This is a genomic window from Amycolatopsis sp. cmx-11-32, from assembly GCF_047608695.1.
Classification (GTDB): Bacteria; Actinomycetota; Actinomycetes; order Mycobacteriales; family Pseudonocardiaceae; genus Amycolatopsis.
In genome coordinates this window covers 1-56,360 of record NZ_JADNQN010000018.1, presented here as the reverse complement: position 1 = coordinate 56,360, position 56,360 = coordinate 1, and the positions used below count along the sequence as shown (strand labels likewise).

53 protein-coding genes, 2 tRNA genes, 1 other RNA gene and 1 pseudogene (1 of these 57 running past the window's edge) are annotated in these 56,360 nt (G+C 67.4%); 22 read left to right on the top strand and 35 right to left on the bottom strand.

Translation table 11 applies throughout. The features are described from left to right. Positions 1-990, top strand: partial view of an ATP-dependent helicase HrpB gene (hrpB, locus tag ACM6LR_RS35910; protein ID WP_414940125.1) — the 3' portion only. It extends 1,401 nt beyond the left edge of the window; the window shows 990 of its 2,391 coding nt (coding positions 1,402-2,391); the start codon falls outside the window, past its left edge; its stop codon occupies positions 988-990. Between the two features lie 31 nt (positions 991-1,021). On the opposite strand, the gene ACM6LR_RS35905 is transcribed toward hrpB, so the two are convergent. Further along, positions 1,022-1,810 carry an ion transporter gene (locus tag ACM6LR_RS35905; RefSeq protein WP_414940126.1) on the bottom strand — a complete coding sequence of 263 codons (789 nt, stop codon included), beginning with the start codon at positions 1,808-1,810 and terminating at the stop codon, positions 1,022-1,024. 135 nt (positions 1,811-1,945) lie between these two features. Between ACM6LR_RS35905 and ACM6LR_RS35900 the strand changes: the two genes are divergently transcribed. From ACM6LR_RS35900 to ACM6LR_RS35890, 3 genes are read left to right on the top strand one after another with little or no spacing between them, the layout of a single operon-like run. Continuing rightward, positions 1,946-2,863, top strand: coding sequence for an ABC transporter ATP-binding protein (locus tag ACM6LR_RS35900; RefSeq protein WP_414940127.1), 918 nt, complete (start codon positions 1,946-1,948; stop codon positions 2,861-2,863). Continuing rightward, a complete protein-coding gene (locus ACM6LR_RS35895) occupies positions 2,860-3,894 on the top strand; it encodes an alpha/beta hydrolase family protein (protein WP_414940128.1) in 1,035 nt (344 codons plus the stop codon). Before ACM6LR_RS35900 ends, ACM6LR_RS35895 begins: the two co-directional genes overlap by 4 nt. Further along, the gene (locus ACM6LR_RS35890; protein WP_414945381.1) at positions 3,891-4,637 is read left to right on the top strand and encodes an ABC transporter permease; all 747 of its coding nucleotides are present in this window, start codon (positions 3,891-3,893) and stop codon (positions 4,635-4,637) included. The genes ACM6LR_RS35895 and ACM6LR_RS35890 overlap by 4 nt, the downstream gene beginning before the upstream one ends. A gap of 137 nt (positions 4,638-4,774) precedes the next feature. Here the strand turns inward: ACM6LR_RS35890 and ACM6LR_RS35885 are convergent, their stop codons facing one another. After that, complete coding sequence (locus ACM6LR_RS35885) at positions 4,775-5,320, bottom strand: TetR/AcrR family transcriptional regulator (RefSeq protein ID WP_414940130.1); 546 nt, start codon at positions 5,318-5,320, stop codon at positions 4,775-4,777. Positions 5,321-5,363: 43 nt separating this feature from the next. Between ACM6LR_RS35885 and ACM6LR_RS35880 the strand changes: the two genes are divergently transcribed. Further along, a complete protein-coding gene (locus ACM6LR_RS35880; protein WP_414940131.1) occupies positions 5,364-6,485 on the top strand; it encodes an FAD-dependent monooxygenase in 1,122 nt (373 codons plus the stop codon). Here ACM6LR_RS35880 and ACM6LR_RS35875 read toward each other — a convergent pair. Together ACM6LR_RS35875 and ACM6LR_RS35870 are read right to left on the bottom strand one after the other, a co-directional pair. Then, complete coding sequence (locus ACM6LR_RS35875) at positions 6,430-7,104, bottom strand: response regulator (RefSeq protein WP_414940206.1); 675 nt, start codon at positions 7,102-7,104, stop codon at positions 6,430-6,432. The two genes, ACM6LR_RS35880 and ACM6LR_RS35875, sit on opposite strands and share 56 nt — an antisense overlap. Then, positions 7,079-8,683, bottom strand: coding sequence for a histidine kinase (locus ACM6LR_RS35870; protein ID WP_414940207.1), 1,605 nt, complete (start codon positions 8,681-8,683; stop codon positions 7,079-7,081). The genes ACM6LR_RS35875 and ACM6LR_RS35870 overlap by 26 nt, the downstream gene beginning before the upstream one ends. Before the next feature lie 125 nt (positions 8,684-8,808). Between ACM6LR_RS35870 and ACM6LR_RS35865 the strand changes: the two genes are divergently transcribed. Both ACM6LR_RS35865 and ACM6LR_RS35860 read left to right on the top strand, forming a co-directional pair. Next, complete coding sequence (locus ACM6LR_RS35865) at positions 8,809-9,018, top strand: hypothetical protein (protein WP_181775064.1); 210 nt, start codon at positions 8,809-8,811, stop codon at positions 9,016-9,018. Continuing rightward, positions 9,015-9,773, top strand: coding sequence for a hypothetical protein (locus tag ACM6LR_RS35860; RefSeq protein ID WP_414945380.1), 759 nt, complete (start codon positions 9,015-9,017; stop codon positions 9,771-9,773). Before ACM6LR_RS35865 ends, ACM6LR_RS35860 begins: the two co-directional genes overlap by 4 nt. Positions 9,774-9,849: 76 nt before the next feature. Here ACM6LR_RS35860 and hutI read toward each other — a convergent pair whose 3' ends face one another. From hutI to hutH, 5 genes are read right to left on the bottom strand one after another with little or no spacing between them, the layout of a single operon-like run. Beyond that, entirely contained in the window at positions 9,850-11,004 is a 1,155-nt protein-coding gene (hutI, locus tag ACM6LR_RS35855) for an imidazolonepropionase (protein ID WP_414940133.1), read from the bottom strand. Further along, positions 10,992-12,296, bottom strand: a complete 1,305-nt coding sequence (locus ACM6LR_RS35850) for a formimidoylglutamate deiminase (RefSeq protein WP_414945379.1) — start codon at positions 12,294-12,296, stop codon at positions 10,992-10,994. The genes hutI and ACM6LR_RS35850 overlap by 13 nt, the downstream gene beginning before the upstream one ends. Further along, entirely contained in the window at positions 12,293-13,489 is a 1,197-nt protein-coding gene (locus ACM6LR_RS35845; protein WP_414940135.1) for an allantoate amidohydrolase, read from the bottom strand. Before ACM6LR_RS35845 ends, ACM6LR_RS35850 begins: the two co-directional genes overlap by 4 nt. Then, positions 13,486-15,138, bottom strand: coding sequence for a urocanate hydratase (gene hutU / locus ACM6LR_RS35840; RefSeq protein WP_414945378.1), 1,653 nt, complete (start codon positions 15,136-15,138; stop codon positions 13,486-13,488). The genes ACM6LR_RS35845 and hutU overlap by 4 nt, the downstream gene beginning before the upstream one ends. Before the next feature lie 4 nt (positions 15,139-15,142). Further along, positions 15,143-16,669: a histidine ammonia-lyase gene (gene hutH, locus ACM6LR_RS35835; RefSeq protein WP_414940137.1), complete on the bottom strand. Its 1,527-nt coding sequence runs from the start codon at positions 16,667-16,669 to the stop codon at positions 15,143-15,145. A gap of 176 nt (positions 16,670-16,845) precedes the next feature. On the opposite strand from hutH, the gene ACM6LR_RS35830 reads away from it, so the two are divergent. Next, on the top strand, positions 16,846-17,631 hold the full coding sequence (locus ACM6LR_RS35830; protein WP_414940138.1) for an IclR family transcriptional regulator: 786 nt from the start codon (positions 16,846-16,848) through the stop codon (positions 17,629-17,631). Here the strand turns inward: ACM6LR_RS35830 and ACM6LR_RS35825 are convergent. Next, the gene (locus tag ACM6LR_RS35825) at positions 17,619-17,834 is read right to left on the bottom strand and encodes a hypothetical protein (RefSeq protein ID WP_146044386.1); all 216 of its coding nucleotides are present in this window, start codon (positions 17,832-17,834) and stop codon (positions 17,619-17,621) included. The two genes, ACM6LR_RS35830 and ACM6LR_RS35825, sit on opposite strands and share 13 nt — an antisense overlap. A 583-nt stretch (positions 17,835-18,417) precedes the next feature. Continuing rightward, positions 18,418-18,790: a transfer-messenger RNA gene (gene ssrA / locus ACM6LR_RS35820) on the bottom strand. 156 nt (positions 18,791-18,946) lie between these two features. Between ssrA and ACM6LR_RS35815 the strand changes: the two genes are divergently transcribed. From ACM6LR_RS35815 to ACM6LR_RS35795, 5 genes are all read left to right on the top strand, one after another. Then, a complete protein-coding gene (locus ACM6LR_RS35815; protein WP_414940162.1) occupies positions 18,947-19,630 on the top strand; it encodes a sensor domain-containing protein in 684 nt (227 codons plus the stop codon). Next, positions 19,627-20,766 carry a sensor histidine kinase gene (locus ACM6LR_RS35810; protein ID WP_414940163.1) on the top strand — a complete coding sequence of 380 codons (1,140 nt, stop codon included), beginning with the start codon at positions 19,627-19,629 and terminating at the stop codon, positions 20,764-20,766. The genes ACM6LR_RS35815 and ACM6LR_RS35810 overlap by 4 nt, the downstream gene beginning before the upstream one ends. Before the next feature lie 52 nt (positions 20,767-20,818). Continuing rightward, positions 20,819-21,460, top strand: a complete 642-nt coding sequence (locus tag ACM6LR_RS35805) for a response regulator (RefSeq protein WP_414940164.1) — start codon at positions 20,819-20,821, stop codon at positions 21,458-21,460. 81 nt (positions 21,461-21,541) lie between these two features. Next, positions 21,542-21,793, top strand: coding sequence for a hypothetical protein (locus ACM6LR_RS35800; protein ID WP_414940165.1), 252 nt, complete (start codon positions 21,542-21,544; stop codon positions 21,791-21,793). A gap of 93 nt (positions 21,794-21,886) precedes the next feature. Continuing rightward, a complete protein-coding gene (locus ACM6LR_RS35795) occupies positions 21,887-23,212 on the top strand; it encodes an acyltransferase family protein (RefSeq protein ID WP_414945377.1) in 1,326 nt (441 codons plus the stop codon). Here ACM6LR_RS35795 and ACM6LR_RS35790 read toward each other — a convergent pair. From ACM6LR_RS35790 to ACM6LR_RS35755, 8 genes are all read right to left on the bottom strand, one after another. Then, entirely contained in the window at positions 23,202-24,098 is an 897-nt protein-coding gene (locus ACM6LR_RS35790) for an amidohydrolase family protein (protein ID WP_414945376.1), read from the bottom strand. The genes ACM6LR_RS35795 and ACM6LR_RS35790 overlap by 11 nt on opposite strands. Continuing rightward, positions 24,095-24,577: an SsrA-binding protein SmpB gene (gene smpB / locus ACM6LR_RS35785; RefSeq protein WP_101612637.1), complete on the bottom strand. Its 483-nt coding sequence runs from the start codon at positions 24,575-24,577 to the stop codon at positions 24,095-24,097. Before smpB ends, ACM6LR_RS35790 begins: the two co-directional genes overlap by 4 nt. Positions 24,578-24,629: 52 nt before the next feature. Then, positions 24,630-25,523 carry a permease-like cell division protein FtsX gene (gene ftsX / locus ACM6LR_RS35780; protein ID WP_101612636.1) on the bottom strand — a complete coding sequence of 298 codons (894 nt, stop codon included), beginning with the start codon at positions 25,521-25,523 and terminating at the stop codon, positions 24,630-24,632. Between the two features lie 51 nt (positions 25,524-25,574). Beyond that, positions 25,575-26,264: a cell division ATP-binding protein FtsE gene (gene ftsE, locus ACM6LR_RS35775; RefSeq protein ID WP_005168409.1), complete on the bottom strand. Its 690-nt coding sequence runs from the start codon at positions 26,262-26,264 to the stop codon at positions 25,575-25,577. Positions 26,265-26,399: 135 nt separating this feature from the next. Beyond that, positions 26,400-27,503, bottom strand: coding sequence for a peptide chain release factor 2 (prfB, locus tag ACM6LR_RS35770; protein ID WP_414940168.1), 1,104 nt, complete (start codon positions 27,501-27,503; stop codon positions 26,400-26,402). A gap of 66 nt (positions 27,504-27,569) precedes the next feature. After that, positions 27,570-28,070 (bottom strand): PadR family transcriptional regulator, encoded by a 501-nt coding sequence (locus ACM6LR_RS35765; protein ID WP_414940169.1) that lies wholly within the window; start codon positions 28,068-28,070, stop codon positions 27,570-27,572. Positions 28,071-28,348: 278 nt separating this feature from the next. Next, positions 28,349-28,422, bottom strand: a tRNA-Met gene (locus ACM6LR_RS35760). A gap of 83 nt (positions 28,423-28,505) precedes the next feature. Then, a complete protein-coding gene (locus ACM6LR_RS35755) occupies positions 28,506-29,099 on the bottom strand; it encodes a TetR family transcriptional regulator (RefSeq protein WP_414945375.1) in 594 nt (197 codons plus the stop codon). Between the two features lie 92 nt (positions 29,100-29,191). Between ACM6LR_RS35755 and ACM6LR_RS35750 the strand changes: the two genes are divergently transcribed. Next, positions 29,192-30,643, top strand: a complete 1,452-nt coding sequence (locus ACM6LR_RS35750) for an FAD-dependent monooxygenase (protein ID WP_414945374.1) — start codon at positions 29,192-29,194, stop codon at positions 30,641-30,643. Between the two features lie 190 nt (positions 30,644-30,833). Here the strand turns inward: ACM6LR_RS35750 and ACM6LR_RS35745 are convergent. Then, positions 30,834-30,907 (bottom strand) — tRNA-Met (locus tag ACM6LR_RS35745). Positions 30,908-30,974: 67 nt separating this feature from the next. Further along, complete coding sequence (locus ACM6LR_RS35740; RefSeq protein WP_414945373.1) at positions 30,975-33,968, bottom strand: UPF0182 family protein; 2,994 nt, start codon at positions 33,966-33,968, stop codon at positions 30,975-30,977. Between the two features lie 155 nt (positions 33,969-34,123). Between ACM6LR_RS35740 and ACM6LR_RS35735 the strand changes: the two genes are divergently transcribed. Continuing rightward, positions 34,124-34,672: a PPA1309 family protein gene (locus ACM6LR_RS35735; RefSeq protein ID WP_414940173.1), complete on the top strand. Its 549-nt coding sequence runs from the start codon at positions 34,124-34,126 to the stop codon at positions 34,670-34,672. Between the two features lie 130 nt (positions 34,673-34,802). Here ACM6LR_RS35735 and ACM6LR_RS35730 read toward each other — a convergent pair whose 3' ends face one another. After that, positions 34,803-35,807 (bottom strand): PDZ domain-containing protein, encoded by a 1,005-nt coding sequence (locus tag ACM6LR_RS35730; protein ID WP_414940208.1) that lies wholly within the window; start codon positions 35,805-35,807, stop codon positions 34,803-34,805. Between the two features lie 203 nt (positions 35,808-36,010). Here ACM6LR_RS35730 and ACM6LR_RS35725 point away from each other — a divergent pair, with 203 nt between their 5' ends. Continuing rightward, positions 36,011-37,366: a zinc-dependent metalloprotease gene (locus ACM6LR_RS35725; RefSeq protein WP_414945372.1), complete on the top strand. Its 1,356-nt coding sequence runs from the start codon at positions 36,011-36,013 to the stop codon at positions 37,364-37,366. A gap of 9 nt (positions 37,367-37,375) precedes the next feature. Here the strand turns inward: ACM6LR_RS35725 and ACM6LR_RS35720 are convergent, their stop codons facing one another. Continuing rightward, positions 37,376-37,945 carry a M48 family metallopeptidase gene (locus tag ACM6LR_RS35720; protein ID WP_414940175.1) on the bottom strand — a complete coding sequence of 190 codons (570 nt, stop codon included), beginning with the start codon at positions 37,943-37,945 and terminating at the stop codon, positions 37,376-37,378. Between the two features lie 154 nt (positions 37,946-38,099). Here ACM6LR_RS35720 and ACM6LR_RS35715 point away from each other — a divergent pair, with 154 nt between their 5' ends. The 3 genes from ACM6LR_RS35715 to ACM6LR_RS35705 all read left to right on the top strand — a co-directional run bounded on the left by ACM6LR_RS35715 (position 38,100) and on the right by ACM6LR_RS35705 (position 41,609). After that, entirely contained in the window at positions 38,100-39,134 is a 1,035-nt protein-coding gene (locus tag ACM6LR_RS35715) for a TOMM precursor leader peptide-binding protein (RefSeq protein WP_414945371.1), read from the top strand. A gap of 77 nt (positions 39,135-39,211) precedes the next feature. Next, positions 39,212-40,552, top strand: a complete 1,341-nt coding sequence (locus tag ACM6LR_RS35710; protein WP_414945370.1) for an ABC1 kinase family protein — start codon at positions 39,212-39,214, stop codon at positions 40,550-40,552. A gap of 142 nt (positions 40,553-40,694) precedes the next feature. Next, positions 40,695-41,609 (top strand): hypothetical protein, encoded by a 915-nt coding sequence (locus tag ACM6LR_RS35705; RefSeq protein WP_414945410.1) that lies wholly within the window; start codon positions 40,695-40,697, stop codon positions 41,607-41,609. Positions 41,610-41,614: 5 nt separating this feature from the next. Here ACM6LR_RS35705 and ACM6LR_RS35700 read toward each other — a convergent pair whose 3' ends face one another. The 6 genes from ACM6LR_RS35700 to ACM6LR_RS35675 form a co-directional block, all read right to left on the bottom strand. Continuing rightward, positions 41,615-41,794: a hypothetical protein gene (locus ACM6LR_RS35700; protein ID WP_414940179.1), complete on the bottom strand. Its 180-nt coding sequence runs from the start codon at positions 41,792-41,794 to the stop codon at positions 41,615-41,617. Continuing rightward, the gene (locus ACM6LR_RS35695; RefSeq protein ID WP_414945369.1) at positions 41,791-42,660 is read right to left on the bottom strand and encodes a class I SAM-dependent methyltransferase; all 870 of its coding nucleotides are present in this window, start codon (positions 42,658-42,660) and stop codon (positions 41,791-41,793) included. Before ACM6LR_RS35695 ends, ACM6LR_RS35700 begins: the two co-directional genes overlap by 4 nt. A 105-nt stretch (positions 42,661-42,765) precedes the next feature. Next, a complete protein-coding gene (locus ACM6LR_RS35690; RefSeq protein ID WP_414940181.1) occupies positions 42,766-43,023 on the bottom strand; it encodes a hypothetical protein in 258 nt (85 codons plus the stop codon). Next, the gene (locus ACM6LR_RS35685) at positions 43,020-43,403 is read right to left on the bottom strand and encodes a WhiB family transcriptional regulator (protein WP_414945368.1); all 384 of its coding nucleotides are present in this window, start codon (positions 43,401-43,403) and stop codon (positions 43,020-43,022) included. The genes ACM6LR_RS35690 and ACM6LR_RS35685 overlap by 4 nt, the downstream gene beginning before the upstream one ends. A 167-nt stretch (positions 43,404-43,570) precedes the next feature. Then, entirely contained in the window at positions 43,571-43,840 is a 270-nt protein-coding gene (locus tag ACM6LR_RS35680) for a hypothetical protein (protein WP_414940183.1), read from the bottom strand. A gap of 218 nt (positions 43,841-44,058) precedes the next feature. Then, entirely contained in the window at positions 44,059-46,146 is a 2,088-nt protein-coding gene (locus tag ACM6LR_RS35675; protein WP_414940184.1) for an ATP-dependent DNA helicase UvrD2, read from the bottom strand. A 63-nt stretch (positions 46,147-46,209) separates the two neighbouring features. Here ACM6LR_RS35675 and ACM6LR_RS35670 point away from each other — a divergent pair, with 63 nt between their 5' ends. Together ACM6LR_RS35670 and ACM6LR_RS35665 are read left to right on the top strand one after the other, a co-directional pair. Beyond that, positions 46,210-46,938, top strand: coding sequence for a DUF4191 domain-containing protein (locus tag ACM6LR_RS35670; protein WP_016331624.1), 729 nt, complete (start codon positions 46,210-46,212; stop codon positions 46,936-46,938). Positions 46,939-47,349: 411 nt separating this feature from the next. Beyond that, positions 47,350-47,997: a hypothetical protein gene (locus ACM6LR_RS35665; protein WP_414945367.1), complete on the top strand. Its 648-nt coding sequence runs from the start codon at positions 47,350-47,352 to the stop codon at positions 47,995-47,997. A 51-nt stretch (positions 47,998-48,048) separates the two neighbouring features. On the opposite strand, the gene ACM6LR_RS35660 is transcribed toward ACM6LR_RS35665, so the two are convergent. After that, entirely contained in the window at positions 48,049-48,534 is a 486-nt protein-coding gene (locus tag ACM6LR_RS35660; protein ID WP_414940186.1) for an RDD family protein, read from the bottom strand. 171 nt (positions 48,535-48,705) lie between these two features. Between ACM6LR_RS35660 and glnA the strand changes: the two genes are divergently transcribed. Then, positions 48,706-50,130 (top strand): type I glutamate--ammonia ligase, encoded by a 1,425-nt coding sequence (gene glnA / locus ACM6LR_RS35655; RefSeq protein WP_414940187.1) that lies wholly within the window; start codon positions 48,706-48,708, stop codon positions 50,128-50,130. Between the two features lie 87 nt (positions 50,131-50,217). Here the strand turns inward: glnA and ACM6LR_RS35650 are convergent, their stop codons facing one another. The 5 genes and pseudogenes from ACM6LR_RS35650 to ACM6LR_RS35630 all read right to left on the bottom strand — a co-directional run. Beyond that, positions 50,218-50,652, bottom strand: a complete 435-nt coding sequence (locus ACM6LR_RS35650) for an acyl-CoA thioesterase (RefSeq protein ID WP_414940188.1) — start codon at positions 50,650-50,652, stop codon at positions 50,218-50,220. A gap of 120 nt (positions 50,653-50,772) precedes the next feature. Then, positions 50,773-53,754, bottom strand: coding sequence for a bifunctional [glutamine synthetase] adenylyltransferase/[glutamine synthetase]-adenylyl-L-tyrosine phosphorylase (locus ACM6LR_RS35645; protein WP_414940189.1), 2,982 nt, complete (start codon positions 53,752-53,754; stop codon positions 50,773-50,775). A gap of 108 nt (positions 53,755-53,862) precedes the next feature. Next, on the bottom strand, positions 53,863-54,981 hold the full coding sequence (locus ACM6LR_RS35640) for an inorganic phosphate transporter (protein ID WP_414940190.1): 1,119 nt from the start codon (positions 54,979-54,981) through the stop codon (positions 53,863-53,865). A 105-nt stretch (positions 54,982-55,086) separates the two neighbouring features. Continuing rightward, positions 55,087-55,842: a type 1 glutamine amidotransferase gene (locus ACM6LR_RS35635; RefSeq protein WP_414940191.1), complete on the bottom strand. Its 756-nt coding sequence runs from the start codon at positions 55,840-55,842 to the stop codon at positions 55,087-55,089. Positions 55,843-55,927: 85 nt separating this feature from the next. After that, positions 55,928-56,233: pseudogene (locus tag ACM6LR_RS35630) on the bottom strand (rhodanese-like domain-containing protein); the annotation flags it as partial. Positions 56,234-56,360 lie beyond the last annotated feature (127 nt).

Sequence of the window (56,360 nt, the reverse complement as noted above, 5' to 3'; positions counted from 1 at the left end):
TCCAAGCTGGTGCCCGACGGCGGCAACGCGTCCGATCCGGCGCTGGTCGTCGCTCTGGCGCATCCCGAACGGCTCGCGCGACGGCGTTCCGCGGGGACGCCGGTGTATCTGATGGCCGGTGGCACGGCGGCGGAACTGCCGCGTGGCAGCGGGCTGGCGGACGTCGAATGGCTGGCGGTGGCCGAAGCGACCCGCGATCCCGGCCGCACGCAAGGCATCATCCGGCTGGCCGCGCCCGCCGACGAGGCCCTCGCCGTGCGCGCGGCGCCGAATCTGGTCTCGACGGTGGAAGAAGTGCACTGGGCGGGCGGGGACGTGGTGGCACGTTCGGTGCGGCGGCTCGGGTCGATCTTGCTGTCGGAGAGGCCGTTGCGCTCCCCCTCGCCGGACGCGATCCGCGCCGCGCTGCTGGACGGTCTGCGCGCCGAAGGGCTCGGCCTGCTGCGGTGGTCGGAGGACGGGCGACGCCTCCGCGAGCGGCTTTCCTTCCTGCATCGAATGCTGGGCCCGCCTTGGCCCTCGGTCGACGAAGCCGTCCTGCTGTCTACTTTGGACTCTTGGCTCGATCTCGGGTCCGCCCGGCGACGGTCGGACCTGGCCGCGCTGGACGCGGGTGCCGCGCTGCGCGGGCTGATGCCCTGGCCCGAAGCGTCGCGTTTGGACGAACTGGCGCCGGACCGGCTGGAGGTACCGTCGGGTTCGCGGATCCGGGTCGACTACTCGGGTGAACAGCCGGTGCTGGCCGTGAAACTGCAGGAGACCTTCGGATGGCTCGCGACGCCGGAGCTGGCGGACGTCCCTGTCGTATTGCACCTGCTTTCGCCCGCCGGGCGGCCCGCGGCGGTCACCGCCGATCTGGAATCGTTCTGGCGCAACGGTTACGCGGCCGTGCGTGCCGATCTCCGCGGGCGTTACCCGAAGCATCCCTGGCCGGAAGACCCGCTGAGCGCCGCTCCGACCCGGCGGACCGCGCGGCGCCGGATGTCCTGAAAGGGGCTTTCAGGACACTTCCAGGATCCAATCAGTCCATCAGCTGGTGCTGAGGCCGGGTCGGCAGCCGCGCCGCCAGCTCCTCGTCGTCCTCTTTCTCGCTCAACCCCAGCTGCACCGCGCTCCGGATCTGCTCCCGGTTCTCCCGCACGACATGCGCGAAGAACACGTCGGTCCGCGGGTCCGTCAGCACTTCGAGGATCACGCGCATCGCGGTGTCGATCACCGAACGCACCACCTCGTCGTGGAACGGCAGCTTCGAAAGCCGCCCCGCCTGCGGGTCGTTCTTGAGCTTCTCGGCGATGATCCCCCGCAGCAGCGTCTGGTTGTCGCCCAGTGACCGCGCGAGGTTCTGCGGGTAGTTCCCGGTTTCCAGCACCTTGACGACCTCGTCGAGCACCGCGATCGTGATCGGTTTCTTGATCGCCAGCACGATCGGCCGCGAAAGCCGTTCGACCAGCCGCTGCGTGAACCGCTCCCCGAACGCGCGGTCGGCCGTACGCACGAGCCGGACGAGCACGACCAGGATCCGCAGCAGCCGGAACCCGCGCAGCGCCGGATGTGCGATCGGGATCATGCCGAGGATTTCGTACCAGTTGCGCAGCGGGAACCACTTCTCCCAGCCGTTGCGCCGCCACCGCCACAGGAATTCCAGCGCGAAGATCCCGCACACCGTCGTGTCGATGACGAAGACGGTGTGCGCCGTCTCGTCCGAATGCGGGAAGAACGTCACGTAGACGAGCAGCCCGACGGAGAACACGGCGAGGACGAGCATCACCAGGTCGAGCGGATTCACGCGCCGTTGTTCGCGGGTGGTCATGGCGCCGATTCTGCCTTTCCGCGGTGACTCGTGCCGAGCGGCACCTGTCGAAAGTAAGGGGTGGCCGATGACTTCGGGGCACTGCCCCGAAGTGTCCCCGCATCGGAGGATTCAGGGACACGAAGGAGGACGCGGATGATCACGCTTCGAGGACTCACGAAGCGCTACGGCGAGAAGACGGTGGTCGACGGCCTGACCTTCACCGTCGAGCCGGGCAAGGTGACCGGCTTCCTCGGCCCCAACGGCGCGGGCAAGTCGACGACCATGCGGATGACACTCGGTCTCGACACGCCGAGCGGCGGCGAGGTCCACATCGACGGCAAGAAGTACGCGGACCTGCGGTATCCGCTGTGTGAGGTCGGCGCGCTCCTGGAGGCCAAGGCGCTGCACCCCGGCCGGAGCGCGGGCAAGCACCTCCTGGCGATGGCGCGCAGCAACGGGCTCCCGGCGAGCCGGGTGGACGAGGTGCTCGCGACGGTCGGTCTCACCGACGTCGCGGGCAAACGAGCCGGGACGTTTTCGCTCGGCATGGGACAGCGGCTGGGCATCGCCGGCGCGCTGCTGGGCGACCCGGGCGTGCTGATGTTCGACGAACCGGTCAACGGCCTCGACCCCGACGGCGTCCGCTGGGTGCGGCACCTGATGCGTTCGCTCGCGGCGGAAGGCCGCACGGTGTTCGTGTCGAGCCATCTGATGAGCGAGATGCAGCTGACCGCGGACCGGCTGGTCGTCATCGGCAAGGGAAAGCTGCTCGCCGACGCCCCGGTCGACGAATTCATCGCGGGCAATTCGCGGACGTCGGTCGCGGTGCGGGTGCCCGTTCCGGTCGAACTGCGCGCGCTCGAACAGCGTCTGCGCGCACTTGGCGCGACCACGGAATCCGATCGGGACGAACTGATCGTGCACGAGCTGCCCGTGCACAGTGTCGGCGACGCCGTGCACGAACTCGGGATCCGCGTACACGGACTGACCGAACAGACCGCGTCCTTGGAACAGGCCTACATGGAATTGACCGCGTCTTCGGTCGAATACGGAACGGGAGTAGCGGCATGAAGTCACTCATTGTCCTGGTGGCGGTGGTCGCCGGCCTGCTGGGAATACCGACGGCCGCGTCGGCGGCGCCGAATCTGTCGCTGCCGACGCCGGGTGGCCCGTTGCCGATCGGGCTGCGCACGCTGCACCTCACCGACCAGCAGCGAGCCGACCCCTGGGTGCCCGAGAAGCGGCGTGAGCTGATGGTCAACATCTGGTACCCGGCCGTCCCGGTCGGGCGCGCGCCGCTGTACATGACACACGCGGAGTCGGCGGCGGCGGTCGCCGGGCGGAAGATCGACGTGCCGCCGGACACGCTGAGCAAGGTACGGGTCCACTCGAGGGAGAACGCGCCTTCGCTGCCAGGACGTCGTCCGCTCGTCTTGCTGTCGCCTGGCGCGGGCAACAACCGGATCACCCTGACCTCGGTGGCGGAACGCCTCGCCGCACAGGGTTTCGTGGTCGCCGGGATCGACCACGCCTACGAAGCCTGGGCGACGGAGTTCCCCGACGGACTGCGCCAGTGCGTCGCTTGCACACGACCGAACAACCCTTGGCCCGCCGCGATCGCGAACCGCGCGATCGACACGTCGTTCGTCATCGACACCCTGCTGAAGGACCGTCGCTGGTCGATCGACGCCAGGAAGATCGGGATGGCCGGTCACTCCGCCGGCGGTTCGGCCACCGCCGCCGCGATGGTCGCCGACCGGCGGATCAAAGCGGGCGTGAACGTCGACGGTCCCTTCTACGGCACCGTTTCCCTCGACCGGCCGCTGCTTCTCCTGGCGAGCCCGATCGGCGAGAAGCACTTCGGCCCGACCTGGGACGAGACCTGGCCGCGGCTCACCGGGCCGAAGGAGCGGTTCCTGGTCAAGGACAGCGGCCACTCGTCGGTGACGGACGCGGCGATCCTGGTCGACCAGCTGGGGCTGCGACCGCACCTGCCGCCCGCCGAGGTCGAGAACCAGTACGGATCGATTGATTCGCGGCAGGCACTGGACTTCTTCCGTGACCGGCTGACCGGTTTCTTCAAGCAGTGGAGCGCACGATGAACGCGATCTCCTCGGAATGGACCAAGTTCTGGTCGGTCCGCTCGACCTGGTGGTCCCTGATCAGTGGTCTCGTGCTGATGCTCGCCTACTCCGGCGCGCTGGGCTTGGCCGCGAACGCGGGCGCCGAACGCCCGATGACTCCGCACGCCGTGGTGACCGGGGCGGCGTTCTATCTCACGCAGTTCGCCGTGGTCGCGCTGGCGACGCTGTTCATCACGAGCGAATACGCCAGTGGCAGCATCCGCTCGACCCTGCAGTGGGTCCCGGTGCGGAACCGGGTCCTCGCGGCGAAGTCGGCGGTCCTGCTGCCGGTACTGTTCGGCTACGGCGTCCTGAACACGCTCGCCGGCGTGGCGATCTCGGCGCCGCTGATTTCCGCGCGGGATTCCTCGGTGGGCGACGTTCTCACGACCGCCGCGGGCATGGGTGGCTACTTCGGGCTGCTGGGTCTGCTCTGCCTCGGCCTGGGGACGGCGCTACGGAGCACGGCGGGGACGATCGTGACGGTGTTCGTGCTGCTGGTGATGATCCCGATGTTCGCCGGTTCGCTGGGCGGGGAGGACATCGTGAACTACTTCCCCGGCTTCGCGGGCGTCAACGCGATGTTCACTTCAGGGGAGCCGAACCCCATCTTCGGCGGCATCGCGCCCTACGCGCCCTGGGTCGGCATCGTGCTCTGTGCGGCGTGGGCGGCGGCCGGTCTCGCCACCGGTTCCACCGTGCTCCGGCGCCGCGACGCCTGAGGGAGCAAGGGACCTTCGCTTCCGCTTGCCCTCCACGGCCGCCGCGCCACAGCCCAAGCAGGCGGCACCAAAGGCCCCTTGCTCTCTACCTTAATAAACCGCAGGTCAGAGCCCCAAGCGATAGCAAAGGTCCCCTGCTACCCCGCCACCCCGAGCCCCGCCAGCACCTCCCGAGCCCCCCGCGTCAGCTCCGTCAGCCCAGGCGGCCGCAGCGAGCCGGTCCCGGCCAAAGCGTCGAAGATCGTCCCGTCCAGCCAAGCGACGAGCATCCGCGCGTGCCGCTCCGGCTCCGTCGAGCCACGGTCGGCCAGCACCTCGGCACACCGCCGCCGGATGACCAGACCCCCGCGGTCGTAGGCCTCGCGCAATTCCGGCCGCCGCGTCGCCTCCAGCGCGAACTCGTACCGCGCGAGCATCCGCGTCCGCCCACTCGTGATCGCCGCGTGGGCGAACCCCGCCACGTACTCGGCCAGCCGGCCGGGCGGCGGGTCGAGGGTGACCTCGTCGAGTTCGACCATCCGTGAGATCGCCAGTTCCAGCAGAGCCGCCCGCGTCCGCGCGTAATACGACGTCGAACCCGACGGCAACCCGGCGAACCGGTCGACAGCACGATGCGTCAGCCCGCGCATTCCTTCCGCCGCGATCACCTCGATGGCCGCGTCCCCGATCATCGCCTTTCGCACTCTACAAGTGTAGTAGTACTCTACAGATGTAGAGGAGGTCGAACTGCGCAAAGCGATCGTGGTCGGCGGAGGAATCGGCGGACTGAGCACCGCCATCGGGCTGCATGGCATCGGCTGGGAGGTCACCGTCCTGGAAAAGGCCGCGGAACTCACCGCGGTCGGCGCAGGCATCTCCCTGTGGCCGAACGCCCTGCGCTCACTCGAAACACTGGGCATCCACCTCGGCAAGCTGCGAGAACAAGAGTCCGGCGGCCTCCATGACCGCGAAGGCCGCCGCATCACCCGTTGGGACGCCGACGCGTTCCGCCGTCACCACGGCCGTCCGCTCGCCGCCATCCACCGTGCCGACCTCATCGCCGCACTCCACGACGCCCTGCCCACCGGCTGCGTCCGCACCGGCATCGAGGTCACGAACCTCGAAGACCTGGACGCGGACGTCATCGTCGCGGCCGACGGAATCCACAGTGGACTCCGGAAACAGCTGTGGCCGCGGCACCCCGGACCGGTCTACAGCGGCAGCACCGCCTTCCGCGCGGTGACCACGCTCCCGCACCCCACGGAGCTGAGTACGAGCTGGGACGACGGCGCCGAAATCGGCGTCATCCCGTTGCACGACGGCCGGGTCTACTGGTGGGCGAGCTACGTCGCCGAAGCGGGAATCCGGTGCGAGAACCCGAAGGCGTACCTGCGGAGGCGCTTCGGAGGCTGGCACGAACCCATCCCCGAGCTCATCGAAGCGACCACGCCCGAGGCACTGCTCCACCACGACCTGTACCTGCTCGGCACCCCCCTGCCGTCGTACGTGCGTGGCCGCGTCGCGCTCCTCGGCGACGCGGCACACGCGATGCCGCCGTTCCTCGGCCAAGGCGGCTGCCAGGCGATCGAAGACGCCGTCGTCCTCGCCGCCACGCTCAGTACCGCCGAGGACGTCGACGCGGCATTGAGGAGTTACGACGAGCAGCGCCGCCCACGTAGCCAAGCGGTCGTCAAATCCTCGGTCCAGGCCGGAAGAATGGGACCACAGCTGAGGAATCCCCTCGCGGTCGCGATCCGCAACGGCGTGTTCCGCCTGCTCCCCGGCACGCTCACCGCCCGCATCGGCGCCGGCGTCAGCGGCTGGGCTCCTCCCGTTCCCCGCCGACCAGCCCCGCCTCGTACGCCGTGATCGCGGCCTGCACCCGGTTCCGCACGCCGAGCCGGTTGAGGATGGTGCTCACGTAGGCCTTCACCGTGCCCTCGACCACGAACAACTTTCCGGCGATGTCCGCATTGGACAGTCCGGAACCCAGCAGCGCCAGCACTTCCTGTTCACGCGGGGTCAGTTTGCCGATCGACGCCCTCGCCTCCTCGGCTCGGGACACCTGGTTGCCGGAGAACCGCGCGATGACCCGCTGCGCGACCTTCGGCGAAAGGAACGCCGCTCCGTCGGCGACGGCGTGGATCCCGGCCAGCAGTTCCCGCGGATCCCCGGACTTCAGCAGGAATCCGCTCGCGCCGAGGCTCAGCGCGCGTTCGATGTAGGCGTCTTCGCCGAACGTCGTCAGCATGATCACGCCGATGTCGGGCAGCAGCCGCCGGATCTCCTCGGCCGCCTTGAGCCCGTCCATGACCGGCATCCGGATGTCGAGGAGCACGACATCCGGCCTCGTCACACGAGCCTGTTCGACGGCTGCGCGGCCGTCCGCGGCCTCCGCGACCACCTCGATTCCGGTGTCCGCGGCCAGGATCGCCGACACCCCGGCCCGGATCATCGCCTCGTCATCGGCCAGCACCACCCGGATCATCCGGATCCCCCTTTTGCTCGTGTTCATTGATCACATCCTTCGCCACGAGTTTCCCCTCGGCGAAGCACAGCCGGTAGGCCTCGTAGTACCTGTTGAACAGGCTGCGCTCGGTGCCGTAGTACTCGCAGGTCGCCCCGGCTGTCACCGGCGGTTCCACCTGACGCGGTCGCGCGATCCGCTGACCGCCGGGCAGGACGGACGCGATCTCCGCCCTCGTCTGGCCCAGCCGGATGCGGTCATAGTCTCCCTTGGGGAGTTCGGAGCCGTACCACTGGAAGAGGAACACCACCCCGCTGATCCCGACCAGCACGCCGAAGAGCCCGATCGGCACGACGATCGCCTGGATCAGGCTGCGTCGCACATCCCGGCGAGCACGTTCAAGTTCCTTCGCCGACGTCGACTGTCCCACTTCGGCGTCCATCGCCGCCTGGCTTTCCGGCGATTCCTCTGACGGCGCGGCATCATGCGGCAAGCTCGCACTGACCTCGAAGCCGCCGTCGCGCGGTTCCGCCCGCAGGGTCCCGCCGACAAGGCGGACCCGTTCACGCAGGCCGATCAGCCCGCGCCGTCCCGAAGTTTGGCCGGGCAAGGGTCCCGCGGGCGGCGGCACGTTGGTGACCACGACGTCGGTCCGCCCTCGCGAACGCACGACCCGGACGGTGACGGCGGCGCCGGGCGCGTGCTTCACGACGTTCGTCACCGACTCCTGCACCACCCGATAGGCCGCGCGATCGACCATCTGCGGCTCGCCGTCGATCGGACTGTCCACAGAGGATTCGATGAGCACGCCGGACGCCCTGGCCCGGTCGAGCAGTTCGTCGATACTCTCGTGCACCGGCTCGGTCGGCGCGTCGTCCTCACGCAGCACCCCGATGATCTCGTGCAGCCGCTCGGTCGCTGTCGCGGCGCTCTGCCGCAGGTCACCGGCGGCCTCCCGCTGCTTCTCGTCGAGGCCGCCAGAGACCTCGAGTGCCGCCGCACGGACCGCGATCAAGCTGAGTTCGTGCCCCAGCGAATCGTGCATGTCACTGGCGATCCGGGTGCGCTCGCGCAGCCGCGCCCGGTCGGCGACGAGCCGTTGACGGCTCTCCATTTCCTTGGCGCGACGCCAGCCGTCGCGCGCCATGTCCTCGCGCTGTCGGATGTACTTGCCCAGCAGCCACGGCGTCACCGACGCGAAGACCAGGAGCCCGAGCAGAGCGCCCCAGTCTGCGAACCCGTCGTCAGCCCACACCAGCGCCACGGGGATCGCGACCAAGGAGACGACGGCGAAGACACGCAACATCGGCTTCGCGATCGGCTGCCGGTAGCCGGCGAGGTAGCTCACCGCGACCAGGACGAACCCTTCCCAGACCGGCACTCTGCCGCCGAAACTGCCCAAGATGACGAAGCTCGCGACCATCGCGATCGCGAGCGAGACCACCGGGTACCGGCGCGATACCGCGATCGCGGCCGTGGTCGCGGTGAGCCCGGCGAACAGTTCCCAGTGTTTCGTGCTCGATCCCGCGTCGATGACGACCCAGCCGCAGAGCCCGAGCCACAGCGCGAGGTCCATGGCCAGTCGCCGCCCGCGCCGCACAGGCTCTTCAGGATCCTTCACAGGACCGGACGCTACAAGCCGCGCCGACCGCTTCGCCATAGGCGAAAGTCAAGATGGTCCGATCATTCGGCCTCCGCACGGGCCATGAGGCATGATGATCGACCATGGCCGAGCGCACACTCTCCGGTCAGCTAGGCGGTCCTGTCCCGGCAGGCATCGAAGCGCTGGCCGACGACGAGAAACAGGACCTCTCCGACGCGTTGCGCGACGCGCGCCACCGCCAGGCCAAGGCCTTGGCCGAGGCGGGCGAAGAGGGCTTGAAGTACGTACCCGCGCTTCTGCGTGGCACCATCCGCAAGGTGGTGGGCCTGTGACCACCGAAAACTTCGCGTCGCAGGCGGAGATCCTCAAACTGACCCGCGTCCTCGGCACCACTCCCGAACGGCTTTCCTACCTGGGAAACGTGGACGCGGTCGAACTCCAGGCGTTCCGTGAGCAGGTGACGAACAAGCTGTTCGACGCCAACCGCGCCGCCCTCGAGCGGATGGCGATGGCGAGCAAGCTCGTCCCGAGCCCGATCCTGGCGAAGATCGCCGAGAAGGTCTTCGGCCCGCTTCTGTGCGCCCGGATCGCCGGGCTGGTGGACGTCTCCCGTGGCGTCGACGTCGCGAAACGCCTGAGGCCGCAGTTTCTGTCCGACGTCGCGGCCGAACTGGACCCGCGCCGGGCGAGCGCGATCATCGCGCGGATCCCGCTCGACACCGTCGTCGCGGTCGCGGGCGAACTGGTGCGCCGTGAGGACTGGATCACCGTCGGCCGGTTCGTCGGTCACCTGCCCGATCCGACGGTGCGGAAGGCGCTCGACGTCATCGGCGACGAGCCGCTGATCCGGATCGCGTTCGTCCTCGATGACAAGAGCCGGATCGACCACGTCCTCGGCCTGCTCTCCGAGGCCCGGTTCCGCGGTCTCCTGCGGGCCGCGGCCGCCGACGAGGACCTGTGGCCGCCGTTGCTCGACCTGCTCACCCACCTGAGCGAGAAGCGGATCGAGCAGTGGTCGCACCTGCTCGGCGAACTCCCGCCCGCGCTGCGCGAGCGGATCGAGGAAACCCTCGGTCACACCTCCTGATCCCGGCGGGGAGAGCAGGGGACCTTTGCTATCACTCGCTTAGTATGCCTAAGTAAGTAATAGCAAAGGTCCCTTGCTACTTCCCGCAGGTCAGGCGCGTCCCCCGCCGCCAAACAGCGGCCGTCAACGGCACTCCAGGCCGGTACGCGAGGTGAGTGACCGAAGGCGCCTCCAGCACCTGAAGGTCGGCTCGCGCCCCCGGTCGCACGACGCCCACATCGTCACGCCGCAGCGCCCGCGCGCCACCCGCGGTAGCCGACCACACGGCCTCGTCGATCGTCATCCGCATCTGCAGCACAGCGGTCGTGACGCAGAACGCCATCGACGTCGTGTACGAACTACCGGGGTTCGCGTTGCTGGCCAGCGCGACCGTCGCCCCCGCGTCCAGGAGCCGCCGCGCGGGCGCCAGCGACTGCCGGGTCGACAGGTCGCACGCGGGCAGCAAGGTCGCGACGGTCTCCGAAGCAGCGAGAGCCTCTACGTCCGCTTCGCTCAAGTACGTGCAGTGGTCGACACTCGCCGCCCCCAACTCGACGGCGAGCCGCACGCCCGGCCCCTCCCCCAGCTGGTTCCCGTGCACCCGCAGCCCGAGCCCGCGCTCCCGCGCCGCCTTCAGCACCCGCCCGGACTGCGCTTCGTCGAAGGCGCCGGTCTCGCAGAACACGTCCGCCCACCGCACCAGCGGCGCCACGGCGTCGAGCATGTCACCGCACACCAGGTCCACATACGACTCCGCGTCCGCACCCGGCGGCACCAGATGCGCGCCGAGGAACGTGACCTCGTCGGCCACGTCGGCGGCGATCCGCGCCGAGCGCACCTCGTCTTCGACGTTGAGCCCGTATCCGGTCTTCGTCTCCAGGCAGGTCGTTCCCTGCTTCGCCGCTTCGTCGACGTGACGCCGCAGGTTGGCCGCCAGCTGCTCGTCCGACGCTGACCGCGTCGCGTCGACGGTGACCGCGATACCCCCGGCGCTGTACGCCTTCCCAGCCATCCGCGCTTCGAACTCGGCCGTGCGGTCCCCGGCGAAGACGAGGTGCGTGTGACTGTCGACCCATCCGGGCAGCACCGCCCGGCCGTCGACGTCGACCCGCTCGTCCGCGTCCGGCGCGTCGGCCGCCGCGCCGACCCAGGCGATCTTTTCGCTCTCGACGACGACGGCGGCGTCGTGAAGCTTGCCCAGCCCGGCGTCGTTCGTGGTGAGCTCGCCGATGCCCGTGATCAGGACTGCCACAATGCCTCGATCTCCTTGGCCAAGACCGTTTCCGGCCGGTCGATCAGCTGGTGTGCGCCGTCGCGGACGATCTCACGCCCGGCGACGACAACATTCCGGACATCCGCGCCGGAGGCGGCGAAGACCACCCCGGACGGCTCGATCCCCGCGGTCCGCACCGAACCGAGTCCGACCGTGACGAGGTCCGCCCCCGCCCCCGCGGTCAGCTCGCCCACCTCGTCCCAGCCGATGGCACCGTGATCCGTCGCCGCGGTGAGCAGTTCGTCCGCGGTGAACCGGCCACGCCGCTCGCTGGCGAGCCGCTCGTTCAGCTCCAGCGCCCTGGTCTCCTCGAACGCGTCGACGACCGCGTTGCTGTCACTGCCGACGCTGAGCCGCACCCCCGTGTCCAGCAACGTCCGGGCGGGACCGATGCCGTCGCCGAGATCCCGCTCGGTCGTCGGGCAAAAACACGCTCGGCTGCGGGCCGCGCCCAGCCGTTCGATGTCGAGCGGCGTCAGATGGGTCGCGTGCACCGCCGTGAGCCGTTCGCCGAGGACGCCGTGGTCGTAGAGCAGCCCCGTCGGTGTCCAGCCGTAGGCCGCCATGCACTGCTCGTTTTCGGCCCGCTGTTCGGAAAGGTGGATGTGCAGCGGCCGATCGGCCGGCGTCCCGTTGTCCACTTCGGACAGTTGGTCTTCGGGAACGGCACGCACCGAATGGATCGCGCCGCCCACCCGGAACGTCTCCTTCTCCCGCAAGTCGCCGACTCGTTGCGCCCACTTCCCGGCCGAACCGTCGGAGAACCGCCGCTGCACCTCGTCGGGTTCGACGCCGATACCGCCCGCGAGATAGCAGGTGTCGAGCAGCGTGAGCCGGATCCCGGCGTCCTCGGCCGCGTGCCGCAGCGCCTCCCCCATCGCGTTCGACTCGGCATAAGGCTTTCCGCCCGGCGCGTGGTGCAGGTAGTGGAACTCGCCGACACTCGTGTAGCCGGCCAGCACCATCTCGGCATAGACACCGCGCGCCAGCCGGTAGTACGTGTCCGGATCGAGCCTGGACGCGAGCGAGTACATCCGTTCCCGCCACGTCCAGAAGGTTCCTCGGTCGTGGTGCGTCCGGCCCCGCAGCGCACGGTGAAACGCGTGCGAGTGCCCGTTGGCGAAGCCGGGCAAGGTCAGTCCATTCAGGACAGTACCTTCGCTAGGCGCGTTCGCCGTCACGGAAGTGATCCTCCCGGCGTCGACCTCGATCCGGACGGCATCGGTGATCCCGTCTGGCAGCCAGGCCCGCGCACACCAATATGTCGTCATGTCGACAGTTTTTCGAGGACGTCCGCGAGCGCGCGGGCACCGTGGTCGACGTCCTCCGCTTCCGAGAACTCCTCCGGAGAATGGCTGATACCGGTGGGATTGCGCACGTAGAGCATCCCGGACGGGACGAAACCGGCCAGGATCGCCGCGTCGTGCCCGGCACCGGTCGGCAACTCCGGCGGCCCGCCCAGCCAGGTGCCGAGGTCGCGGCGCAGCGCGTCGTCGAAGATCACGTCGCCCGAATACGACTCCCTGGTCACCTCGACCCGGCACCCTTCCTGACCTGCCGCGTCTTCGGCCAGTTTCGCGATCTCCGCGACCAGCTCGGGCGTGCCCGTGCCCGGCACCCGCGCGTCCAGCCACAGGTCCACAGTGGACGCGATGACGTTGGTACCGCCCGGAACCGGCACGAGCCTGCCGACCGTGGCTCTGGCGTCCGCCGTCACCTTCGCCAGTTTCCGCACGGCGATCACGGTCTCGGCCGCCGGGATCATCGGATCACGACGGTCACCGATCAGCGTCGCACCGGCGTGGTTTCCCTGACCCTGGAAGGAGAATCGCCAGCGACCATGGGCGATCACCGTGTTGCCGACGGCAACCGGTGAGCCGAGGTCGATCAGCCCGCGCCCCTGTTCGACGTGCAGTTCGAGGAACCGCCCGATCAGGCCGAGCCGCTCGGAATCACGGCCGACGAGTTCCGGCTCAAGGCCGGATTTCGCCGCCGCTTCGGCGAACGTCACGCCGTCGGGGTCGCGCAGGCCGCGCGCCTTGTCCGCGTCGATCGTCCCGGTCAGCAACCGAGACCCGAGACACGGCACCCCGAACCGGCCACCCTCCTCCTCCACGAAGACGACGACGGCGAACGGCTTGGCGGGGCGGAATCCCTTGGTTTGCAAGATCTCCACCGCCTCGAGCGCGCTCGCGACACCGAGCGGGCCATCGAAGGCGCCACCGCCGGGAACCGAATCGAGATGACTCCCGGTGACGACCGCGTCCGGGCCGGGGGTTCCCCACCAGGCCCAGATGTTGCCGTTGCGGTCGGTCTCGACGCCAAGGCCCAGCCGCCCCGCAAGCTCGACGAACCACGCGCGCAGTTCGGTTTCGGCCGCGTCGAAGGCGTGACGCGAGTAGCCGCCGCGTTTCGGGTCGCGGCCGACGTCCGAAATCTCCTCCAGCAGCGAGGACGCGGTCACTCGGCGTCCCGCATCGGAACGCGGACGCCGCGCTCGTCGGCGACGTCGGCGGCGCGGTCATACCCGGCGTCGACGTGCCGGATGACACCCATGCCCGGGTCGTTGGTGAGCACGCGCTCGAGTTTCTGCGCGGCCAGCAGGGTTCCGTCGGCCACGCTGACCTGGCCCGCGTGGATCGAGCGGCCCATGCCGACGCCGCCGCCGTGGTGGATCGACACCCACGTGGCGCCCGACGAGGTGTTGACCAGCGCGTTCAGCAGCGGCCAGTCGGCGATGGCGTCGGAGCCGTCGGCCATCCCCTCGGTCTCGCGGTACGGCGAGGCGACACTGCCGGAGTCGAGGTGGTCGCGGCCGATGACCACGGGCGCCTTCAGCTCTCCGCTGGCGACCATCTCGTTGAACCGCAGGCCCGCGAGATGCCGTTCGCCGTAGCCGAGCCAGCAGATCCGCGACGGAAGTCCTTGGAAAGCAACGCGTTCGCCTGCCAGCTTGATCCAGCGCGCGAGGGATTCGTTCTCCGGGAACAGTTCCAGCATCGCGCGGTCGGTCGCCGCGATGTCTTGCGCGTCACCGGACAGCGCCGCCCAGCGGAACGGGCCGTTGCCCTCGCAAAACAGCGGGCGGATGTAGGCGGGCACGAAACCGGGGAAGTCGAACGCGCGCTCGCAGCCGCCGAGTTTCGCCTCGCCGCGCAGGGAGTTGCCGTAGTCGAAGACCTCGGCGCCCTTGTCGAGGAAGCCGAGCATCGCCTCGACGTGTTCGGCCATCGACTCGCGGGCACGTTCGGTGAACTCGTCGGGCTTCTTGTCCGCGTAGTCCTGCCACTCGTCGACGCCGATGCCCTTGGGCAGATAGGAAAGCGGGTCGTGCGCGGAGGTCTGGTCGGTGACGATGTCGATCTCGACGCCGCGGTGCAGCAGTTCGGGCAGCACCTCGGCGGCGTTGCCGATCACGCCGACGGACAACGCGCGCTTCTCTTTCTTGGCGGCTTCCACGCGGCGGATCGCGTCGTCGAGGTCGCCGGCGACCTCATCGAGGTAGCGAGTCTCGACGCGGCGGTGCGCGCGCTGCGGGTCGCATTCGACGACGAGCGCGACACCGTCGTTCATCGTGACGGCCAGCGGCTGCGCGCCACCCATGCCGCCGAGGCCGGCGGTGACGGTGAGCGTGCCCTTGAGGGTTCCGCCGAACCGCTTCTTCGCGACAGCGGCGAAGGTTTCGTACGTGCCCTGCAGAATTCCTTGTGTGCCGATGTAGATCCAGGACCCCGCGGTCATCTGGCCGTACATGGTCAGGCCTTGTGCTTCCAGGCGGCGGAATTCCGGCCACGTCGCCCAGTCGCCGACGAGGTTGGAGTTCGCGATGAGCACGCGCGGCGCCCACTCGTGCGTGCGGAACACACCGACCGGCTTGCCGGACTGGACGAGCAGTGTCTCGTCACTGTCCAAAGTGGTCAGTTCGCGGGTGATCGCGTCGAAACTGGCCCAGTTGCGGGCGGCCTTGCCGGTGCCGCCGTAGACGACCAGGTCCTCGGGGCGCTCGGCGACGTCGGGGTCGAGGTTGTTGTGAAACATCCGCAGCGCGGCTTCGGTCTGCCAGTTCTTCGCGGTGAGTGTGGTGCCTCGGGCGGCACGGACCGTGCGGGACATGGGCTCAGACCTCCAGGTGGGCCGCGACGAGGACGGCGCCCGACGCGACGAGTTCTTCGGCGGCGGCGATCTCCGGCGCCAGGTGACGGTCGGGGCCGGGACCCTCGACCTTGGTGCGGACCAGATCCCGGACCCGGCCGGTGACCGGTGACGGGGCGAGCGGCGCGCGCATGTCGAGTGCCCGCGCGGCGGTGAGCAGTTCGATGGCGAGAACGGTGTTCAGGCCCTCGACGGCCTTGCGCAGCTTGCGTGCGGCGGACCAGCCCATGGAGACGTGGTCCTCCTGCATGGCGCTGCTCGGGATCGAGTCGACCGACGCCGGCACCGCGAGGCGTTTGAGTTCGCTGACCACGGCCGCCTGCGTGTACTGGGCGATCATGTGGCCGGAATCGACGCCGGGGTCGAACGCGAGGAACGGCGGCAGGCCGTGCGAACGGGACTTGTCGAGCATGCGGTCCGTGCGGCGCTCGGCGATGCTGGCGACGTCCGCGAGCGGGATGGCGAGGAAGTCGAGCACGTACGCGACCGGGGCGCCGTGGAAATTGCCGTTCGACTCGACGCGGCCGTCGGACAGCACGACCGGGTTGTCGACCGCGGAGTGAAGCTCACGCTCGGCGATGAGTTCAGCGTGCGTGAGGCTGTCGCGTGCGCCGCCGTGCACCTGGGGCGAACAGCGGAGTGAGTACGCGTCCTGAACGCGGTTGCAGTCCGGACCGCGGTGGCTCTCGACGATTTTCGAGTCCTGAAGCGCCTTCCACATGCGCTCGGCGCTCAGTGCCTGCCCGGGGTGCGGCCGCAGGGCCTGGAGATCGGCTGCGAAGGCTCGATCGGTGCCGAGGAGCGCTTCGACGCTCATCGCCGCGGTGATGTCGGCGGTATCAAGAAGCTTGCCCAGATCCGCCGCAGCCAGCAGGAGCATGCCGAGCATGCCGTCGGTCCCGTTAGTGAGGGCGAGGCCCTCCTTCTCCGCGAGAACGACCGGCTCGATCCCAGCATGCTTCAGTGCGACGCTCGCCTGAACGACTTCGCCGTTGTACTCGACTTCGCCCTCCCCCATCAGCGCGAGCGCTACGGCGGCGAGAGGCGCGAGGTCGCCGGAGCAGCCGAGAGAGCCGTACTCGTGGACGAGCGGGGTGATCCCGGCGTTGAGGAGGGCCGCAAGCGCTTGCGCGGTGCTCGGCCGGACGCCGGTGTAGCCGCTGGTGAGGGTGCGGAGACGCAGCAACATCAGCGCGCGCACGACCTCGGTCTCGACGACCGGGCCCGCGCCGGCCGCGTGCGAACGGATCAGCGACCGCTGAAGCGCCGTGCGGCTCTCGAGCGGGATGTGCCTGGTGGCGAGAGCCCCGAAGCCCGTCGAAACGCCGTACGTCGGCGTCTCGGCATGGGCGAGGTTGTCGATGTGCTGACGCGTCGCGGCGAGATTCTTCTCGGCCGCTTCGCTGACCGCGACGGGCGAGTGGTCACGGGCGACCGCGACGACCTGTTCGGGCCGAAGCGGTTCAGACCCCAGAAGTACGGTTTCCGGCATGGCCCCATTGGACAACGCCATGCCCGCTGGTGGGCGGCCCCAACCGGTGGTTGTGTCTGGTATCCAAGACACGCACGGTGGTAGCAAGGGACCTTTGCTGTCGCTTGTTTAGCGTGCCTAAGTAAGCGGTAGCAAAGGTCCCTCGCTACCACCGCTGAGCGAGACAGGAGGTCACGATGGGTGAGAGCAGCGAGGTACCCGCACTGCGCCGCGGCCTGGGCATCCTTCGCGCTCTCGCCGCCCGGCCGGGCCCGATGTCCGCGACCGCGATCGCGCGCGAACTCGACCTCCCGCGCTCGACGACATATCACCTGCTCGCCGAACTGGAGGCCGCCGGTTTCGTGGCACACCTGCCCACCGAACGCCGGTACGGTCTCGGCATCGCCGCGTTCGAACTCGGCTCGGCCTACTTGAGGCACGACCCGCTGGAAAGACTCGCGGTCCCGCTGCTGCGCAAACTCGCCGACCGGGTCGGCCACACCGCGCATCTCGGCGTGCTGCACGGCAACGAGTCGCTCTATCTGGTCAAAGAGCGACCCACGCGGCCGGAAACACTGGTCACAGAGGTCGGCGTCCGGCTACCCGGCCAGCTCACCGCGTCGGGAAGGGCGATCCTGCGGCACCTGCAGTCACCGCACGTGCGTGCGCTCTTCCCTGCCGCGTCGACGTTCGTCCTGCGTACCGGTCGCGGCCCGCGCACCCTCGCCGAACTGCGTCGCACGCTGAACGCGGAGGGCAGGCTCGGCTGGGCGGTGGAAGACGGACACGTCACCGATGGATTCGCCTCGGTGGCCTGCCCGGTCTTCGACCACGGCGGCCGGCCGATGGCCGCGATCAGCGTGACCCTCCGCCACCTCTGCCCAGGAACTGAAGGCTGCGAGGAAACTTGGCCTGACCTCGCCGAAGAGGTCCGTCTGACCGCGGCCGAACTGACCACCCGGATCGGGGGTCAGGTGCGCTGAGCGTGCCTCTTCTGGACTCCCTCAAGGCCGAGCATCGCCAGCAGTTCCGCACAGTCGAGAGCACTCGAAGAGTGCCCGGCGACGGTTCGCGCGGCTCTGCCGTTCTGCAGGGTGAGGCGGACTTCTTCTTCCGCGCGCACACCCGCCATCCGGCTCTGGTCTTCAGCGGGGTCGGGACGACTGGAATGCCTAGCCCAGGTCATCTGCTACCTTCTTCCGGCCCTCCGGCGACACGGGGTCGGTTCGAAAGAGGGCCATGGTCGGACACCTAGCATGACATCCCACCCGTCGACTGTTCCCGGCGCGGGTGAATTGAGATGAAATCGATCTAGATTTAGCTACGCTCTGTGATTCAAAGAGAACTCAAGTCGGGCATTGAAACGGCACACCAGTGTCCGGCGCCAAGCGCCCAATCCCCGCCACGACGGCGCGGCTCGCGCTGACCCTGTCCGCGATCACATCTCATACTCCGGACGATGATCTCCAGTGCTCAATCGGCGTGCGCGCCGATCACCTCGGTCAGTTCCTCGACCAGGCGTCGACCCGCGCCGCGGACCGCGGAGAGCCGCTGTGGAGCGCGCTCGGCGTCTCCAAGGAGAGTGGCCGGCCCAGTTCGGGCTTCTGCCTCCTCGCTCGGCGGTTGCGGACCGAGTACCAGGACCTCGACGCCGACTCGATCTGGCAGCAAGAGCGAGACCGCTGCTACGCCGCAGCCGGTTCAGCCCAAGCTCCCACGACACACGAAGAAGCGGCCCCACCCCGAGGGGCGGAGCCGCTTCCGTCGACCAGTGGAGGTGCCGGGAATTGAACCCGGGTCCTCTGGCGTGTCACCAGGACTTCTCCGTGCGCAGTCCGCTATGTCTCTACTTGGCCCCTTCAGTCACGCGAACAAGCTGAAGTGACGAGCCCAGCCACTGTTTGATTCCCAACCGCACCCCGTAGCCGAGTGCGGCGGTAAGCCTCCTAGCTGATGCCGGTGACCGGGTCGGAGGCGACCCCGGACCGACAGAGTCACTCTACTGCTTAGGCAGCAAGAGCGAACTCGCGCTGGCTCTTAGGCTCGGCGCTTATTGGTTTGCGATGACGCTTACGGTGGTCTCTCGCCTGCACCGGCACGCTTCTCCTGATTCGACGTCCAAAGTCGAAACCGTTCACCCCCTTGATGGGACACAACCTGTACAGCATAACGCGGACGGCAACCGGGTTGATCCCGGCGGTGGGGCTAACCCCACCGGGGAGATGCCCGCGGGCACCATGTCACCGCTCCCCTCCGGCAGGCGATGCTTGTTTCCTCGAACCAGAGAGGAGCACGACCATGAGTTCGCTAGCGGCCGAGCGGGAGCTGAGCAGGTCCGATCCGTCGTTCGGCGGCTCACTCGTCTACCTGCTGATGAACCTGCCGATGGGCACGTGCGCGTTCGCGCTCCTGATGGCGTTCCTCTGGCTGGGCATCGGCACGGCGGTCGTCTGGATCGGGATTCCGATCCTCGCACTGGTGATCCTGGCGGTCCGCGGGGCCGCCCGGATGGAGCGCGCCAGGGTGTATGCGCTGCTCGACCGCTACATCGACCTGCCGTACCTCCCGCTGCCCGTCGGCGGCCAGTCCGTGCGCTGGAAGGCGCGGCTGAAGGACGGCTCGACCTGGCGCGACCTCGGCTACTTCCTCCTGTTGTTCCCGGTCGGGATCGTCGAGTTCGTGCTGGTCACGGTGTTCTGGTCGACCAGTCTCGGCCTCGCCGGCCTGCCGATCTACTACCGCTTCCTCCCGGGCGGCGAGTACCGGTTCCCGAACTACGACGTTCCGTGGTTCACCGTCGACTCGACGGTCTCGGCGTTGCCGTGGGCCGCTCTCGGGGTGCTGTGCGTCGCCCTCTCGGTAGCGTTGACGAAAGCGCTGGCCGGCACGCACGCGCGGCTGGCGACGGCGTTGCTCGGGCCCACCCACACCCAGCGCCGCCGTCTCGAGGACTCTTGGGGCGAGAGCACGGTGACCGGATGACGATCGATCAGCAGGTACAGCACGTGGAGATTCCGCGACCGCGGCCACTGAAGTCGATCGTCTACGTGATCGTCAGCTGGTTCTTCCGGCTCCTCCAGTTCATCTTGATCGTCACCGGCCTCGCGGTCGGGATCGCGACCGTGGTGGTGTGGATCGGCTTCCCGATCCTCATGGCCACGACCAGCTTCGTCCGCTGGTCCGCCGACCGCGAGCGCGGCTGGGCGCGGAAGATGCTCGGCACACCGCTGGAACCGGTCGAGCGGCTCTCCGTGGACGGCCTTTCGCTGATCAAGCGCTGGCTGACCCGGCTGACCGACCCGACGACGTGGCGCGACCTCGCCTACCTGATGCTCGCGTTCCCGCTGGCCTGTGTGGAACTCCCGATCGCGCTCGCCTCGATCGTGCTGCTGCCGATGGCGATCTGGGTGACCCCGTGGCTCGCCTGGCTGCACGGCAATCTGGCCTTCACCTTCCTCGGCCCGAACCGCACCCAGCGACTGGAGCAAAAGGCGGAACACCTGCAAGCGTCACGGGCCCGCGGTGTCGACGCGGCCGAGGCCGAACGCCGCCGCATCGAGCGCGACCTGCACGACGGCGCCCAACAGCGCCTGGTCGCCGTCGCGATGAGCCTCGGCCGCGCGAAGTCGAAGTTCGACCATGACCCGAACGCCGTGCGCGAACTGATCGACGAAGCGCACCTCGACGCCAAACTCGCGGTTTCGGAACTGCGTGACCTCGCCCGGGGCATCTACCCGGCCGTGCTCGGTGACCGCGGCCTCGACGCCGCGCTGTCCGCGCAGGCCGCGAAGTCTCCGATCCACGTCGATGTCCGGGTGGACGTCGAGCCGCGGCCACCGGGGGCGGTCGAGACGACGGCGTACTTCATCGTCGGCGAGACGCTGACCAACATCGCGAAGCACTCCGGAGCGACCGAAGCCGGTGTGAAGGTGTGGCGCACGGACTCGATGGTGATCGTCGAGATCACTGACAACGGGCACGGCGGCGCCGAGGTCCGGCCTGGCGGCGGTCTCGCCGGACTCGCCGACCGGGCGGCCACGATCGACGGCGTGATCACCGTTCTCAGCCCGCCCGGTGGCCCGACGGTGATTCGCGCGGACCTGCCGTGTCAATGGTGACCAGCTCGTGAGTGAATAGGCTCCGCCATTCACTCACGACGCTGGGGGCAGCATGCGGGTTGTCATCGCCGAAGACGCGGTTCTGTTGCGCGAGGGGGTGATCCGTCTGCTCGCCGACGAGGACATCGAGACCGTCGCGGCCGTGGACAACGGCGACGACCTGCTGGGCGCGGTCAAGGAGCACCGGCCGGATCTCGCGATCGTCGATGTGCGGATGCCGCCCACCTTCACCGATGAGGGCCTGCGCGCGGCGCTGGGCGCCCGTGAGGCCATTCCTGGGCTGCCTGTCCTGGTGCTTTCCCAGTACGTCGAAGAGAGCTACGCGGTCGAGCTGCTGTCCGGCGGCGCGGGCGGAGTCGGCTACCTGCTCAAGGAGCGCGTCGCGGACGTCGGCGACTTCCTCGACGCGGTCAAGCGGGTCGCCGGCGGTGGTACGGCCATCGACCCGGACGTCATCGCGCAGCTGATGGCACGAGGCCGCAAGAACCCCCTCGACGCGCTCACGGCCCGCGAGTCCGAAGTGCTGGGGCTGATGGCGCAGGGCCTGTCGAACACCGCTATCGCGAACTCGCTCGTCGTCTCGCACGGCGCCGTCGAGAAGCACATCGGCAACATCTTCTCGAAGCTCGGCCTCGAAGCGAGTTCGGTGGAGCACCGCCGGGTCCGCGCGGTTCTCACTTACTTAGGACGCTGAAGTAGCTCTTGGTGGCGAAGCCGTCACTCACCTAACATGGGCAGACTGTTGGTGAGAGACGAGCCGAACCGAGGAGGACCCATGACCGACAGGCCCTCCCACAGCGTCCGCTTCTTCGGCGGGCCGCTCGACGGACGTGTCCAGGAACTCGGTGACACCGAGCCGATCGCGGGCACCGTGCTCAAACACGTCCATCTGCACGACGGGCCGAAGATCGAAACCCGGTACGAACTCGGCCTCGCCGAGGACGACAGCTGGGAATTCCGGCTGTGCTCCGCCCCGGTCCCGGAACCCGCGCCGCGGCCGGAGCCCGAGAACGACGGTGTGGGGTAGGGAAAACTCCACCTCCGGAGGGGGAAAACCGGAAGATCGATACGGCGGTCCGCCCCGCTGTTTACGAGGCTCTGAAGCACCAGGCTCTTTCCCATGCACACGAGTCAGAAACAGGGCCGGGACAGGTTCCTGGACATCGTCCGAGCGGTCGCGATCCTCGCGGTCGTCGTTCAGCACTGGGGCATGCCGGTGCTCTCCTACGCCGACGGCCATCTCTCCACCGGGAACGCACTCGCGACGCCCGGCTGGTGGGTCATCACCTGGCTTTCCCAGGTCATGCCGCTCGTGTTCTTCGCCGGTGGCGCGGCGAACCTGATCTCCTTGGGCCGCGCGGAAAGTTCGCGTTCCTGGCTCGCGGCCCGCCTCAGGCGGCTGATGATCCCGGTACTGCCGCTCGTGGCCGTCTGGCTCTTCGTCCCGGACATCCTGCGCGGCATGGGCGTTCCGGAGCAGCCCCTGCAGGTCGGCGGCGCGATCGCCGCACAGCTGTTGTGGTTCCTGGCCGTGTACGTGCTCACCGTGCTGCTCACCCCGACGCTGGCCGCGGCGCACCGTCGCTGGGGCCTCAAGGTCCCGCTCGTGATGCTCGCCGCCGCCGTCCTCGTCGACTTCGCCCGCTTCAACGACCTCGGCCTGATCGGTTTCGCGAACGCCGTCTTCGTCTGGATGGCCGTGCACCAGCTCGGCTTCCACTACACACAGGGTCGTCTCGGCTCGCTGAGCCGCAACGCCGCGCTGGGCATGTCCGCCGCCGGATTCGGCATTACCGCGCTGCTGGTCGCCTTCGGCCCGTACCCCGCCAGCATGATCGGTATGCCGGGCGCCCCGGTGTCGAACATGAGCCCGCCGACCGTGCTGCTGGCCTTCCTCGCGATCGGTCAGATCGGCCTCTTGCTGGCCTTCAAACCGCAGCTGAACGCACTGGCCGCCCGCCCGAACCTCGACGCCGCGTTGGCGTGGATCGGCCCGCGGTTCATGAGCGTCTACCTGTGGCATATGCCGGCGCTGATCGTCGTCTCCGGTGTCGCGGTCTACGGCCTGGGTTACGAGACTCCCGAACCGGGTTCCGTGCTGTGGCTGACGATGATCCCGGTCTGGCTCGGCGCCTGCGGACTGGTGCTCCTCGGTCTCCTGCGGCTTTTCGCCCGCTTCGAAACGCAGAGCGACGGCCCGGCGTCGACCGCGCACACGCCTCAGCTCGTCGTCGCCGGGCTGGCGATCGCCGGTGGCCTGCTGGGACTGGCCGCGCACGGTTTCGCCCCGCTGAGCGACGGCCTCACCCAGGGACCGGTGCCGTGGGTGGCGCTGGCGACGGGCGGATTCGTCTTGGCCGGTAAGCAGATCTCGGTCTCGGATCTGGGGACTCGGCTGCTCGGCCGCGCGCTCACGATCACCGAATCGGCTCAGCTCAAACGCTGAGCAGTTTCGCGGGGGTGTCGTGCAGCACCGCCCGCAGGAACGGCTCACCAAGGCGATCGTCGGCGGCCCAGCCGGCGATCGCCTGCAGCTGCGTGGCGTAGGAGTACGGGATGTTGGGGAAGTCGGTGCCGAGCACGACGCGATCGGGGAACTCGGCCAGCAGGTCCGTCCAGTCCGGCGGGAGCGGATTGCCGCGCTGGGTGAACTTTACCCCGACCATCGTGGTGTCGAGGTACACGCGCGGATACTTCCTGGCCAGCTCGAACGCGAAAGCGATCTCGGGCATCCCGGCGTGGGCGAGCACCAGAGTCAGGTTCGGATGCCGCACCAGGATCTCTTCGAACAGCCGTAGCCCGGTGAAGGCACCCTTCAACGGTCCGTGTCCACAGTGGACGACCACTGGGACACCCGCGTCGGCCAGCGCGCCCCAGACGCCGTCCAGCAGTGCGACACGCGGGTCGTAGGCGCCGACCTGGACGTGCGCCTTGAAACAGCGGGCGCCCGCGCGCAGCGCACCGTCCACAACGGACAGTGCCGACGGCTCAGGGTAGAACGTGCCCGTCGGCACGGCGTCCGGGACGCGTTCCGCGAACTCCAGCGCCCAGGATGTCAGCCATTCGGCCATACCGGGTTTGTGCGGATAGACCAGCGGCGCGAACTTGCGCACGCCGAACGAGCGCAGGGTTTCGATCCGCACTTCCTCCGACGTGCGGTAGTACACCGGCCAGGCCATGCCGTAGTGCTCCTCGGCCTGGTCGAAATAGGCCCACACCTTGTCCATGACCGGCTTCGGCAGGAAGTGCAGATGAAGGTCCACGAGCCCGTCGATGCCCAGCGCCGTGATCCAGCCAGGGATCTCGGCGTCCGAAGCGGGTCCGTGGATCAATCGTTGTACCGGCCCTTCAGCGCCCGGCCCAGGGCCCGGCTGATGGTGCGGTCCGCGTCCCGCTTGGAGATGTCCTGACGCTTGTCGTAGGACTTCTTGCCCTTGGCCAGCGCGATCTCGACCTTGACCTTGCCGTCCTTGAAGTACATCGACAGCGGAACCAGGGAAAGCCCGCTCTCCTTGGTCTTGCCGATGAGCCGCTCGATCTCCTGGCGGTGCAGCAGCAGTTTCCGGGTGCGCCGTGGTGTGTGGTTCGTCCACGTGCCCTGGACGTACTCCGGGATGTGCACGTTGCGCAGCCAGACTTCGCCGTCGTCCACCGTGGCGAACGCGTCGGCCAGTGATGCCCGTCCTTCACGCAGGCTCTTCACCTCGGTACCGACGAGCACGAGACCGGCTTCGTAGGTGTCGAGGATGGAGTAATCGTGGCGAGCCTTGCGGTTCGACACGATCACCTTGTGTCCACGTTCCTTGGGCATAGCGGCGACTCTACGTGAGTTTCTGTGTTCGGGCAGGTGGTTATCGGGCAGGTCAGTGGCGCACGTACAGGCGCAGCGTCACGTAGCCGGTGATGGCCGAAATGATGACCGACACGGCGAGCAGGATCGGCGCCACCGGGAACAGCAATTCGAGCATGCCGACCGCGGGGAACACGTCACCCGTGAGCACCAGGTCGAGCAACAGCACCTTGGTGAGCACGAGGAAGACGATGCCGATGATCGCACCGACGAGACCGGCGACCACCGCCTCCAGGAGGAACGGCAGCTGGGTGTACCAGCGGGTCGCGCCGACCAGGCGCATGATGCCGACCTCGGTGCGCCGGGTGAACGCCGACACCTGGATCGTGTTGGCGATCAGCATCAGCGCGGCGATGGCCATGATCAGCGCGGCCCCGAAGGCCAGGTTCCGCACACCGTTGAGCGCGTTGAACACGCGGTCCAATGCCTTCTGCTGGTCGTCGACCTTGCTGACGCCGGGTTTTCCGGTGTACTCCTGGATGATCGCCTGGCTGCGCTCGGGGTTCTTCAGTTTGACGTGCAGCGACGCGGGCAGCGCCTCCGGCCCGGTCAGCGCGAGCAGTTCCGGCTGGCTCTCGAACATCTTCTTGAACCGCTCGTAGGACTGCTCGCGGTTCTCGAACACGACCGACTCGACGCCGTCGTTGCCCTGCAGGTCCTGGCGCAGCGACTGGCAGGCGGACTGCGAGCAGTTCGGGTCACCCGAGCTGATGTCGTTGACCAGATAGACCGAAACCTCGACGTCGGCGAGGAAGTTGGCCTTCATCTTGTCGATCGTTCCGACGGCCAGCAGACCGAAGCCGAGCATGGCGAGGGAGACCGCGGTGGTGAGGATCATCGCGATGGTCATCGTGACGTTCCGGCGCAAGCCGGTGACTACCTCGCTGAAGACGAAACTGGCGCGCATCGGGGTTGCTGTCCCTTGGAAGTCGTGGGTTACGGAGGAGGGAGGGGCCGGTCAGCGGCCGATGCCGTAGACGCCTCGGGCGTCGTCACGGATGACCTTGCCGAGCTGAAGCTCGACGACCCTTCGCCGCATCGAGTCCACGATCGAATGGTCGTGGGTGGCCATCAGCACCGTCGTGCCGGTGCGGTTGATCCGCTCCAGCAGCAACATGATGTCCTGGCTGGTGTCGGGGTCCAGGTTCCCGGTCGGCTCGTCGGCGAGCAGCACGAGCGGGCGGTTCACGAACGCTCGGGCGATCGCGACGCGCTGCTGCTCGCCACCGGAGAGTTCGTTGGGGAGGCGGTCGGCCTTGCCGTCGAGGCCGACGAGTTCGAGCACCTCGGGCACGACCTTGCGGATCGTGGGGCGCGGCTTGCCGATGACTTCGAGCGCGAAGGCGACGTTCTCGGCGACGGTCTTGTTCGACAGCAGGCGGAAGTCCTGGAAGACGCAGCCGATGGTCTGCCGCAGGCGCGGCACCCGGCGGCGGGCGAGCTTGGCGACGTCGAAGTTGGAGACCATCACGCGACCCTTGCTCGGCACCTCTTCGCGCAACAGCAGACGCAGGAAGGTCGACTTCCCGGATCCCGAGGGACCGATCAGGAAGACGAACTCACCTTTGTCGATCTCGACCGACACCCTTTCAAGGGCGGGACGGGTCGAGGTCTTGTAGACCTTGGAAACCTCTTCGAGCCGGATCACGGTTCGGCATACTACCCATGTCGGTCGTTAAGCCCGGGTAGCCCGGTCCCGGCGGCCAAGCGAGCAAGGGACCTTTGCTATCACTCTCTTCCGGAAAGTGACAGCAAAGGTCCCTTGCTCTCTCACGCAGGGTTGTTACGCGGCTCCGGACTGCTTGCGCCAACGGATGCCCGCCTCCAGGAAACCGTCGATCTCACCGTCCAGAACGGACGACGGGTTGCCGACCTCGAACTCGGTCCGCAGGTCCTTGACCATCTGATACGGGTGCAGCACATAGGAGCGCATCTGGTTGCCCCAGCTGGAGCCGCCGTCCTTGAGCGCGTCCATCTCGGCGCGCTCCTCCTCCTTCTTCCGCAGCAGCAGCCGCGCCTGGAGGACCTTCATCGCGGCCGCCTTGTTCTGCAGCTGCGACTTTTCGTTCTGACACGAAACGACCACACCGGTCGGGATGTGCGTGATGCGCACCGCCGAGTCGGTCGTGTTGACGCTCTGGCCACCGGGACCGGACGAGCGGTACACGTCGACGCGGATGTCCTTCTCGGGGATGTCGACGTGGTCGACCTCCTCGACCTCGGGCATCACCTCGACGTGCGCGAAGGAGGTCTGGCGACGGCTCTGGTTGTCGAACGGCGAGATGCGCACCAGGCGGTGCGTGCCCTGCTCGACCGAGAGCGTGCCGTAGACGTAGGGCGCGGTCACCTTGAACGTGGCGGACTTGATGCCCGCCTCTTCGGCATAGGAGATGTCATAGACGTCGGTCGGGTAGTGGTGCCGCTCCGCCCAGCGCAGGTACATGCGCAGCAGCATCTCGGCCCAGTCGGCGGCGTCGACGCCACCCGCTTCGGACCGGATGGTGATCACGGCGTTCCGCTGGTCGTACTCACCCGACAGCAGGGTGCGGACCTCGAGCCCGTCGATGTCCTTGGTGAGCGCCGTCAGCTCGGATTCGGACTCGGCCGCGCTGGCGGTGTCGCCCTCGTCCTCGGCCAGCTCGTAGAGGACGCCCAGGTCGTCGAGCCGCTGCCGCAGCTCGGAAATGCGTCGCAGCTCACTCTGCCGGTGAGACAACTGGCTGGTGACCTTCTGTGCCGCTTCGGGGTCGTCCCAGAGGTTCGGGCTGGATGCCTGTACCTCCAGCTCGGCCACCTGGGCACGCAGCGCGTCCAGGTCCATCACCGACTCGATCTGCGTCAGCTTGCCGGCCAGGTCCTTCAGTGCCGCATCGAACTCATCACTCACGTCGGACAAGGTTACGGCAAAACCCACGACCGGTTGCGGGGAACCGGTCGTGGGCACCTGTCCGGGTCAGGACTGGGGGATGGAATCCAGCAGTTTCAGTGCCGCTTTCGCCTGTGCCTGCGCGAACTCGGCGACCGCCTTCGCGTACGGCCCGTCGGCGCCCTTGGTGGCGGCCTTGGCCTCGTCGAGCTGCAGGGTGTAGCTGGTGCGCGCCGACTCGAGCAGCGCCGAGCGCTGCTTCACCGTCAGCGAACCGGCGTGCACGAGACGCAGGATCAGCGGGCTGCGGAGGTGGTCAGGACCGGCTTCGGAGGACAGCCACGTCTTGAACGCCTTCTTGCCCGCCGCGGTGATGAGGTACTGCTGGCTCGACCGCGGGCCCTGCTTGCCGAGGCGGACGAGGCCCTCCTTCGACAAGGCGGGGAGCTCCCGGTACACCTGGCTGCGGGTCACGCTGAAGAAGGCGCCGAAACGCTCACCCGCCCCCGCGACCAGTTGCCCGCCCGTGGCGGGACCGTCGTGGAGAAGACCGAGCAGTGCGGCGGCTGTTGCATTCAATTCGGACACGCACTCTACGGTCCCACCTTTCGGAACCTGTGTCCACTGTGGTCAGCACATCTGTCCATTGTGGCTAGTGATATGCGCTCATTCGGCCCAACGCACTACGCCTGTCCACAATGGACCGGACACGCTGCGCAACCGGCCTTCGCCACGGACAGCGGTACGCGTCCCCCGCCCCGACCAACGACGGCCGGTGATCGCCCCGGAGTGCACCCGGTACGAAAACCGAAAAACAACGAAGCGCGAGTCTGCGATTTCCGCAGACCCGCGCTTCGTTTTCTCTGTAGCGGGGACAGGATTTGAACCTGCGACCTCTGGGTTATGAGCCCAGCGAGCTACCGAGCTGCTCCACCCCGCGTCGTTGTGTTAATAGACTACATGGGGGAGAAACCGGGTTTCAGGGGGGTACCCTTAACTTTCCCAGAGGCCGCTGACCTGCCTTTATGTCGCAAGTTTGTCATCCAGCCAAGCGAAGACGCCGTTGAGCACCATGGTCAGCCCGTCGCCGAACCTGCCCTCGACGTCCTCGTCGAAGACCCACGCCGTGGGCGTGACGTCGTAGCGCGGGTCCCGTTCGCCCGGAACCGGGTAAACGGCCTGCTCTTCGATGGTGAAGCCGACGACGTAGCTGTAGACGGTGAACAACGCTCGTCCAGCCAGGTACGGTTCGAGCCCCGCTTCGACCCGACCATGGAGCGGATTGTCACCGAGCAGGCTGTCGTCGGTCATGAAAGTCCCGGAGAAGACCTTCGCCCCGTCACGATAAGCGAGCATCATCCGGCGCATCGCCTGTGACGCCAGCTCGAGAGCCTCCCTTTCCCCCGTGCCTTCCGGTACCCGGCCCGGCATCGCGTCGGCGTACATCTGCGTCGCCATCTCGTCGAGCAGCTCCTGTTTGTTCTTCATGTGCCAGTACAGCGCCGGAGCCTTGACCCCGAGTTCCTGCGCGATCAAGCGGAGCGTCAGCCCGTTGAGCCCGACGTCGTTGAGCAGCCGAAGCCCGGCGCGGACGATGTCCTGCCTGGTCAGACCCACTTTCAACCCTCTTTCAGCGGTAGCGCCTTGACAATTTAACGATGTTAAGGGCACGCTGGGCACAGGTCAATTTAACGTTGTTAAGGAGTGGTATGCACAACCTGGGGACGGACGTGATCGTGGCCGGGGCGGGGCCGACCGGGCTGATGCTCGCGCACGAACTCGCGCTCGTCGGCGTCGAGGTCGTGGTGCTGGAACGGCATTCCAAGCGCACAGGACTGTCGAAGGCGCTGAACCTGCAGCCGCGCACCGCGGAAATGCTGGAGCTGCGCGGCCTTCTGGACGGAGTGGAGGCTCGCTCCTACGCCACGGTGCAGGACGGGCATTTCGCGATGATCCCCGTCGACTACGACGGTTGGGACACTCGGTTCCCTTTCCAACTGGGGATTCCGCAGGCGACGGTCGAAGAGTTCTTGACGGAACGGCTTGCCGCACAAGGAACAAAGGTGCTGCGCGGCAGCGAAGTAGTCGATTTCGTACAGGACAACGCCTCTGTGACTGTCCGGTACCGAACAGACGATGGAGAAACGCGACTGCGCGCGAAGTTCCTCGTCGGCTGCGACGGCTCACGAAGCGTTGTACGCAAAGGACTCGACATGGGCTTTCCCGGCGTGGACGGTGAAGGTTTCGGCGTGGTCGCGGACGTCCTGTTCGACAAAACACCTGACGGTGCGCAGAAACAGTGGCGAACGATGCGGAACATCGGCGAGCCGACCGGCGAAACCACGTTCAAAGGCCTGATTCCGTTGGGAGAACCGGGTCTCTACCGCTTCGTGTATGGCGACAGGGCCTCGCGGCCCGCGGACATGCGGTCCGCAGTCACGCAAGACGAAGTCCGGCAGGCACTGCTCGACTCCTACGGCGAGTCCGCGGCGATGGCGGAAATCCGGTGGGCGTCACGGTTCTCCGACGCCGCGCGGCAGGCGGAGCACTACCGCGCCGGGCGGGTACTGCTGGCTGGCGATGCCGCGCACATCCATTTCCCGGCAGGCGGCCAGGGACTGAACCTGGGTGTGCAGGACGCCATGAACCTGGGCTGGAAGCTGGCCGCGACCGTGCACGGCTGGGCCAGTGACGACCTGCTCGACACATACGAGGCCGAACGGCACCCGGTCGGCGCTCAAGTGCTGCACAACGTCGCCGCTCAGCTAGGGCTGACTCCCCGGTCTCACGAGTCTCGCGCGCTTCGCGCCCTCTTCGGCGATCTGGTCGCGCTACCCGAAGTGAACCGATACCTGGCGGGCATGGTTTCCGGTCTCGGGATCCGCTACGCGACCTACGGCACGTCTCACCCCGCGCTCGGATCGCGCCTGACGGACCAGAACGTCCTCACCGACGCCGGGCCCATCCGCCCCAGCACGCTCTTCCACAACGGCGACTTCGTGCTCCTGACGACCACGTCTCCCCACATCGAGGCGGCCCGCTCTCAGACACCCCGGCTGACCACCCAGCTCGTCACGGAGCTTCCGTGGCCCTCCACCGAGGCCGTCCTGTACCGCCCCGATGGCTACGCCTGCTGGACCGCTCCCACCCCGCCGCGGTAGCAAAGGTCCCCCGCTCCCCCTGCGGTAGCAAAGGTCCCCCGCTCCCCCTTGCGTCGGGCACCTGAGCGACCGAGTCACTTTGGGGGGCTGGGGGGCGAGGCCCCTCCAGCGGGAGGCCGGGGGTTCGACCCTCGGTAAAATACGAAAGAGGCGTGGTCTGCGTTTCCGCAGACCACGCCTCTTTCCTCTGTAGCGGGGACAGGATTTGAACCTGCGACCTCTGGGTTATGAGCCCAGCGAGCTACCGAGCTGCTCCACCCCGCGTCGTGACACCTACCTTACGCCTGCGTTTCCAGCAGGCGCAAAGCAGGTGCCCTCTAGGTAAGCGACATCACCCTCCGGGCTTGCTGGTGGGCGGCGCGCTGGTTGCCGGCGGGTTGGCCTTGGCCGACTCGTAAGCCCGGTACGCGACATCGAGTGCGGCGAGGGCTGCACCCTGATCCGCGTAGTTGCCCGCCTGCTGGGCCGCCTTGTACTTGGCCCAGGCGTCGTGCATCTCGCTCGCGGCCTTGTCGAGCCCCGGATTTCCACTGGCGGGCGGCTGCGGCGTCGTCGTGCCCGGCGGTTGCGGCGTCGTGGGTCCGGGGGTGCCGCCGGTCTGGGGCGGTGTGACCCCGGAACCCGTGCCCGGGCCGAAGACCTGGTCGAGGGCCTCGTTCAGGGTGGGCGCGAAGCCGATCTTGGTGCCGTAGGAGACCAGAACGCGGGCCAGCTGCGGATAGCTCAGCTGATTCCGTTGCCGGATGTAGACCGGTTCTACGTAGAGGAAGCCGTTGGCGACGGGCAGCGTGATCAGGTTTCCGTAGGTGACCGTGACGTTCGGGTTGTTGAACAGGGTCCGGTCCTGCGCGACCCGTGGGTCACTTTGGAATCTGTTCTGTACCTGGACGGGTCCGTCGACCTGGGTGGAGCCGCTGGCGCCTGTCGGCAGTCTCAGGACGCGCATCTTCCCGTATTCCTCGGGATCCGAGGACACCGACATCCAGGCCGCCAGGTATTGCCGTTGAAGACCGGTCAGTGAACTGGTGAGCTGGAAGCGCGGCCTGGTGTCGCCCGGCGCGGTGGCCAGAACGTAGTAGCCGGGCTGGTTGGCGATACCGGATGCGGACGCGTTCACGCCGCCTTCCTGCGTCGGGTCCTGCGGCACGCTCCAGAACGCCTGCTGTGCGTAGAACTCCGCCGGGTTGTTCACGTGATACTTCGACAGGAGTTCCCGCTGCACCTTGAAGAGGTCTTCGGGGTAGCGGAAGTGCGACCGCAGGTCCGGCGAGATCTCGCCGCTCGGCTTGACGAGCCCGGGGAAGACCTTCTTCCACGCGTTGAGCACCGGCTCGTTGTCCTCGACGCCGTACAGGCTCACGGTGCCGTCGAACGCGTCGACGGTGGCCTTGACCGAGTTGCGGATGTAGTTGATCCAGGAGTTGGCCTGGCGGGTGGTGCCGCTGAGCGAGTCGTTGGTGGCCTGCCCGAGCTGGGTCTGCTGGGCGTACGGGAAGTTGTTCATCGTCGTGTAGCCGTCGACGATCCACTTGATCCTGCCGTCGACGACCGCCGGATACGGGTCGCCGTCCAGAGTCAGCCACGGGGCGACCTTGGCGACGCGGTCCCGCGGTTCGCGGTTGAACATGATCTTGGATCCGTCGCCGATGGCGTCGGAGAAGAGGATGTTCCGCTCTCCGTATTCGGCGGCGAAGACGAGCCGGTCGAACCAGTTGTCGATCGACACACCGCCGGAGCCCTTGTAGATATAGGAACGGTCTACGGCCGTGTCGTACTCGCCAGGCGCCTGCCCCGCCGTGCCGCCGACGATCGCGTATGCGGCGTCGGTCGCGAGCTCGCCGTAGTAGATGCGAGGCTCCTCCACCTTGATGCCCGGTTTGCTCGGGTCGGTGGCGCCGGCTCCCGCCGGGTTCTGGGTGTCGCTGGTGGTGGCGATCGGGTAGCCGCCGTCGGAGTTGGCATCCTTCAGCGCGCGGTCGATCGTGTTGGCCGGCGCGGCGACGAAGCCGTTTCCGTGTGTGTAGACGAGGTGCTTGTTGATCCAGTTCGTCTGGTTGCCGGCGAGGCCTTCGGTCTTGATCTCCTTGGCCGCGACGATGTAGTCCTGCGTGACACCGTTGAGGGTGTAGCGGTCGATGTCGAGCTTGGACGGGAAGCCGTAGAAATTCTCGCGGCCGACGCGCTGGGTGAAGGTGTCGCTGAGGATGTTCGGATCGAGGAGCCGGATGTTCGGGACGGTCCCCTTGTCCGCCTTGATCTCCGAGGAGGTCGCCTCCGACTTGCCGGTGTAGTCCTTGTACTCGACGTTGGTCAGGCCGAACGCCTGCCGGGTCGCGTCCATGTTGCGCTGGATCGACGCGGATTCCTTCTCGTTCGCGTTGGGCTTCACGGAGAACTGGTCGAGCACCGCGGGCCACGCGACGCCGACGAGCACGTTCGACAGGATCAGCAGCACCAGCGCGATCGCGGGGAGCTGCAGGTTGCGCAGGAACGCGCCGGCGAAGAACGCGACGGCACAGATCACCGAGATGCACAGAAGGATCAGCTTCGCGGGCAGGACCGCGTTCAGATCGGTGTAAGTGGCACCGTTGAACAGTGGAAGTCCCCGATCGGAGAGCAGAAGGTTGTACCGGTCGAAGAAGTACTCGACCGCCTTCAGCAGCACGAAGAGGCCGATGATGATGGCGAGCTGGGCGCGGGTCGGGCCGGCGAGCTGGCCGCCCTTGCCCGCGAGCCGGATGCCGCCGAAGACGTAGTGCGAGATCAGCGCGCCGAAGAAGGCGATGACGACCGCGATGAACAGCCAGCCCAGGAGCCAGTTGTAGAACGGCAGGTCGAAGGCGTAGAAGCCGACGTCGTTGCCGAACTCGGGATCGGTCTGGCCGAACGGCGCGCCGTTGAGGAACAGCTGCACGATCTGCCAGTCACTCTGCGCGGACGCGCCGGCGATGAGCCCGGTGAGCACCGGGATGCCGATGCCGAACAGGCGGATCCGGCCGACGATGGCGGACCGATAACGCGCGAGCGGGTCGTCGTTGCCGGAAATCGGCACGAAGACCGGCCTGGTCCGGTACGCGATCGTCAAACTGACCGCGAGCGCACCTCCCACCAGGAGCCCTACAGCGAAGAACAAGACGACGCGGGTGATCAGCACCGTGCTGAACACCGTGCGGGCGCCGACCTCGCCGAACCATAGCCAGTCGACATAGGTATCGAGCAGTCTCGCGCCCAGAAGAAGGGCCAGAATGACTACTGCGGCGATGATGAGCAGTATCCGGCTACGCCGGGACAGCTTCGGCAGGCTCACGGGGGGCCGAGTGGCCACTGCACACGCTCCTGGTTTGGTGAACTTTTCGCGGGGGGCGCGTACCGCGTGCGGCCCCTGATGCTCTAACTCTACGGATGCCGTCGGAAGTTCCCGGAACCCGCCCAAACCGGACTCGGAAGGCCGCGCGCCCGGCCGCCTGGAACGATGAGCCAATGGCACCGAGTAAGCAGCAGGGCGTGGCCGGCCTGGCCCGCGAAGTCGAGGAGTTCGTCGCCTCCGGAGGATGGGATCAGCCGCCGCAGTTGTTCGCGCTGGTCCCGACCGCGGCACTGCTGGACGAACAGCCCGAACTGGCCGGGCAAATCGACCCGTCGGCCCCGCTGACGCCGGTCGCCCAGGAATCGCTGCCGGACGGTGACCTCGGTGAGGCGCTGGCGCAGATCGCGTGGCCCGATCTGGTGCTGGGATGCGCGCTCGCGCAGGAGATCATCGTGCTGCCGCCGGACGCCGAGGCCGAGCTTCCGGTCGCCCCTGAGACAGATGCCGAACGCCTGCGCCAAGCGGCCGCCGACCACCCTCGCCGTACCGAAGCCCGGCTCGTGGCCGCCGTGCTGCGGGACGGTCCCGGAGCGTGCGTCATGCGGCTTCGCGGTGCCGGGCAGCCCGAAGAACCCAATGACGTCCCGGTCGACGAAATCATCGAGAACCCGGAGCTGGCCCCTAACCTGCTCGAGGCCCTGAAGGCGACCCTACTGCCCTGACCTGCGAAAAGAGAGCAAGGGACCTTTGCTATCGCCCGCCCCAGGAAGCACGCTGGGCGATAGCAAAGGTCCCTTGCTCTCGTCAGTCAGATCCGCGAGCGATAGCAAAGGTCCCTTGCTACCCCGGCGGTCAGCAGGAGGCGGTGGGCCTGCTGGCCTTCAAGTTCTCGAGCTGCGCGATCGCCTCGTCCAGCGTGGACACCTTGATCAGGTTCAGGCCATCGGGTGCGGCGGTCTTCGCCTCGGCGCAGTTGTGCGCGGGCACGAGGAAGTCGGTGGCACCGGCCTCCCGGGCGCCGACCACCTTGAACGAGATGCCGCCGATCGCGCCGATGACACCTTTCTCCGAGATCTCGCCCGTTCCGGCGATGTGCCTGCCCGCGGCGAGGTCGCCGGGCTCCATCTTGTCGACGATCGCGAGCGCGAACATCAGACCGGCCGAGGGGCCACCGACGTCCTGCAGCGAGATCTTCACATCGAACGGGACATCCGCGCGGTCCACCGCGGTCAGACCCATGAAGCCTTCCGGGCCGTCGGGCCGCTGGGCCAGCGTGAGTGGAACGGAGCGCTCGGCCTGCCCGTCGGACTTGAAGGTGATCTGCACGGTCTGCCCTGGCTTGGTGCCGTCCAGCGCGGCCCGCACTTCGGCCGCCTCCGTGACCGTCTTTCCGTTGACCACCAGAAGCCGGTCCCCAGGGGCGAGCACCTTGTCCGCCGGACTGCCCGAGACGATCGTCTTCGCGAGCACCTTGACCGGGAACTTCCGGCGGAGGGCGGCGACCTGAGCGGCGGTCTGCGAGTCCTGCAACTGCTGGATGTTCTCCCGCCGGACCTGTTCGTTGGTCTCACCCGGCTTGAAGTACTCCTCGCGCGGCGCCAGCGCGTACCGGCCGCTCGCCCAGAGTCCGAGCGCGTTGAACAGCGTGATGCCGCCATCCCGCAGAGAGACCGTCGTCATGCGCAGCTCGCCAGAGGTCTGGAAGCTCTCGTGCCCGTTGACCTGGATCACCGACTGTCCGGCGGCGTCCTTGCCGAGGGTGTCGTAGGTCGGGCCGGCGCTGATCGCCACATACGGCACCGGAATGAAGAACCCGACCAGCGCGAGGGCCACGAACATCACGCCGCTGACCAGCACCGTCCAGCCCCGCCGGGTCAGCCGCCGTTCGGAGCGGTCCTGGTCACTCGCGGAGCCCGCACGGCTCCGCGCTGCTGTGGTCTCCTCCGAGGGCTCTGTCACGCGTGACAGCGTACGGTGACGGTGTTCGCTTCTCGGTGAAGGCCACGCGCATCACTCCAGTTGACGAGCTCTGGGTCCCAGGACCCGCGTACGGTGGTGCCATGAGCAAACCCCCGTTCGGCTTCGGACCGCCCGATCCCGACAAACGAGGCGAGAACGAGCCGTCGGATTCCAGCGGCCAGCCCTCCGGCGCCGAGGCCTTCAATCAGCTCGGTCAGATGCTCAGCCAGCTGGGCCAGATGCTCAGCCAGGCGGGCAACTCGACCGGGCCGGTCAACTACGACCTGGCGAAACAGATCGCACTGCAGAACCTCAGCAGCAGCGACAGCGACGTCCAGCTCGGCTTTTCGTCGTCCAGCGGCGGGGACTCGAGCACGGCCGTCCGTGACGCCGCCCACTTGGCCGAGCTGTGGCTCGACGCCGCGACGATCCTGCCCGCCGGCGCTTCGACGACCGTCGCGTGGTCCGCGCGCACCTGGGTCGAGAAGACCCTGCCCACCTGGCAACGTCTCTGCGATCCCGTCGCCCAGCAGGTCTCCGGCGCGTGGGTCGAGGCCCTGCCCGAAGAGGCCAAACAGGCCGCTGGCCCGCTGCTTTCGATGATGGGGCAGATGGGCGGAATGGCCTTCGGCTCTCAGCTCGGCAACGCCCTGGCTCAGTTGGCTTCCGAAGTGCTCACCTCCACCGAGGTCGGCCTTCCGCTCGGCCCCGCCGCGACTTCCGCGCTGCTCCCGGCGAACATCGAGAAGTTCACCGAGGGCCTGGAGCTGCCGACCAGCGAGGTGCTGGTCTTCATCGCCGCACGCGAAGCCGCCCACCAGCGGCTGTTCGCCCACGTTCCCTGGCTGCGGCAGCGCCTCCTGGCCACCGTCGAGGAGTTCGCGAGCGGCATCTCAGTCGACACCTCGGCACTGGAGCAGCTTGCCGGACAGATCGACCCGTCGAACCCGGCCAGCATCGAAGAGGCCATGTCCTCCGGCCTGCTCGAGCCGCAAACCTCGCCCGAGCAGAAGGCGGCGCTGAACCGGCTGGAGACCCTGCTCGCGCTGGTCGAAGGCTGGGTCGACGTTGTTGTCGCCGAAGCCATCGGCGACCGCCTCCCGGGCGCGGACGCACTCCGGGAGACGCTGCGCCGCCGTCGGGCCACAGGTGGCCCGACGGAGCAGACCTTCGCCACCTTGGTCGGACTCGAACTCCGGCCGAGGCGGATGCGGGCGGCTTCCACGCTGTGGAAGCTGCTCGGCGACCAGCACGGCATCGAGAAGCGGGACGGCCTCTGGTCCCACCCCGACCTGATGCCGACCGCCGGGGACCTCGCCGAGCCGCTCGACTTCGCCGAACGGCTCGGCGATGGCGAGTCGACCCTTGAGGGCATCGACCCGATCGCCGAGATCGAACGCACCGAGCGTGAGAAGAACAAGCCCGAGAACGACAAGGGCGACGAAGACAAGAACTGAGGCACCGTCTCAGTCCTCCGCCGCGATGCCCCATCCGGCGGCGGAGGACAGGCCCTCCAGGTAGCCGATGGCGCGTTCGGTCTTGGGATAACGGCGTACGAGCTCCCAGAACGCCGCGTTGTGCCCTGGCTCTTTCAAATGCGCGAGTTCGTGCACGAGGACGTAGTCCAGCACCCAGGCCGGTACCCGGCGCAGATGATCACTGACCCTGATCGTCGCGTCGACCGGTGTGCAGGACGCCCATCTCGTCCGCATCGGCGGCACCCAGCGAACGCTCGCGGGTATCGCCTTTCCTTCCAGATACTTCGCCGAGAGCACGGCGCAGCGCGCCAGCAGCGCCTCGTCCGAGGCCTTCGGCGGAGCGGCTCGCCGCGGGCCCGTGCGCAACAGCTTGCGCTGCATCTCGGCAACCCAGTGCTTCTCCTCGGCCCGGGTCATCCGGGCAGGGATCAGCACGACGAGGGTGTCCTCGTCCCAGTACGCGGTGACGGTCCGGTGGCGGCGCTGGCTACGCCGTACCTCGACCTTGTGTTCGGGAGTGTCCGACGGGGGATTGTCCCGGCTCCTCAATGAGGGCATCCGTGCTTCGACCACTCGACCACGGTAAGGCCAGTCACCGACAAGTCCGAGAGCCGCAAGGTCACAGCCTCGAGTTATCCACAACGGCACATACCTGTGGATAACTCGGGTCTTTCTTGGCGGATGGTCGGCGAGGCAGTGAGATCCTGCGATCATGAACCTTCGCGAACCGGACCTGCGGTCGATCGTCCTGCCCGCCTTCCCGGTCCTGCTTCCCGGCCTCGATGTGCTGGAACGTGGGAACGGTGAGGTCCAGGTCGGCCTCGACCCCGCGCACGCGGTGGTGATCACCGGGGTGGCCTGCGAGGTGGCCGGCGCGCTCCGCAAACTGGACGGAAAGCGGGCCGTCGACGACATCGTGCTCGCGCAGAGCGAACACGATGAACAACTTCGGGAGCTGATGGCCGACCTGACGATCCGCGGGCTGGTGACCGACGCGGGGCAGCCCCGCCGGCATCCGAGCCCCAGGCCCGAGACAGGACTTTGGTCGCTCCGCGCCCGTCACTATCAGGCCGCGCTCACCACGCGCCGCAGGCACACGGCGGTGGCGGTCCACGGCGACGGCAGGCTGGCCGTGGCCATCGCGGTGCTCCTCGCCAACGCCGGAATCGGGCACATCGACGTCCGGGCGTCGGGCACGGTGCGCGAACGCGACCTGGGCTCGGGATACACCGAGGCCGAGATCGGCATGTTCCGCCGGGACGCGATGACGCAGGTCGTGCGGCGCGCCGGCGGGGAAACGTCGACCAGTCGGCTCTACTCGGACCACCAGCCGGAACTCGTGCTGCTCACCGATGCCGTGGTACCCGCGCCCGAAGTGGTCGACGAACTCGTCCAAAACGGCATCAGCCATCTGCCGGTCCGCGTCCGGGACGGCATCGGCATCGTCGGGCCGCTGGTGGTGCCCGGCCGCAGCAGCTGCCTGCGTTGTGCCGATCTGCACCGCGCCCGCGCCGACGAGACCTGGCCAAGGGTGGCGAGCCAGCTCGCGGGACGTGTGCAACGACCGGACCTCGGCGCCGTGCACGCGTGTGCCGCGCTGGCCGCCGCGCAGGCGCTGCGGCTCCTGTCGCCCAGCGACCAGGCACCGCCCGCGTGGAACGCCACCCTGGAGATCGATTTCTTCGAAGGTGCCATTCGTCACCGTGATTGGCCACCTCATCCCGGATGCGGATGCGGTGCTCGCTGATACCGCGAGCGACTTAGCCCACACGCACGCCCTCAACAGGCTGCGCGCGCGGAGTGAATCAAGGCAGAATCGCGAAGGTGACCGACTCCCGCAGCGCCGAGGACCGTGAAGCCGCCATCCCCCGCAACGGGGCCGCGCGAACGGCGAAGCTGGCCAGTATTCCGCTCGGCATAGCCGGCCGGGCGGTCGGAGGCTGGGGCAGGCGGCTGACCGGGCAGAGTGCCGAAGAGGTCAACGCGACGCTGTCCGCCAAGGCCGCGGAGCAGCTCTTCGAGGTCCTCGGCACGCTCAAAGGCGGCGCCATGAAGTTCGGCCAGGCGTTAAGCGTCTTTGAGGCCGCAGTGCCGGATGAAATGGCGAAGCCCTACCGCGAGGCCCTGACCAAGCTTCAGGCGGCGGCACCGCCCATGCCCACCAGGCAGACCCACCGGGTCCTCGCCGAGCAGCTGGGACGCGCCTGGCAGCAGCGATTCGCGGCGTTCGACGACGAACCGGCCGCGTCCGCGAGCATCGGACAGGTGCACCGGGCGACCTGGCACGACGGTCGCGAAGTCGCCGTCAAGGTCCAATACCCCGGAGCCGACGACGCGTTGCGGAGCGACCTTCGGCAGCTCCAACGTTTCAGCAGGTTGTTCCAGGCCTTCGTGCCGGGGACCGAGGTGAAACCGCTCCTGGCGGAACTCGCCGAACGGATGAACGAAGAGCTCGACTACCAGGCGGAAGCCCAGAACCAGCGCGCTTTCGCGAAGGCGTTCGAAGGTGTCTCGGGTTTCCTGATCCCGCGAGTGGTCGCCAGCGCGCCGAAGGTCGTCGTCACGGAATGGGTCACCGGAACCCCGCTGTCGAAGATCATCGCCGACGGCGACAAGGAGGCACGGGATCGCGCCGGCAGCCTGCTCACCGAATTCCACTACTCGTCGCCGGAACGAGCCCGGCTCCTGCATTCGGACCCGCATCCCGGCAATTTCATGCTGACCGCCGACGGCAGGCTGTGCGTGATCGACTTCGGCGGGGTGTCCCGGCTGCCCGAAGGCATCCCGCAGCACCTCGGCGAGATGACCAGGCTGGCGCTCGACGGCGAGTCCTCGAAGCTCATGCGGCTGCTCAGGGAGTCCGGCTTCATCCGGGCCGACGCGGACCTGCGAGCCGATGACGTGCTCGCCTACCTCGCGCCGTTCACCGAACCACTGGCGGGCGAGACGTTCCATTTCACCCGCCGCTGGATGCAACGGCAGGCGGGGCGGGTCGGCGACACCCGCGGCAGGGACTTCCGGATCGGCCGCTCGCTCAACCTGCCACCCGAGTACCTGATGATCCACCGGGTGACCGCCGGATCGACCGGCATCCTCTGTCAGCTCGACGCGGAGATCCCCGCCCGCGCAATCGTCGAACGGTGGCAGCCGGGCTTCGCGGCCTGAGAAGTTATCCACAGGGATCGTTGGGACTGAGCCAAAATCTGGGTCGTTCGAGCGAGTTGTCCACAACTTCGCGGAAGTGGTTCCACCCGGACGGCCCAACGGTCATCCTCGATTCATGACCACTACACGAAGCGCCCGACTCATTGCGCTCAGTAACACCAGCGAGTCCGGGATCATCACCAGCCGAGAGCTGCGCAAGGCGGGCGTGACCGCGCGTTACGCCGCGAAGCTCTGCGGTCCCGGCGGTCCTTGGCGAAGGCTGATGCCGGGTGTGATCCTGTTGCGCGACTCCGCGCCCACCCGGCTTCAGCTGCTGCAGGCCGCCGTCGCGCGGTTCGGCCCGGACGTGGTGGTGACGGGTGCCGACGCGCTTCGCGCGCGAGGCGTGGACTGCCCGGTGACACGAGAGGTCCATCTCCTCGTCCCGGACTATCGGCGCATACCGGCGGAACCCGGCATGCTGCCCCGAAGAACCACACGGATGCCCCCGCCGACCTTGATCGACGGTGTCCCCTTCGCCCCACCGGCCAGGGCCGCGCTCGATCTGGCCCGGCTGGAGCTCGATCCGGCGCGGATCGACGAGCTGATCTCCCTACCAGTGTACTGGGGTCTCTGCACGCTCGAAGAGCTCAGCGAGGAGCTCGATTCCGGTAACCGGCGAGGCTCAGCCGCGGTCCGTGCGGCGCTACGTCGCGTCGATCCCCAAGAGACCTACGCGCATGGGCTGGCGAAGAAGGTCCTCGACGGGTGTCCGCTGCCCTCGCCGTCATGGAACATGACGATCTGCGACCGGCGAGGACGTCCCATCGGCGCTGCCGATGCCTGGTGGGACGACATCGGCCTGGCGTGGCAATTCCGTGTCCCGAAACACGGCGCCGCGAACTTGCACCCCCTGGCGCTGACCGCGACCGGAACGGTGCTGGTCCGCTGTACCATCGACCAGCTGAGGAAGGTTCCGATGGAGGTCGCGGCCGAGCTCATCAGAGCGTACGCCGAAGCGGCGAGGACGCCGCGGCCGAAGGTCCGCACGATCGGCCGGATCGATGACGCCGCTTGAGCGGCTCACCAGTATTCGTCCGGCAGCTTTCCCTCGATGTCGCGGGTGTGGCGGCGGGCGCAGGTAGGGCACATCCAGCGCACGGTGTTCTTCTCGCGGGTGGTAACCCAGGCGAGCGTCTGCGCGGGCTTCTCGTCGGCGCCACGGATCCGGCCGCACAACGAGCAGCCGACCTGGTCGCTCACGACCGCCGTCCACAATGGATCGTCTTCGCCCCCTGCAGGAACAGATCCTGGCGCGCGCCGAGGAAGGCGGGGCTCGCCGGATCCACCAAGGCGGCCGCGGTCTCGTGATCGTCGCTGCTCAGGAGGTCGCCTGCCACCTTGGCCAGCCAGGTCACCCGCTCCATGACGAACTCGCGCAGCAGCTCCGGCCCAGGCGCCGGGTGGTGAATGAGCACCCCGAAGGAATCGACGTCGTCGAGACCTGCTCGCTGGAGCGCGACGTTCCAGCCGTACGGCATGGAGACGGAGCCGGGAATACCCGCCCGCATCTCGGCGAACCACTCGCCTCGGGCGGCGAGCAGTCGCTCCTCGAGCCCTGGGCGGCCGATACCGAGGTCCCAGGGAAGACAGGTGAAGTCCAGGCCGCCCTCGGAGATGGCGACCAGCCCACCGGGGCGCGCCAGCCGGGCGAGGGTGTCGATGGCCGCCTGCTGATCGGGCAGGTGGTGAACCACGCGTGAAGCCCAGACCAGATCGGCCGGAGGAAGGCGGGCAGGCAGCCCGTCGTCGGCCACGTCGGCGTGAACCGTCTCGACGGTGGCCCTGTCCTCCGCGGCCGCGCTGACGACCCGGCGTGCTTCGGCCAGCAGGTGCTCGGTCGCGTCGACCAACACGATCCTGGCGCCGGCGGAGGCAAGCTCCTTGGCGAAGAGCACGCTCATCCCGCCCACACCGCAGCCGACGTCGAGGATGGTCGGTCCTTCCGGCATGCCTTCCAGCAACCGGCGGGCCACCACCCGCGTCGACCCGGCGTCGAGCGCTTCGGCCATGCGAAGCGATCGAAGCCGATCCGCCCAGTCGATGTCGTCGTGCGTGTGTACGGCCATTACCCCAGTGAACACCACGCCGATCCGCACCACGCCCCAAAAGGGGGATCGGGGGACCTTTGCTATCGCCGCGCGATAGCAAAGGTCCCCCGATCCCCCAAGTGGTCAGGCCTGAAGGCGCTCGGCTCGCCGCGTCGCCCAGCGGGCGACCCTGGTCCACCTGCGTACGGCGCGTGGGCCGCTTCGAGCCCGCTGGGCGCGGACTCCCTCCTCGAGTTCTCGTATTCGGGCTCTGGACAGTTCTTCATAAAGCAACATTTCGCTGGTCTCCTCGACCTTGATCTCGTTCGCTTTGGCCGGCGCGAGAGTCCGGTTACCGGTTCGCGCTTCGTAATCCCTGGTGGTGATGGGTTCGACGGTCATGCCGCTGCGCTCCGCTCGACCTTGCGCACGACGGGACGAGCCTCGACGACAGGCTCGACGACCGGGTTCTTCCGGGGGCGGCCACGAGGCCGCTTCCGCGCGACGACAACGCCGCGCTCGAAGATCTCGCCACCCCAGACGCCCCACGGCTCACGCCGTGATAGGGCGCCCGCGAGGCAGGCCGAACGGACCGGGCAGTCCGCACAGAACGCCTTCGCGCACTCGAGCTCTGCCGGCGACTCGGCGAACCAAAGGTCCGCGTCGCCCGAACGGCAGGGAAGCATCGACTCAGGCGAGTCGATGGCGTCGAGCAGGTCGACGACGCCGGCGTCGGCGAAGGGCAGGGCCTCCTCCGGCGCGAAAGCTACGGCCGATGACATAAGTGCACTCCTCTGTTCCGTGACGGATTGCTTACTGGCGGTGGAACTGGACAACGCTGAACCCCAATTAGGTTGTGCAGCCAACTTGTTTGTGCAGCAAAAAACACGAAGGCCGCGGATCCGGTAACCGGTTCCGCGGCCTTCGTGAGCCTCTAGTCCTGACTAGGTCAGGAACTTCGCTCCCGTATGGACAACGGAACACGGAACTGCTTCTTGATGACCGGCAGATCGACGCCACCATTCACGTACGCTCCAACGAAGGCAGCGGCGTGCGTGAAGGTTTCATCGACGGCGATCCGGCTCAGGTCGACGTGCTGGACGCCGCGGGCGGCAAGGATGCTCACGGGCATCAAGGTGCCTTCGCGCTGAGCCTGCGGGACTTCCGCAACGCAAGACAGACGGGTGCCGGGGTTCGTGAGCATCATCTTGATCGTCATTTCACCGGCACCGCCTTTCTCTGTCGCGCGCGAACCGTCCCGCGGTCTACGCTGTGTTGTAGAAGTTCTTCCCCATCCCAGACGCTTCCCGCGCCCGGTACCTGCAGATTATTGCCCTTGACCATACCGGGGCAACTTATTTTTCAGAAAAACCGTCGAAGCTACGAAGATCAGCTCTGAGCAGCGGGTTCGCCGCGTGGATCAAGCCTGGGACGCGGTCAAGACTCCACCGAAGCCCGCACGACGTCGAGAACCTCCGCTCCGAAGCGTTCGAGCTTCGTCGCGCCGATCCCGGAGATGGCGCACAACGCTGTGTCATCGGTCGGCCGCTGCTCGGCGATGGCGACCAGTGTCGCGTCCGTGAAGACGACGAAGGCCGGCACCTTGAGCTCACGTGAACGTTCCCCTCGCCAGGACCTCAGCTTCTCGAGCAGCTGCTCATCCACATTGGACGGGCAACGAGAACAGCGTCCCAGCTTGATGTCCAGGGTCTCCAGCAGCGGACCGCCGCACACCCGGCATCGTGCCTTGGTGCCAGACTGCTTCGGCTGCTGCGATCGGGCGACCCGCGCCGCCGGGTGGTCTTCGGGGATCAAGCCATAAAGGAAGCGGCTGCGTCGCCGGTTTCGGCGGTTCCCCGACGTCCTGGCCAAGGCCCACGACAGCGAAAGGTGCTCTCGTGCTCGAGTGACACCGACGTAGAAGAGACGGCGCTCTTCCTCGATGGCGGCGTCGTCACCATCCGCGTGGAGGATCGGCACGGTCCCCTCGGCGAGCCCTACAAGGAACACGGCGTCCCATTCGAGCCCCTTCGCCGCGTGCAGCGAGGCCAAGGTGATGCCCTCCACCGTCGGCGGATGTTGCGCGGTCGCCCGCTGTTCGAGATCTGCCACGAATCGGGGCAGATCCGCGCCGTCGACGGTGGAAGCCAGCTCCTCGGCCAGCTCGACGATCGACAGGAGCGCGTCCCACCGCTCTTTCGCCGCGCCTCCGGCCGGAGGCTGGTCAGTGAGCCCTACCTTCGCGAGCACGGAACGAACCCTGGTCACCAGCTCGCCGGTGTCAGCGTCGGTCGATGCCATCCGCAGCGCGGACATCGCCTGCCGGACCTCGGCCCTGGCGAAGAACCGTTCGCCACCACGGACGAGGTACGGGATACTCACCTCTGCCAACGCCTGCTCGTAGGCCTCTGACTGGGCGTTGACGCGGTAGAGCACCGCGATTTCGCTGGCCGCCACTCCGCCGTCGAGCAGATCCCGGATCCTGCGTGCGACAGCGGCGGCCTCGGCAGTCTCGTCGTCGTACTCGGCGAAACGCGGGGCGGGCCCCGAAGGACGCTGGCCGACGAGCTTCAGCCTCGACCCCGCGGGACGGCCACGCGCCGCACCGATCACCTGATTGGCGAGAGCGACGACCTCCGGAGTCGAACGGTAGTCCCGCTCGAGCCTCACGACCGTCGCCTCGGGGAACCTCCGCGTGAACTCCAGCAACGGACGAGGAGAGGCGCCACCGAACGAATAGATGGTCTGGTTGGCATCGCCGACCACGGTCAAGTCGTCACGGCCACCGAGCCACGCATCGAGCAACCGCTGCTGCAGCGGGGTGACGTCCTGGTACTCGTCGACGACAAAGCAGCGGTAACGCTCACGGAACTCCTGGGCCACCACCGTGTGCTCCTCGAGAACGGCGGTGGTGTGCAGGAGGAGGTCGTCGAAGTCGAGGACTTGCGCGGCGTTCTTGACCTTCTCGTAGTTGCGATAGACCTCCGCGACCTGCGACGCGGGTGCGGGTGTGTCCCGCTGCGTGCGCGCGGCGACGGCCGGATAGTCGTCCGGCGATACCAAAGAGGCCTTGCTCCACTCGATCTCACCGGCGAGGTCACGCAGGAGTTCCGTCTCGGTGCCGAGACCGGCCTTGTTGGCGGCTTGGCTGACGTAGCGGAACTTGTTCTCGAGCAGCTCCCATGGCCGATCCCCGACGACCTGGGGCCAGAAATACCGGAGTTGGCGCCGAGCGGCGGCATGGAAAGTGAGCGCCTGGGCGGCGTCGACACCCAGCCCCCGAAGACGCGCGCGCATCTCACCCGCGGCGCGGGTCGTGAAGGTGACTGCGAGGACCTGACCAGCGGCGACGTGCCCGGAACGGACAAGGTGGGCGATGCGGTGCGTGATCGTCCGCGTCTTGCCGGTTCCCGCTCCCGCGAGGACACAGACCGGCCCCCTCGGCGCGCAGGCGGCGGCGCGTTGCTCGGGATCGAGCCCATCGAGCAGGCCTGGACGACTCTTCGGGGACGATGCGCTAGCCACACTCCGATCCTCGCAGAGGGCCCGACGGGATCGGCACAGGGCACGCGGCCGTATCCTGGTCACATGGCGGGAAAGCAGGACAAGGAAGCAGCGAAGCTGGCCAAGAAGGAGAAGCGCGCCGCGAGCAAGGCTCGCCGTGGGCAGATCTTCGAAGCCTTCAAGATGCAGCGCAAGGAAGACAAGGCGCTCATCCCCTGGATGGTCGGATCGCTCCTGGTCATCACCGGTGTCGTGTTCGGCATCGGGTTCATCTTCGACGTCCACTGGGTAGTGCTGCCCCTGGGCATCCTGCTTGGCGCACTCGCCGCTGTGATCATCTTCGGCAGGCGGGTCCAGAAGACCGTGTACTCGAAGGCCGACGGGCAGCCGGGTGCCGCGGCCTGGGCACTCGAGAACATGCGAGGCCGCTGGAAGGTGACGCCGACCGTGGCGGCCACGACCCAGCTCGACGCTGTGCACCGCGTGCTCGGTGGCCCGGGTGTCGTGCTCGTCGCCGAAGGCGCGCCGCACCGCGTGAAGTCCCTGCTCGCGCAGGAGAAGAAGCGGGTGTCCCGCTTGATCGGTGAGACCCCGATCTACAACGTGATCATCGGGAACGAAGAGCAGCAGGTGCCGCTGAAGAAGCTGCAGGGCTACCTCATGAAGCTCCCGCGCAATCTCAAGCCCGCCCAGGTCGACGCGCTGGAAGCGAAGCTGGCCGCCCTCGGTAGCCGGGGCGCCGCGATGCCCAAGGGCCCGATGCCTGCCGGCGCGAAGATGCGCAACGTCCAGCGCACCATCCGCCGCCGCTGACCAAACGAGAAGCAGGGGTCCTTTACTACCGCCGCGAGCGACAGTAAAGGACCCCTGATCCGTCTCCGGACGAAAACTGTCGGTGGGTGGTCGCATGATCACTGTGTGGACGGAACCTCGAGCGTCTGGCAGAAGACGCTGGCAGCGATGTTCCCGGACGGCGTGGCCGCCCGGGCGAAACTTGTCGCCCTGGGGCACTCCCACTCCTCGATCTCTCGACGGTGCCGCGAAGGCGGCCCCTGGCGACGTCCGATTCCCGGCGTCATTCTTCTGACCAACGCCACGCCGACCAGGCATCAACTTCTGAAGGTCGCATTGACCCACGCGGGCCCGGACGCAATGCTCACCGGAGTCCAGGCGGCCCGGTTGCACGGAGTCCGAAGACTTCCGCCGGAAAGACGGGCTCACACCTTGATCCCCCACCGGAGCAAGGTCGCCACCTGGGGATTCGCCGTCGTCGAACGAACGATCCACCTGCCGGAACCGGGGGAGATCGACGGACTGCCGGTCGCTCCGCTCGCCAGGGCTTTGATCGACGCGGCTCGGCGTATGGACGAACTCCAGGCCGTGCGGGAGATGATTTACGACGCGGTCCATCGCGGACTCTGCACGCCAGAGGAACTACGAGAGGAGCTGGCGCAGGCAAGCACGATCGGCTCGGCACTCCCTCGAATCGTTGTCGGCGCCCTCCAGGACGGCGTCGACTCCGCCGTCGAGCAGTGGCTGGAGACCGTACTCGAGCGCAGCGGCTTGCCCAGGCCAACGCGGAAAGCCGTGCTGCGGACTTCGGGCGGGCAGGTCATTGGTGTCGCCGACGCCTGGTGGTCGAAGGTCGGCGTCGCCATGCAGATCCGTTACGACGAAGTCGCTCTCGAACCGGACAACCCATCGGAGACAGCCGCTTTGGCCGCCGCCGGTCTCATCGTCGTCCAGGTAAGTCCGGCACGACTCCGAGACCAGCCGCTGGTAGTGATCCAGGAGCTGCGAGCTGCTCACCGGCGGGCTCAGCAACGACCGCCCCCGAAGCTCGGCAGCGATCCTGCGGCGCCGGCCGCCTGACACAGCCGTCGCCCGGGGGAGAGCAAAGGTCCCTTGCTCCCCCAGCCGAGGTCATCGCATGCGGATCACGACGGTTCCGGTCAGCCGGTCAAGCCAGCTTCGGCCGTCGATGTTGCGGAACGCGGCCGGGAGGATTACGAAGGTCAGTGCCGCTCGCACGACGGCACGCCACGCTCCGACCATTTGCCCGCCGTCGAGCCTGGCGACACGGATTCCGACCGCTGCCATCCCGGGCGTGAAGCCGAAGAAGGTCGCGGGAATGACCGTGATGACCGCCCAGACGCCTACCGACCAGAGGTTGAACGTCTGCATGACGGCCGGATCCTGAAGGCTTGGCTTCACGAAGAGGGCGGTAACCAATGATGCGAGGACCAGATCGATGATCAACCCGAGGAGACGTGGCCCGCCACTTGCCACCGAGCCGACACCCGATCGAGGCAAGCCGAGTCGCTCACCACGCCACCGCTGCGTACCCTCGCCACCGGCTGTCGTTCCGTCCCCGGCTCCGGGCAGCCATTCTCCGGTCCATCTCGCCACCCATCCAGGGTATGCCGGTGGCGCGGGACACATTCGCCCTGGTCGACTACCGATATCGCCGCCCCGTTAACACCGGCGAAACATACGGGTGACGGTCGGGCAACACCGCGCTCTTAGCGTGAGCCGAAGAGAGTACTGCCGCCGGCAACGAACGAGAAGGAGTCACCGAGGGTGCCCACTACTCCAGACGACATTCAGCGCCTTATCGCCGACGAGAACGTAGAGGTCGTCGACGTCAGGTTCTGCGACCTGCCCGGCGTTATGCAGCACTTCACCGTTCCGGCGAAGGCGTTCAACGAAGAAGCCTATGAAGAAGGCCTAGCCTTCGACGGCTCCTCGGTGCGTGGTTTCCAGTCCATCCACGAATCCGACATGCTGCTCCTCCCGGACCCCGAGACTGCGCGTATCGACCCGTTCCGCAAGGCGAAGACGCTCTCGCTGAACTTCTTCGTGCACGACCCGTTCACTCGTGAAGCGTACAGCCGCGACCCGCGCAACATCGCGCGCAAGGCCGAGCAGTACATCTCCGAGTACGGCGTCGCCGACAACGTGTTCTTCGGCCCGGAGGCCGAGTTCTACATCTTCGACTCGATCCGGTTCGACTCCGCCGAGCACGCCTCGTTCCACGAGATCGACTCCGTCGAGGGCTGGTGGAACACCGGTGCAGACGTACCGGGTGGCAACCAGGGTTACAAGACGAAGTTCAAGGGCGGCTACTTTCCTGTCCCGCCGGTCGACCACTTCGCCGACCTGCGTGACGAGATCGTCCGCAAGCTGCAGGGCTCCGGTTTCGAGATCGAGCGTGCGCACCACGAGGTGGGCACCGCCGGTCAGACCGAGATCAACTACAAGTTCAACACGCTGCTGCACGCTGCGGACGACCTGCAGCTGTTCAAGTACATCGTGAAGAACACCGTGTTCGCCGCCGGCAAGACCGCGACGTTCATGCCGAAGCCGCTCGCCGGTGACAACGGCTCGGGTATGCACTGCCACCAGTCGCTGTGGAAGGACGGCACGCCGCTGTTCCACGACGAGTCGGGGTACGCGGGGCTGTCCGACACCGCCCGCCACTACATCGGCGGCCTGCTCAGGCACGCGCCGAGCCTGCTGGCGTTCACCAACCCGACCGTCAACTCGTACCACCGGCTCGTGCCGGGCTTCGAGGCCCCGGTCAGCCTGGTGTACTCGCAGCGGAACCGGTCGGCTTGTGTCCGTATCCCCATCACGGGCAACAACCCGAAGGCCAAGCGCGCCGAGTTCCGGTGCCCGGACTCGTCCGGCAACCCTTACCTGGCGTTCTCGGCGATGATGATGGCCGGTCTCGACGGCATCAAGAACAAGATTGAGCCGCCGGAGCCCATCGACAAGGACCTCTACGAGCTCCCGCCGGAGGAGGCCCAGAACGTCAAGCTCGTTCCTGGCGACCTCGGCGCGGTTCTCGACACGCTGGAAGCGGACCACGACTACCTGCTCGAGGGTGGCGTGTTCACCCCCGACGTGATCGACACGTGGATCTCCTACAAGCGTGAGCACGAGATCGACCCGCTGCGGCTGCGCCCGCACCCGTACGAGTTCTCGTTGTATTACGACGTGTGATCGTGCGGTAGGAACACCAAGAGCATGCCGGTGGTGAGGTGCGGATACACCCTCACCACCGGCGTTTCTTTTGGTCCGGCAGGGCAACTACTCCGAGGTGGAGAGAACCTCCAGGTCAACACCCGCCCGCTCGATACGGCCGCGTGGGTCGTCCACCAGCTTGCGTCGTTCGAGATCCATCAGCCCCAGGGTGCACGTGATCTCCGCGGAGAGGGTCCCGTCTGCCTTGTAGATGTTCGAGTCCATGTGGAAGGTCTTGCCGGTGCCGAATTTGGCGTCACAAGTCACGTCGACGACATCGCCGGCCCGAAGCTCGCGCCGAAACACGATGTGAGACTCAAGCAGCACGAAGGCGAGATTCGCGTCTCGCATACCTGAATTGAGGCCACCGGCGAGCTCCATCAGCTCGAGTCTGGAGACCTCGCCGTACGAGTGGTAGACGGCATGGTTGAGATGGCCAAGAGTGTCCAGCTCGTAGTGGCGCACCTTGATCCGGGTGCGAAACGGCTCGCGCACAGTCACCGGTCCACTGTAAGTGCCGCTCTCCGTCCGCGACGCCCAAGTGTGAGCAAGGGACCTTTGCTATCGCCTCGCCCACGCGCGGCAGGCGATAGCAAAGGTCCCTTGCTCACTTCCTGCAGGTCAGAGCGGTCGGTCCTGGTAGAAGAGCGTCTCCACCACAGCGTGAGCACGTCGCGTCGTCCGCCGATAGGCGTCGAGGAACTCACCGGGATCGTCGTCGGCGGAGTAGCCGAGCACCCGTGCGACCGCGGCAAGATCCCGGCCGGAGCTGGGGATCTCATCGACGGCTTTACCCCTTACCAGCATCCCAGCGTTCCGGACGCGCGTTGCCAGAAGCCAGGCCTCGGTCAAGGATTCGATCTCGGCGGGTTCAGCTAGCCCTGCTTCCGCTGCGGCCCTCAGCGCTTCAATCGTCGATGTGGTCCGAAGCCCCGCGATTTCGTGCCCGTGGCGCAGTTGCATGAGTTGCACGGTCCACTCCACGTCCGCGAGTCCGCCACGGCCGAGTTTCGTATGCCGGGTCGGGTCGGCGCCCTTGGGCATCCGCTCCGTCTCCACTCGCGCCTTGATCCGCCTGATCTCGCGCACCCGAACCGCGTCGAGTCCCGCTTCGGGATATCGGATGGGATCGATCATCTCGATGAACCGCGCACCCAGATCGTCATCGCCGGCAATGAACCGGGCACGGAGCAGCGCCTGTGATTCCCAGACCTCGGCCCACCGTCCGTAGTAGCTGCGGTAGGACTCCAGCGTCCGCACCAACGGCCCGCTCCGTCCCTCAGGACGGAGGTCGGCGTCAACGACCAATGCCGGGTCGGTGCTAGGCGCGCCAAGCATCTTACGAACCGTCTCAGCGACCGAAGAAGCGAACTTCGCTGCTTCAGCGTCGGACACCCCCTCGTCCGGCTCGCATACGAAGAGAACGTCCGCATCGGAGCCATACCCGAGCTCGGCCCCACCAAGTCGGCCCATTCCGATGACAGCGATCTTCGCGGGCGTCCGGCCGAGTTCTGCCTGACGCTGACGATAAGCAGCGGCCAAGGCACCCTGCAAAACAGCGACCCACACACTCGACAACGCCTCGCAGACCGACGGGACGTCGAGTAATCCCAGCAGGTCGGCCGATGCGATCCTCAGCATCTCGTGCCGTCGCAGTGATCTCGCTGCGGTGACCGCGGCGTTCAACCCTGGCTGCCGGCGAACCGCGGCCCGCAGTGAAGTGGCCACTTCCGCGGAGGTGCGACCGGCCAGCCGCGCGGGGTCACCGAGCAGCTGCAGCACTTCCGGCGCTCTCGCCAGCAGATCAGGCACCAACCGCGACGTGCCCAGCAAGAAGGCAAGCCGCTCGACTACCGCGCCCTCGTCACGAAGAACCCTGAGGTACCACGGCGTTTCTTCGAGCGCCTCCGAGACCTTGCGATAGGACAGAAGTCCTCGGTCAGGATCCGGGGTGTCGGCGAGAAGATCCAGCAAGACCGGCAGCAGAGCCTGTTGAATGGCCGCTCGTCGAGACATTCCCGCGGTCAGCGCCTTGATGTGCTGTAGTGCTCCGTCCGGCGCGGCATAACCGAGCGCGGCGAGACGGCTCTCCGCTTGTTTCGTCGTCAGCCGCAGCGCTTCGGTCGGCACATTCGCGACGGACTGCAGCAGCGGCCGGTAGAAGAGCTTTTCGTGAAGACGTCGGATGCTCTGCAGGTGACGGCGGAACTCCGCCAGCAGAACATCTCCTTCGCTCTTGCCCCGGACGGGCCGCACTCCGCTCGCCCTCGCGATCGTTCGAAGCTCAGTGGCATCCGAAGCGGCGGGGAACAGATGTGTACGCCGTAACCGGCGAAGCTGGAGCCGATGCTCGATCGTCCGGAGGAACTCGTACGACGATCCGAGCTCCGCGGCATCCGTGCGGCCGACGTACCCACCTTCCCCCAGAGCGGCGAGCGCGTCCATCGTGGACGGAGAACGCAGCTCGGCATCGATTCGACCGTGCACCAGTTGCAGCAACTGCACGGCGAACTCGACGTCGCGAAGTCCTCCGCGGCCAAGCTTCAGCTCTCGTTCGGCGTGTGCGGACGGCACATGACCTTCGACGCGGCGCCGCATCTTCTGCACCTCGGGAACGAAATTCTCCCGATCGGCCGCCGCCCACACCTTCGGCGCGACCATCTCCGCGTACTGACGTCCGAGCTCGGCGTCGCCTGCGACTGGCCGCGCTTTCAGCAAGGCCTGGAACTCCCAGGTCTTGGCCCACTTCTGGTAGTAGGCGGCGTGTCCGTCGAGGGTGCGGACCAACGCGCCCGCCTTCCCCTCCGGACGCAACGCCGCGTCGACCTCGAAGCAGGCCTTGCCGACTACACGCATCATCGTGCTGGCCAGCCGCGTCGAGACCGAAAGATCTCCGTCACCGACAAAGATGACATCCACGTCACTCACATAGTTCAGCTCTCGACCGCCACATTTGCCCATCGCGATCACGGCCAGCCGACCTTCGACACCGGCTCCCACCTCTGACTCCGCGACCAGGAGCCCGACCGTTAGTGCGGCCTCGGCCAGCTTGGTGAGCTGAGCGCCGATCTCGGCATAGGGCGGCTGGTGGAGGCCGGGCTCGACGAGATGACCGAGGTCGGCCGCCGCGATTACGAGGAGCAGCTCGCGGTACCCGACGCGGAGGGCCTGCTCTGACTCGAGCCCGGTGAGCAGTTCGCCTTCCGGCCGCAAATGGTCAAGGAGGCGGCTCACGTACTGATCCGGCTCAGCGCTCTTCTCGACTTCGAGGGTCTTCCAACAGTCGGTATTGGCGACCAGGAAGTCCGCGAGCGCGCTCGAGGTGCCCAAAACACCGAGCACCCGGCCGCGAAAGGTTCGGTTCGTCCGCAGCGCCTGGTCGAGCGCGTTCCAGGCGGCGGGATCGGCTTCCCTGATCCGGTCGAGCCCGCTCAAGGCGAGATCGGGGTCCGCCGCACGGGAAAGCGCTGACAACACGTCGGCCGCAGAGCTGTCCGGGCCCGATTCGGTCCACCAACCGGCAGCACGCAGCTGCCCGTCGGCACGGGGGTCGGTGAAGCCGTATCTCGCCACGGAAGCGGTCGGCCTGGCGCGCTCAACCATCGGCTTCCACCGTAGTCGCCGTTCCGCCCTTGGCCAGATGGACGCGCAAGGAAGCAGGGGACCTTTGCTATCGCCAGGTCGAAGCGATAGCAAAGGTCCCCTGCTTCGCTAGGCGGCGATCCTGCCGACTTCCTGTTCAGGAACGGTCGGGGTGGGGGTGGTGAAGCTGCCGGCGGTGACTGGGCTCCGCCGCGAAAGCAGGTAGATTCCGATTCCGATCAACAGGCCCGTGACACCGACGGCGATGGTGCCGACGGTGCCCGTCGAAGTCACGAGACCGGCCGCGGCTCCAACGATGGCCGCCGCCGGAAGCGTGAACAGCCAGGCGATCACCATGCGGCCGGCCGTGCGCCAGCGGACCGGCGCCTCATGCCTTCCCACGCCGGATCCGACGATGCCACCGGAGCAGACGTGGGTCGTCGAAAGGGGAAAGCCGAAGCTCGTCGAGGCGAGGATGACAGCCGCCGAGCTGGTCTGTGCCGCGAAGCCCTGCGGACCATCGATGTCTGTCAGGCCTTTGCCCAGCGTATAGGTGATTCGCCAGCCGCCCAGGTACGTGCCGAGCGCCAACGCCAGCGCCGCGCTCACGATCACCCAGAGCGGCGGTCCGGCCCCGGCAGGAAGGGTGCCAGCGGTGATCATCGTCAGCGTGATGACACCCATGGTCTTCTGCGCGTCATTCGTGCCATGGGCGAGTGAGACGAGCGAAGCCGAGATGATCTGTCCAACGCGGAAACCGGCAGTACGGCCGCGGCGGACGAAGATCCGGTAGACAAAGTACGTCACGATCATCGCGACGAGGCCCGCCAGGACCGGCGACAGCGCAGCGGGAACGAGCACCTTCTCGACAATCTTTCCGAAGTGGACGGAGTCGGTTCCGGCCGACACCCACGTCGCGCCGATCAGGCCACCGAATAACGCGTGGGACGAGCTGGACGGCAGGCCGACGAACCATGTGACCAGGTTCCAGACGATCGCCCCGACCAGGCCACCGAAGACGATCGCCGGTCCGATCTTGGTGTCATCGACCAGTCCATTCGAGATGGTCTTGGCTACTTCGACCGACAGGAACGCTCCGACCAGGTTCAGGACCGCGGAGATCGTCACCGCCACCTTGGGGCGCAGCGCCCCGGTGGCGATCGAGGTCGCCATCGAGTTTGCCGTGTCATGGAACCCGTTTGTGAAATCGAAAATCAGGGCCGTGACGACGACGAGCACGACCAACACTGAGGGCTCCACCCCGACCTCCGAACCCTTCGTAACTCCCTTCGCAAGGTACCTGACCACAAGACCAGAGCGTTAACAACCCATACGCACTTGAGACATGAGCCGTTAAGCCATCGGCAACGTACGTTGACGGTCCGCAGCTGGAGCGAGGTCGCCGGACACCAGCCGGACGAAGCGATGTGCGAACGGTCGCCAGGTTTCGGTGATATCGGCATGCACCCGGACGAGATTTTCCGGGGTCAGTGCGTCCGGCCGGGTGAGTTCCGCCAATTCCGGCGACTGCCTCGCCCAGTCGAGGACGATGTCCGGTGTCGTCTCGATATGAAACTGGACACCGTAGGCACAACGGTCGAATCGGAAGGCTTGGTGGGGATACCGCGGCGACGAAGCGAGAAGTTCAGCGCCCGCGGGAAGCCGACTGATGGCGTCGTTGTGGAACTGCAGAACATCCTGCATGAGCGGCAAGTCCGCGAAGAGCGGATCAGTCCAGGCTGCGTCCTTCTTGGACACCAGCCCCGGGCCGACCTCGGGTCCTTGATCGCCTGTCACGACGGCTCCGCCTAAGGCCGTCGCCAGGAGCTGACCGCCCAGGCAGATCGCGAGCGTCGGGACGCGTGCGCCGACCGCGTTCGCAAGAAGCTTGCGCACGTCCGTGAGCCACGGATGGGCGGCGTCATCATTCGCGCCCATCCCTCCGCCTAGGCACACGATACCCGCGTATCCATCAAGATCGGCGGGAAGACCCTGATCGGGCAGCGACCGGATGTCGAGTTCGGCCCCCGCCTCGGTGAGCCAGTCGCCGAGTGGGCCGATCGGATCTGATTCGTCTGGCTGGATGACGAGCAACTTGGGAGCGGTCACCACCCCAGCCTACGACCGTGGGTAGAGCAGGGGACCTTTGCTGTCGCTCGGGGAGGGCGATAGCAAAGGTCCCCTGCTCCCCCGGTCAGCAGGCGCAGCGTGGAGTGGGTGCGGAGGTGGAGGAGAGGTCGGGTGTGTCCCGGTCAACGGGGTAGCCGGCTGCTTGCCAGATGCTGATCCCACCGGACAGGCGTTTGACCTTGAAGCCGAATTCCGCGAGCTTCAGGGCACCCTTGGTCGCGGCGTTGCAGTGGATGCTCTCGCAGTAGCAGACGTAAACGGGATCGCGATCGAGCTGGCTGACCGACTCTGAGGTCATGTCCCGGTACGGGAGATTGATCGCGCCTGGGATGCGTGCCGATGCGAAAGCTTCGGAAGATCGGGTCTCGACCCCTCTTGGTCAGACTGGTGTGAGACACCCCGTGTGAGTGGGGGTTCCTGACCGAGGGCGGGATTGGAGATCCTTATGCATGTGTCCACACCTTCTGACAAGCAGTCCCGGCGTTCCTTCGGCGAGC

What these genes read in the sequence shown, in the direction of transcription:
- ACM6LR_RS35695 (WP_414945369.1), bottom strand. Translation starts at nt 42,660, where the DNA reads ATGGCCGTACACACGCACGACGACATCGACTGGGCGGATCGGCTTCGA.
- ACM6LR_RS35750 (WP_414945374.1), top strand. Translation starts at nt 29,192, where the DNA reads ATGCACAACCTGGGGACGGACGTGATCGTGGCCGGGGCGGGGCCGACC.
- ACM6LR_RS35715 (WP_414945371.1), top strand. Translation starts at nt 38,100, where the DNA reads ATGAACCTTCGCGAACCGGACCTGCGGTCGATCGTCCTGCCCGCCTTC.
- ACM6LR_RS35810 (WP_414940163.1), top strand. Translation starts at nt 19,627, where the DNA reads ATGACGATCGATCAGCAGGTACAGCACGTGGAGATTCCGCGACCGCGG.
- ACM6LR_RS35895 (WP_414940128.1), top strand. Translation starts at nt 2,860, where the DNA reads ATGAAGTCACTCATTGTCCTGGTGGCGGTGGTCGCCGGCCTGCTGGGA.
- ACM6LR_RS35830 (WP_414940138.1), top strand. Translation starts at nt 16,846, where the DNA reads ATGGGTGAGAGCAGCGAGGTACCCGCACTGCGCCGCGGCCTGGGCATC.
- ACM6LR_RS35645 (WP_414940189.1), bottom strand. Translation starts at nt 53,754, where the DNA reads ATGGTTGAGCGCGCCAGGCCGACCGCTTCCGTGGCGAGATACGGCTTC.
- ACM6LR_RS35725 (WP_414945372.1), top strand. Translation starts at nt 36,011, where the DNA reads ATGAGCAAACCCCCGTTCGGCTTCGGACCGCCCGATCCCGACAAACGA.
- ACM6LR_RS35890 (WP_414945381.1), top strand. Translation starts at nt 3,891, where the DNA reads ATGAACGCGATCTCCTCGGAATGGACCAAGTTCTGGTCGGTCCGCTCG.
- ACM6LR_RS35690 (WP_414940181.1), bottom strand. Translation starts at nt 43,023, where the DNA reads ATGACCGTCGAACCCATCACCACCAGGGATTACGAAGCGCGAACCGGT.
- ACM6LR_RS35875 (WP_414940206.1), bottom strand. Translation starts at nt 7,104, where the DNA reads ATGATCCGGGTGGTGCTGGCCGATGACGAGGCGATGATCCGGGCCGGG.
- ACM6LR_RS35720 (WP_414940175.1), bottom strand. Translation starts at nt 37,945, where the DNA reads ATGCCCTCATTGAGGAGCCGGGACAATCCCCCGTCGGACACTCCCGAA.
- ACM6LR_RS35805 (WP_414940164.1), top strand. Translation starts at nt 20,819, where the DNA reads ATGCGGGTTGTCATCGCCGAAGACGCGGTTCTGTTGCGCGAGGGGGTG.
- ACM6LR_RS35900 (WP_414940127.1), top strand. Translation starts at nt 1,946, where the DNA reads ATGATCACGCTTCGAGGACTCACGAAGCGCTACGGCGAGAAGACGGTG.
- ACM6LR_RS35825 (WP_146044386.1), bottom strand. Translation starts at nt 17,834, where the DNA reads ATGACCTGGGCTAGGCATTCCAGTCGTCCCGACCCCGCTGAAGACCAG.
- ACM6LR_RS35865 (WP_181775064.1), top strand. Translation starts at nt 8,809, where the DNA reads ATGGCCGAGCGCACACTCTCCGGTCAGCTAGGCGGTCCTGTCCCGGCA.
- ACM6LR_RS35685 (WP_414945368.1), bottom strand. Translation starts at nt 43,403, where the DNA reads ATGTCATCGGCCGTAGCTTTCGCGCCGGAGGAGGCCCTGCCCTTCGCC.
- ACM6LR_RS35815 (WP_414940162.1), top strand. Translation starts at nt 18,947, where the DNA reads ATGAGTTCGCTAGCGGCCGAGCGGGAGCTGAGCAGGTCCGATCCGTCG.
- ftsX (WP_101612636.1), bottom strand. Translation starts at nt 25,523, where the DNA reads ATGCGCGCCAGTTTCGTCTTCAGCGAGGTAGTCACCGGCTTGCGCCGG.
- ACM6LR_RS35670 (WP_016331624.1), top strand. Translation starts at nt 46,210, where the DNA reads ATGGCGGGAAAGCAGGACAAGGAAGCAGCGAAGCTGGCCAAGAAGGAG.
- ACM6LR_RS35795 (WP_414945377.1), top strand. Translation starts at nt 21,887, where the DNA reads ATGCACACGAGTCAGAAACAGGGCCGGGACAGGTTCCTGGACATCGTC.
- ACM6LR_RS35680 (WP_414940183.1), bottom strand. Translation starts at nt 43,840, where the DNA reads ATGACGATCAAGATGATGCTCACGAACCCCGGCACCCGTCTGTCTTGC.
- ACM6LR_RS35905 (WP_414940126.1), bottom strand. Translation starts at nt 1,810, where the DNA reads ATGACCACCCGCGAACAACGGCGCGTGAATCCGCTCGACCTGGTGATG.
- hutH (WP_414940137.1), bottom strand. Translation starts at nt 16,669, where the DNA reads ATGCCGGAAACCGTACTTCTGGGGTCTGAACCGCTTCGGCCCGAACAG.
- hutU (WP_414945378.1), bottom strand. Translation starts at nt 15,138, where the DNA reads ATGTCCCGCACGGTCCGTGCCGCCCGAGGCACCACACTCACCGCGAAG.
- ACM6LR_RS35735 (WP_414940173.1), top strand. Translation starts at nt 34,124, where the DNA reads ATGGCACCGAGTAAGCAGCAGGGCGTGGCCGGCCTGGCCCGCGAAGTC.
- ACM6LR_RS35800 (WP_414940165.1), top strand. Translation starts at nt 21,542, where the DNA reads ATGACCGACAGGCCCTCCCACAGCGTCCGCTTCTTCGGCGGGCCGCTC.
- ACM6LR_RS35850 (WP_414945379.1), bottom strand. Translation starts at nt 12,296, where the DNA reads ATGACGACATATTGGTGTGCGCGGGCCTGGCTGCCAGACGGGATCACC.
- smpB (WP_101612637.1), bottom strand. Translation starts at nt 24,577, where the DNA reads ATGCCCAAGGAACGTGGACACAAGGTGATCGTGTCGAACCGCAAGGCT.